At 73.6% G+C, this 57,671-nt stretch carries 47 protein-coding genes and 4 pseudogenes (1 of these 51 running past the window's edge); 24 read left to right on the forward strand and 27 right to left on the reverse strand.

Annotated elements, in window-relative coordinates:
- Positions 1 to 1,382 precede the first annotated feature (1,382 nt).
- Positions 1,383 to 1,568, forward strand: a pseudogene (locus tag BM414_RS15030) (transposase); the annotation flags it as partial.
- 300 nt (positions 1,569 to 1,868) lie between these two features.
- Here BM414_RS15030 and fxsT read toward each other — a convergent pair.
- Entirely contained in the window at positions 1,869 to 4,313 is a 2,445-nt protein-coding gene (gene fxsT / locus BM414_RS15035) for an FxSxx-COOH system tetratricopeptide repeat protein (protein WP_245784750.1), read from the reverse strand.
- Positions 4,314 to 4,458: 145 nt separating this feature from the next.
- Here fxsT and BM414_RS15040 point away from each other — a divergent pair, with 145 nt between their 5' ends.
- Positions 4,459 to 4,803 (forward strand): hypothetical protein, encoded by a 345-nt coding sequence (locus BM414_RS15040; RefSeq protein ID WP_093580458.1) that lies wholly within the window; start codon positions 4,459 to 4,461, stop codon positions 4,801 to 4,803.
- A 633-nt stretch (positions 4,804 to 5,436) separates the two neighbouring features.
- Here BM414_RS15040 and BM414_RS28420 read toward each other — a convergent pair.
- Positions 5,437 to 5,547 (reverse strand): annotated as a pseudogene (locus BM414_RS28420) (IS5/IS1182 family transposase); the annotation flags it as partial.
- Between the two features lie 70 nt (positions 5,548 to 5,617).
- Here BM414_RS28420 and BM414_RS29440 point away from each other — a divergent pair.
- Entirely contained in the window at positions 5,618 to 5,761 is a 144-nt protein-coding gene (locus tag BM414_RS29440) for a hypothetical protein (protein ID WP_175551606.1), read from the forward strand.
- Positions 5,762 to 6,820: 1,059 nt separating this feature from the next.
- Here the strand turns inward: BM414_RS29440 and BM414_RS15050 are convergent.
- The 5 genes and pseudogenes from BM414_RS15050 to BM414_RS15075 all read right to left on the reverse strand — a co-directional run.
- Positions 6,821 to 8,227, reverse strand: a complete 1,407-nt coding sequence (locus BM414_RS15050) for an SIR2 family protein (protein WP_175551607.1) — start codon at positions 8,225 to 8,227, stop codon at positions 6,821 to 6,823.
- A 2,499-nt stretch (positions 8,228 to 10,726) separates the two neighbouring features.
- Positions 10,727 to 11,218: a hypothetical protein gene (locus BM414_RS15060; protein WP_139245862.1), complete on the reverse strand. Its 492-nt coding sequence runs from the start codon at positions 11,216 to 11,218 to the stop codon at positions 10,727 to 10,729.
- 667 nt (positions 11,219 to 11,885) lie between these two features.
- The gene (locus BM414_RS15065) at positions 11,886 to 12,851 is read right to left on the reverse strand and encodes an IS481 family transposase (protein ID WP_093580466.1); all 966 of its coding nucleotides are present in this window, start codon (positions 12,849 to 12,851) and stop codon (positions 11,886 to 11,888) included.
- Positions 12,852 to 13,048: 197 nt separating this feature from the next.
- Positions 13,049 to 13,912 (reverse strand): helix-turn-helix domain-containing protein, encoded by an 864-nt coding sequence (locus BM414_RS15070; protein ID WP_093580468.1) that lies wholly within the window; start codon positions 13,910 to 13,912, stop codon positions 13,049 to 13,051.
- A 701-nt stretch (positions 13,913 to 14,613) separates the two neighbouring features.
- Positions 14,614 to 15,181: pseudogene (locus tag BM414_RS15075) on the reverse strand (transposase); the annotation flags it as partial.
- A gap of 440 nt (positions 15,182 to 15,621) precedes the next feature.
- Between BM414_RS15075 and mobF the strand changes: the two are divergent.
- A pseudogene (gene mobF, locus BM414_RS15080) lies at positions 15,622 to 19,232 on the forward strand (MobF family relaxase).
- Between the two features lie 321 nt (positions 19,233 to 19,553).
- Positions 19,554 to 19,787: a helix-turn-helix transcriptional regulator gene (locus BM414_RS15085; RefSeq protein WP_093580470.1), complete on the forward strand. Its 234-nt coding sequence runs from the start codon at positions 19,554 to 19,556 to the stop codon at positions 19,785 to 19,787.
- Positions 19,788 to 19,824: 37 nt separating this feature from the next.
- Here the strand turns inward: BM414_RS15085 and BM414_RS15090 are convergent, their stop codons facing one another.
- The 4 genes from BM414_RS15090 to BM414_RS15105 form a co-directional block, all read right to left on the reverse strand.
- Positions 19,825 to 20,940: a tyrosine-type recombinase/integrase gene (locus tag BM414_RS15090; RefSeq protein WP_093580472.1), complete on the reverse strand. Its 1,116-nt coding sequence runs from the start codon at positions 20,938 to 20,940 to the stop codon at positions 19,825 to 19,827.
- Positions 20,941 to 21,250: 310 nt separating this feature from the next.
- Positions 21,251 to 21,442 (reverse strand): helix-hairpin-helix domain-containing protein, encoded by a 192-nt coding sequence (locus tag BM414_RS15095; RefSeq protein ID WP_093580474.1) that lies wholly within the window; start codon positions 21,440 to 21,442, stop codon positions 21,251 to 21,253.
- 96 nt (positions 21,443 to 21,538) lie between these two features.
- The gene (locus BM414_RS15100) at positions 21,539 to 22,132 is read right to left on the reverse strand and encodes a hypothetical protein (protein ID WP_245784751.1); all 594 of its coding nucleotides are present in this window, start codon (positions 22,130 to 22,132) and stop codon (positions 21,539 to 21,541) included.
- Between the two features lie 12 nt (positions 22,133 to 22,144).
- Entirely contained in the window at positions 22,145 to 23,284 is a 1,140-nt protein-coding gene (locus tag BM414_RS15105; protein ID WP_245784764.1) for a zinc-dependent alcohol dehydrogenase, read from the reverse strand.
- Positions 23,285 to 23,403: 119 nt separating this feature from the next.
- Here BM414_RS15105 and BM414_RS15110 point away from each other — a divergent pair, with 119 nt between their 5' ends.
- The 5 genes from BM414_RS15110 (at position 23,404) to BM414_RS15130 (ending at position 27,227) form a co-directional block, all read left to right on the forward strand.
- On the forward strand, positions 23,404 to 23,742 hold the full coding sequence (locus BM414_RS15110) for a hypothetical protein (protein ID WP_139245864.1): 339 nt from the start codon (positions 23,404 to 23,406) through the stop codon (positions 23,740 to 23,742).
- Between the two features lie 40 nt (positions 23,743 to 23,782).
- Positions 23,783 to 24,859: an NAD(P)-binding domain-containing protein gene (locus BM414_RS15115; RefSeq protein WP_093580480.1), complete on the forward strand. Its 1,077-nt coding sequence runs from the start codon at positions 23,783 to 23,785 to the stop codon at positions 24,857 to 24,859.
- Between the two features lie 146 nt (positions 24,860 to 25,005).
- Positions 25,006 to 25,926, forward strand: coding sequence for an ABC transporter ATP-binding protein (locus BM414_RS15120; protein ID WP_093580482.1), 921 nt, complete (start codon positions 25,006 to 25,008; stop codon positions 25,924 to 25,926).
- Entirely contained in the window at positions 25,923 to 26,741 is an 819-nt protein-coding gene (locus tag BM414_RS15125; RefSeq protein WP_245784752.1) for an ABC-2 family transporter permease, read from the forward strand. Before BM414_RS15120 ends, BM414_RS15125 begins: the two co-directional genes overlap by 4 nt.
- 108 nt (positions 26,742 to 26,849) lie before the next feature.
- On the forward strand, positions 26,850 to 27,227 hold the full coding sequence (locus BM414_RS15130) for a hypothetical protein (RefSeq protein WP_093580484.1): 378 nt from the start codon (positions 26,850 to 26,852) through the stop codon (positions 27,225 to 27,227).
- Between the two features lie 10 nt (positions 27,228 to 27,237).
- Here BM414_RS15130 and BM414_RS15135 read toward each other — a convergent pair whose 3' ends face one another.
- Complete coding sequence (locus BM414_RS15135; protein WP_093580486.1) at positions 27,238 to 28,275, reverse strand: ornithine cyclodeaminase; 1,038 nt, start codon at positions 28,273 to 28,275, stop codon at positions 27,238 to 27,240.
- Positions 28,276 to 28,378: 103 nt separating this feature from the next.
- On the opposite strand from BM414_RS15135, the gene BM414_RS15140 reads away from it, so the two are divergent.
- A complete protein-coding gene (locus tag BM414_RS15140; protein ID WP_093580488.1) occupies positions 28,379 to 28,810 on the forward strand; it encodes an Lrp/AsnC family transcriptional regulator in 432 nt (143 codons plus the stop codon).
- A gap of 4 nt (positions 28,811 to 28,814) precedes the next feature.
- Here the strand turns inward: BM414_RS15140 and BM414_RS15145 are convergent, their stop codons facing one another.
- From BM414_RS15145 to BM414_RS15155, 3 genes are all read right to left on the reverse strand, one after another.
- On the reverse strand, positions 28,815 to 29,969 hold the full coding sequence (locus BM414_RS15145; protein ID WP_093580490.1) for an MFS transporter: 1,155 nt from the start codon (positions 29,967 to 29,969) through the stop codon (positions 28,815 to 28,817).
- A gap of 86 nt (positions 29,970 to 30,055) precedes the next feature.
- Entirely contained in the window at positions 30,056 to 30,697 is a 642-nt protein-coding gene (locus BM414_RS15150) for a response regulator transcription factor (protein ID WP_245784753.1), read from the reverse strand.
- Entirely contained in the window at positions 30,694 to 32,649 is a 1,956-nt protein-coding gene (locus tag BM414_RS15155; RefSeq protein ID WP_093580492.1) for a sensor histidine kinase, read from the reverse strand. The genes BM414_RS15150 and BM414_RS15155 overlap by 4 nt, the downstream gene beginning before the upstream one ends.
- A 168-nt stretch (positions 32,650 to 32,817) precedes the next feature.
- On the opposite strand from BM414_RS15155, the gene BM414_RS15160 reads away from it, so the two are divergent.
- From BM414_RS15160 to BM414_RS15175, 4 genes are all read left to right on the forward strand, one after another.
- Positions 32,818 to 33,303: a hypothetical protein gene (locus BM414_RS15160; protein WP_093580494.1), complete on the forward strand. Its 486-nt coding sequence runs from the start codon at positions 32,818 to 32,820 to the stop codon at positions 33,301 to 33,303.
- A 26-nt stretch (positions 33,304 to 33,329) separates the two neighbouring features.
- Entirely contained in the window at positions 33,330 to 33,809 is a 480-nt protein-coding gene (locus BM414_RS15165; RefSeq protein WP_093580496.1) for an allene oxide cyclase barrel-like domain-containing protein, read from the forward strand.
- Positions 33,810 to 33,881: 72 nt separating this feature from the next.
- Entirely contained in the window at positions 33,882 to 34,421 is a 540-nt protein-coding gene (locus BM414_RS15170; RefSeq protein ID WP_093580498.1) for a DUF488 domain-containing protein, read from the forward strand.
- 106 nt (positions 34,422 to 34,527) lie between these two features.
- A complete protein-coding gene (locus tag BM414_RS15175; protein WP_139245866.1) occupies positions 34,528 to 35,106 on the forward strand; it encodes a hypothetical protein in 579 nt (192 codons plus the stop codon).
- Between the two features lie 16 nt (positions 35,107 to 35,122).
- Here BM414_RS15175 and pruA read toward each other — a convergent pair whose 3' ends face one another.
- Both pruA and BM414_RS15185 read right to left on the reverse strand, forming a co-directional pair.
- Positions 35,123 to 36,748, reverse strand: a complete 1,626-nt coding sequence (gene pruA, locus BM414_RS15180) for an L-glutamate gamma-semialdehyde dehydrogenase (protein ID WP_093580502.1) — start codon at positions 36,746 to 36,748, stop codon at positions 35,123 to 35,125.
- Between the two features lie 51 nt (positions 36,749 to 36,799).
- On the reverse strand, positions 36,800 to 37,729 hold the full coding sequence (locus BM414_RS15185) for a proline dehydrogenase family protein (RefSeq protein WP_217644735.1): 930 nt from the start codon (positions 37,727 to 37,729) through the stop codon (positions 36,800 to 36,802).
- 105 nt (positions 37,730 to 37,834) lie between these two features.
- Between BM414_RS15185 and BM414_RS15190 the strand changes: the two genes are divergently transcribed.
- On the forward strand, positions 37,835 to 38,953 hold the full coding sequence (locus tag BM414_RS15190; protein ID WP_245784754.1) for a PucR family transcriptional regulator: 1,119 nt from the start codon (positions 37,835 to 37,837) through the stop codon (positions 38,951 to 38,953).
- A gap of 3 nt (positions 38,954 to 38,956) precedes the next feature.
- Here BM414_RS15190 and BM414_RS15195 read toward each other — a convergent pair whose 3' ends face one another.
- Positions 38,957 to 39,436 (reverse strand): DUF2867 domain-containing protein, encoded by a 480-nt coding sequence (locus tag BM414_RS15195; protein ID WP_093580504.1) that lies wholly within the window; start codon positions 39,434 to 39,436, stop codon positions 38,957 to 38,959.
- Positions 39,437 to 39,522: 86 nt separating this feature from the next.
- Between BM414_RS15195 and BM414_RS15200 the strand changes: the two genes are divergently transcribed.
- The 3 genes from BM414_RS15200 to BM414_RS15210 all read left to right on the forward strand — a co-directional run bounded on the left by BM414_RS15200 (position 39,523) and on the right by BM414_RS15210 (position 43,250).
- Entirely contained in the window at positions 39,523 to 40,131 is a 609-nt protein-coding gene (locus BM414_RS15200; protein ID WP_093580506.1) for a TetR/AcrR family transcriptional regulator, read from the forward strand.
- 129 nt (positions 40,132 to 40,260) lie between these two features.
- Positions 40,261 to 40,878 carry a biliverdin-producing heme oxygenase gene (locus BM414_RS15205; protein ID WP_245784755.1) on the forward strand — a complete coding sequence of 206 codons (618 nt, stop codon included), beginning with the start codon at positions 40,261 to 40,263 and terminating at the stop codon, positions 40,876 to 40,878.
- On the forward strand, positions 40,875 to 43,250 hold the full coding sequence (locus BM414_RS15210) for a SpoIIE family protein phosphatase (protein ID WP_245784756.1): 2,376 nt from the start codon (positions 40,875 to 40,877) through the stop codon (positions 43,248 to 43,250). Before BM414_RS15205 ends, BM414_RS15210 begins: the two co-directional genes overlap by 4 nt.
- Before the next feature lie 36 nt (positions 43,251 to 43,286).
- Here BM414_RS15210 and BM414_RS15215 read toward each other — a convergent pair whose 3' ends face one another.
- From BM414_RS15215 to idi, 4 genes are all read right to left on the reverse strand, one after another.
- On the reverse strand, positions 43,287 to 43,541 hold the full coding sequence (locus BM414_RS15215) for a hypothetical protein (RefSeq protein WP_093580510.1): 255 nt from the start codon (positions 43,539 to 43,541) through the stop codon (positions 43,287 to 43,289).
- A gap of 11 nt (positions 43,542 to 43,552) precedes the next feature.
- Entirely contained in the window at positions 43,553 to 44,326 is a 774-nt protein-coding gene (locus BM414_RS15220) for an SDR family NAD(P)-dependent oxidoreductase (RefSeq protein ID WP_093580511.1), read from the reverse strand.
- 107 nt (positions 44,327 to 44,433) lie between these two features.
- Positions 44,434 to 45,216 (reverse strand): polysaccharide deacetylase family protein, encoded by a 783-nt coding sequence (locus BM414_RS15225; RefSeq protein WP_093580513.1) that lies wholly within the window; start codon positions 45,214 to 45,216, stop codon positions 44,434 to 44,436.
- A 118-nt stretch (positions 45,217 to 45,334) separates the two neighbouring features.
- A complete protein-coding gene (gene idi, locus BM414_RS15230; protein WP_093580515.1) occupies positions 45,335 to 45,880 on the reverse strand; it encodes an isopentenyl-diphosphate Delta-isomerase in 546 nt (181 codons plus the stop codon).
- Between the two features lie 60 nt (positions 45,881 to 45,940).
- Between idi and BM414_RS15235 the strand changes: the two genes are divergently transcribed.
- Positions 45,941 to 46,774, forward strand: coding sequence for an alpha/beta fold hydrolase (locus BM414_RS15235; protein WP_093580517.1), 834 nt, complete (start codon positions 45,941 to 45,943; stop codon positions 46,772 to 46,774).
- 3 nt (positions 46,775 to 46,777) lie between these two features.
- Here the strand turns inward: BM414_RS15235 and BM414_RS15240 are convergent, their stop codons facing one another.
- From BM414_RS15240 to BM414_RS15260, 5 genes are all read right to left on the reverse strand, one after another.
- Positions 46,778 to 48,211 carry an ATP-binding protein gene (locus BM414_RS15240; protein WP_093580519.1) on the reverse strand — a complete coding sequence of 478 codons (1,434 nt, stop codon included), beginning with the start codon at positions 48,209 to 48,211 and terminating at the stop codon, positions 46,778 to 46,780.
- A complete protein-coding gene (locus BM414_RS15245) occupies positions 48,208 to 49,890 on the reverse strand; it encodes an NAD(P)/FAD-dependent oxidoreductase (RefSeq protein ID WP_093580521.1) in 1,683 nt (560 codons plus the stop codon). The genes BM414_RS15240 and BM414_RS15245 overlap by 4 nt, the downstream gene beginning before the upstream one ends.
- Positions 49,887 to 52,595 (reverse strand): Na+/H+ antiporter NhaA, encoded by a 2,709-nt coding sequence (gene nhaA / locus BM414_RS15250; protein WP_093580523.1) that lies wholly within the window; start codon positions 52,593 to 52,595, stop codon positions 49,887 to 49,889. Before nhaA ends, BM414_RS15245 begins: the two co-directional genes overlap by 4 nt.
- Positions 52,592 to 54,085: an MFS transporter gene (locus BM414_RS15255; RefSeq protein ID WP_093580525.1), complete on the reverse strand. Its 1,494-nt coding sequence runs from the start codon at positions 54,083 to 54,085 to the stop codon at positions 52,592 to 52,594. The genes nhaA and BM414_RS15255 overlap by 4 nt, the downstream gene beginning before the upstream one ends.
- Positions 54,086 to 54,299: 214 nt before the next feature.
- Positions 54,300 to 54,701 (reverse strand): nuclear transport factor 2 family protein, encoded by a 402-nt coding sequence (locus BM414_RS15260; RefSeq protein WP_175551609.1) that lies wholly within the window; start codon positions 54,699 to 54,701, stop codon positions 54,300 to 54,302.
- A gap of 85 nt (positions 54,702 to 54,786) precedes the next feature.
- Here BM414_RS15260 and BM414_RS28430 point away from each other — a divergent pair, with 85 nt between their 5' ends.
- From BM414_RS28430 to BM414_RS15275, 4 genes are all read left to right on the forward strand, one after another.
- A complete protein-coding gene (locus tag BM414_RS28430; RefSeq protein WP_139245870.1) occupies positions 54,787 to 54,981 on the forward strand; it encodes a hypothetical protein in 195 nt (64 codons plus the stop codon).
- A 63-nt stretch (positions 54,982 to 55,044) separates the two neighbouring features.
- The gene (locus tag BM414_RS15265; RefSeq protein WP_093580529.1) at positions 55,045 to 55,626 is read left to right on the forward strand and encodes a winged helix-turn-helix domain-containing protein; all 582 of its coding nucleotides are present in this window, start codon (positions 55,045 to 55,047) and stop codon (positions 55,624 to 55,626) included.
- Positions 55,623 to 56,885: an MFS transporter gene (locus tag BM414_RS15270; protein ID WP_175551610.1), complete on the forward strand. Its 1,263-nt coding sequence runs from the start codon at positions 55,623 to 55,625 to the stop codon at positions 56,883 to 56,885. The genes BM414_RS15265 and BM414_RS15270 overlap by 4 nt, the downstream gene beginning before the upstream one ends.
- 45 nt (positions 56,886 to 56,930) lie before the next feature.
- Positions 56,931 to 57,671, forward strand: the 5' portion of a protein-coding gene (locus tag BM414_RS15275) for an NAD-dependent epimerase/dehydratase family protein (RefSeq protein WP_093580531.1). Its footprint extends 372 nt past the window's final position; 741 of the gene's 1,113 nt are visible here — the first part of the coding sequence; its start codon is at positions 56,931 to 56,933; the stop codon falls past the right edge of the window.

Consider the following 57,671-nt stretch of genomic DNA (forward strand, 5'->3'; position numbering starts at 1 on the left):
CGCGGTGGACAACAACCAGGACGGGGACAACAACCAGGACGGGGGCACTAACCAGGGCGGGGGCCAGCGCCCCGGTGACCACCACAGCGGCGACCGGCCCAGCGGCGACTGAAGTGACCTCGTCAGGCTGACTGGTACCGCCGACTGTCAGTCCACCCGGACCTGGGCCAGCATCAACGGCGTGCCTCTGCGGGGCCCGGCGCCAGCCCCGGCCCTAGGCTGGCGCGGCCAACCGTCGGCCAGCGGAACCCGCCCAGCAAGCCTGCCCGACCCGATCGACGAGATCCCGGCCCGGTGGTGGTCCAATGGGCCACGGTTGCCGTGTAAACGGAGAGATGCGATGACGAATCACCAGCCGGTCGAGCCCAGCGCCATCCTCGACAGGGATGGGGCTAGCGTCCCCTACCGGCGCGCAGCGGCCGGGATTGCTCCGCGTCTGCGGCCCCCGCTGCTCCCGACGCTGGCGCTGGTCGCCACCGCCGGGCCAGTCCTCACCGCGTCGGCATTTGCGCTCACCGCGGTCGCGGCCGCCAAGGCGGTGGAGATGGCTGGCCGGATGGCGTGGCAGGTTCCTCGCAGTCTGGTCGGCGGACACAACGGGCCACAGGTCGTCCCCGGCGGTCTCGAGGTCACATGGATTCGCGTCGAGCTCCGGTGGCCGTCCTGAGCTTGGGGCACGCTGGTCAACCGCCTGAGCGTCCAGAGTCCCCGGTACGAGGCGCTTTCGGGCCAGCTGCAAGTTGCCGGCGGGAGCGGCGGATAAGAAGGCGTTGCATAGTTCATCGATAGGTGTCGAGCGCAAATCAGGGTGACGGCGAGCCGGGTCAGGGCCGGCCGCGGCGGGCCACGAACACCCGGCCGGGTTCGTTGACCCAGAACTGACCCGGGATGCACGGCTGCGTGCGGTGATCGATGGAACCTGGATTTGGCCTGCGGCTTTATGGTTGGGCGCTGTTGGCCGACAACGACCGATGCCGGCTGAGTTGCGGACTTTCTGCGGACTCTGCGGACTGTGTGCGGACTGAGACGGCGTGATCCGCGGGCCGGTAGCCGACACCCCGCAGCAGTAGGCGGAGCAGCGATGGGTTGGATAGGCCCGGTCGTAGACGACCAGGAGCACGAGGGCTGGGTGGTGCCAGTCTTCGCCGACGGCGCGCGCCACCGGCGCCAGCAGCGCCAGCAGCGTGTCCGTCACCGGTCAGGTGGTGGCGGCGACCACTATGCGCGTGGCCTCGTAGGTCATCATGATCACCGCGTGCCAGAAGGGTGTCGCCGCCGGCCCGGCGTCCGAGAGACGTGCTGATCCCGCTTTAGAGATCGTTTCAAGATCAGTTCGGCGTGCCTCCCGCGGCGATCCGGTCGGCCTGCCGAGGCTGTGGTGGGTGATCGAGGAGCTCGTGCCTGACGGGCTGTGGAGGCGGATCGCTCCGCTGCTCCCGCCGCCCAAGCCGCGCCGTCACCGCTACCCGGGCCGCCGGCCGATCGATGACCGGGCTGCACTGGCCGGCATCGTGTTCGTGCTCAAGACCGGGATCACCTGGAATCAGCTGCTCGCCTCCCTGGTCGGCTGATCACGTTTATCGTGCGCCGGACAATCAAGTTATAAGCCTCTCATGCCGTACAATAGTTTCTATACGGCGTCGCGCTAGCCTCAAAGGCTCTAAAAGGTAACGCAATTGAGCATCCAAGCGGCCTATAACTGGCTGATATTGCTGTTATGCGGATGCATCCCCACAGAAAAGGCCTCAAATTTGAGTGCAGGCGGCGTGAGCGAGTGGCGATGTGCTTACCAGCATCGTAAATGCGCGCGGCGACGTGGGTGATTGGGAGGTCGTCACCGATCATGAGGCCGCTGCTGACGGTCCGCATCAGGTGATGTTGGCGGCTGTTAGGTACAGCGTGATCGGGTGCTCTGGGTCGAGCACCCGGCGGCTGCGCTGCAGGGTGTCCTGGCCCAGGGTGCGGGCCGGCTCGGCCTCGCCCAGCCGGGCCAAGGCGACGGTGAGGGCGGCCGCCGCCATCAGGGAGGTTGGGTGGTCCGGGCCGAACACACGGCGGCAGCGCTGCAGGGTGTCCTCGCCCAACGCGCGGGCCGGCTCCGCCTCCCCCCGCTGGACCAAGGCGCCGGTGAGGGCGGCCGCCGCCATCAGGGAGGTTGGGTGGTCCGGGCCCAGCGCCCGGCGGCTGCGCTGCAGGGTGTCCTCGCCCAAGGTGCGGGCCGGCTTCGCCTCGCCCAGCTGATTCAGGGCAAGGGTGAGCCTGCTGGCGGCGGTCAGGGTGTCGGGATGGTCGGGGTCGAGGATCGACCGCCAGCGGTCGAGCAGCTGCGCGCAGAGGGCTCGGCTGCCGGAGCTGTCTCCGTGAGCTTGCAGGTAGCGGATGGTGTCCAGGACGGATTGCCGGCCGGTGGGCGAGGAGTCACCCAGGGGGGCGGTGGCGAGCACGTGCGGAGCCAGTTCGGCGTAGCCAGGCCAGCTGACCGGATCGTTCGGATCGCCGGGGCAGGCGGCGGCCAGCAGCGCCACCACGAGTTGGGCGGTGGCCTGCTGTCGGTCGGGGCCAAGCTGGTGGCGGATCACCGCCTGCACGAGCCGGTGCACCTGGAAGCCGTCGGTGGAGCGGCGGGCCAGGGAGTAGCCGACCAGTGCCCCGACGGTGTCGGAAAGCGCGTCGGGGTCGGCGGCGGTGGCGCGCAGCGGCTCACCGAGCAGGTCGACGTGCTCCCTGAACAGGGACAGCGGGATGGGGTCGGGGGCGAGGAAGGCGGCCAGCTCCAGCAGCGCCACAGCGGCCGGGTCCTCGCCGCGCAGCCGCTCCAGCGACAGCGCCCAGGCAGTAGCGAGCCGCCCGGCATAGCCGACCACCTCGCCGCGGGCCAGCAGGGTCGCCCGGTGGGCGCGGAAGCGGCGCAGGTAGTCGATCGCCGGTAGGTCGGTCTGCTCTAGGTAGCCGGCGGCCTGGGCGGCGGCCAGCGGCAGGTCACCCAGCTCCGCGGCCAGCTGATCGGCCAGCTCCTCGTCCAGTGCCGGGATCCGGGCCTGTAGCAGCGCCGCCGTCTCCGCGCGGGCCAGCACGTCGACCTCCAGCCGCCCGCCCAGCGCTCCCCAGCCGGGGTAGCGGGAGGTGATCAGCACATGCCCGGCCCCGCCGGGCCGGTAGCCGGCGATGTCGGCCGGCCGCTCGGCGTTGTCGAAGATCAGCAGCCAGCCGGTCCGGCCGCGCAGCTCGGCCAGCAGCCGCTCTACGGTGTCGTTCACCGTGGCTCCGGCTGGCAGGTCCAGCCGGGCGGCGAGCCGGGCGAGCTGGTCGGGGATGAGCACCGGCTGTTCGGCGTGGATCCACCACACCAGCTCGTAGTCGGCGGCGTACCGGTGCGCGTATTCGATCGCCAGCTGGGTCTTGCCCACTCCGCCCAGCCCGTGCAGCGCCTGCACCACCAGCGTCCCCTCCCCGGCGCCCAGCCGCCGCCGCAGCTCGGCCAACATCCCGTCCCGGCCGATAAACCACGGATTGCGGGTCGGCGCGTTCCACACCTGCGGCAGTCGGGAGGCCGGCGGCGGGCTGAGCGCCGGGTCCTGGGCCAAGATCGCGGTCTCCAGCCGGCGCAGCTCGCTACTCGGGTCCAGGCCGAGTTCCTCGGCGAGGGTGATGCGCAGCTCCTGGCAGGCGGCCAGCGCGTCGGCCTGCCGGCCGCACCGGTACAGCGCCAGCATCCGCTGGGCCCACAGCCGCTCCCGCAGCCGATACGCCCGGCACAGCTCCTCCAGCTCGCCGACCAGCTCGGCGTGCCGACCGCAGGCCAGGTCGGCGTCGACGCGCGCCTCCACCGCGGCCAGCCGCGCCTCAGTCAACCGGGCCGCTTCCCCTTCCAGCCGCGCCTCCGACGATTCAGCCAGCCACTCACCGCGCCACAGCGCCAACGCGGTCCGCAGGGTCGCTGCCGCGGCCCGGGCCGATCCGGCCGCCAGCTGCGCACCACCGCGGGCGGCCAGCGCCTCGAAGCGGTCCACGTCGACGTCCAGCGCGTTACTGGCCAGCACATATCCGGGAGGTTGGGCGTGGATCGCGTGATCGCAGCCGGCGGCGGCCAAGCTCTTGCGCAGCCGGGAGATCAGCACCCGCAGCGACACGCCCGCCGATTCCGGAGGTGCTTCGCCCCACAGCGCGTCGATCAGCCGCTCTGTGGAGACCACCCGCGGGGCGTTCAGGGCGAGCACCACCAGGATCAGCCGTTCCTTCGCCGCCCCGATCCTCACCGGCCGGTCTCCGCACTCCACCTCCAGCGGGCCCAGCAGGCGAATCACCAACCGCACCCACTCAGGCTAGTCCCGTCGGCCCACAACCTCGATAAGCCGCGCAACGCTCCCGCTACCCGCGCGCTACAGCCGAGCCCCAGCGTTAAGACAGCACCAAGCCCGGTGCGTCTGTACCAGAGACCGTCTACCGAAGGAGAAGCAAGTGACCGCGCTCGTTGAATTTCAGAGGATCACATGCCAGGACACGAACGACTCCGCCAGTGATGAGCCTTACCTGCTTTACAATGGGCAACTCCTTATGCCCGAACAGGGTGACGTGGACCCGGGGGATAATAGGACCATCGACGTTATCAAGACCCTCCAGGGAGAGGCGCGCGTAGACCTGTGGGATGCCGATGGCGGGTTTCCCTTCGACGACCACGACTTCCTGGCCAGCGTTACGATCTCTGAGAGCGAGGTGGGCCAGGGGCAGAGAATCCGGCAGATGAAGGGTAATGGCGCTGCCTACACTCTGTTCTACAAGGTCCACCCGTTCCCCTCTGCCTGACCGAGCGTGCGGGTAAAGGACGACTAACTCGGCGCAACGAGCCCAAGTGCGGTAGCCACGGTTGTGCTACGAGCGCAAGTCTGGAACACCCCGCGTTCGAGGTGGTGGTGGCCATCTGGACGAGGGCCGAGGGCTAGTCGCTGTCGGGGTCGTTGATCCGGGGGTTCGAGGGCGGGGACGAGTCGTATGGTCGATTGCGGTTGTCTATACCGTCGACAGCCAGCGAGAAGGCTCGTGCCCGTCCTCATCTCCTCTATCTGTCGTCCTTTTCGCCCACAGGCTTGATCAGGCGGCGGAGACCGTCCGGCCAAGGTGGGGACTCGGTGCCTTAACACAATGGCGGGGCCCAATCCCGATATCACCCAACTGTGAGGTTCGTGGTGAAGTCATGGCTCGGCGACACAACATGCAGTCAAGTCATTCAATACATGAGGAGGCAATGGTGAATGTTTACGATCCTACGGATAGGATTCTTTATGTCCATATGGCTCGAGTGATGGACCCCTACCCAACTCCCTTAGAGGGCGGCCGCACATACCGCAGACTACCTGCCGGATACGCTAATCGATCTTCGCGCACCTGCTTGAAAGGAACAAGGAGCCATTCCCAGTAACGGCTCACCCTGATTGCTGATCATGCGGTCCGACCGTGCTCGTGATGGAGCAGGACAAGGGCCGCGGCGGTGATCGCGCCGATGCGCCAGGGGCAGGGACTGACCTGGCGCAGCGCCCTCCCTGTGCACCTTGCCGAAACCCCAATTGAGCTACTCATCGAAGGTCAGGGTCATTAACATTATCAGTTGCAGCCTACCGCGGTGACCCGCGCGGTCCGCCAAGCGATCGCCCGGATCGCTGAACACCAGCCCCGGCTCGGCGCGCATCTCGGCCGCACCATCCGCACCGGTACCTACTGCGCCTACCTCCCCGACCCGCGCGCACAGACCCGTTGGGAACTCTGACAACGATCGGCGCTGACTCAGGCATGAGGTTGTCCCGAATCCCGTAGAACGTCGGTGTCGGCCCGTTGTGCATCAGGCTGCGACGACCTATGGAGGGAACCGCTGAACCAACAGATCCCGCAGGGCCGACGAGAGCGTAGGTCGCCCCGGATCTCTGGCGGCGACCACGAGGATCACGCCGCCAGCGGCCCGCTACTTCAGGAGAGACTGCTCTTCGTCGACGCGATGTTGAACGGTTCGCGGTCACCCGCTCGTCGTCATCCCGGACATCATCGCGGCATGATCCGCTGACCTGCGAGGACGACGCCGAAACCAAGCCTGACCTGCGTTTATAGGTGTCGGGAGCGATGGGCTGACGATGCCTCGTTACGGGCGTCCTGCGGACTATCCGCGGACTCTGTGCGGACTGACCCGTCTGCTCCTCACCCGCGAGGAATGGCCGGACGGCTCTCGGGCGCCGCTTCCCACTCGCCCAGCGTGCCAGTTGCCTTGGTCGCCGGAAGGGCGCTTCGCGTCCCTACGGGAGCGGCCTACGGCCGACCCTTCCCCCAACCGGCAGCAGCTGGATGGGGCGGGTTATCGGAAAGCGCCGGGGAGTGTGGACGGCGCTACGCGTCAGCATGGTCATCACCGAAAGGCCGACCTCACCGTCAGCGGAGCGCAGGTCGCGGCCAGAGCAGAGCGGGATAGCCGGGCCCTAACCGGCTCAGTGCAAATGCGGGGGGAGGCGGGGCCTTGCTGCTGCTACGTCTACGAGAGGCTCACCGGGTCCCGGTGGCCCTCTACGCGGACGATGTGGACGAGCTCCGGCCAGCGCCGGACCGGTGGTCGGCGGTGCGGTGGCCGGCGGCCACCGTAGTGCGGGGGTGCTGGTGAGTAGCGCTCGAGTTCGTCACGAAGCGACCCGTGAGGGCGCTGCGGCCACGAACGGCCGTCACACGGAAGGTCCCCGGACTGATCTCCCGGACCGAGGTCTTCTTGGTCGACTTCATCACTGCCTCCCGTCAGTAACGCTCACCGTAGCCCTCCTCGCTGTCATCAGCAGTCAACGACGGGCGGCTATGCCCCTTCCAGAGCAGACAGGCGGTTGGACCACTCCTCGGACAGCTCGACCAGCGTGGCGCTCCAGGCGTCGAGATCCTGCTCCTCCAGGGTTCCGGGAGCTGCTGAGCTGAGCACCGCGGTGGGCAGGTCGGGGCCCTCAGGCAAAGCGGCCACGATCGGAGCCGCCACCACCGAACGCCACCGGCGAGTGGCAGTCTCGCCGGGCAGGTTGCGGGCCAGCACGTCGGCGACGCCGAGGCACTGACCGGCGATCCACGGGCTGTCGTGGCCCACGGCGACCCGGCGCAGCTGCTCGGGGCTGCGATAGAGGCGATCATGGGATGCCCATCGCACGAGCTGGCCCCGCCCGTCGGCGAGCCACAACGTCATATTGGCGTCATCGCCCAAGTGGCGACGCAGAATCTCCACGTCCTCGCCCAGCTGGTCGGCATGCTCGACCTGGAGACGCCGAAAGTCCCGCTCGTGCCGCTGCCACAGACTGGCCGCGCGGAGCTGTGGGGCGCGGTAGTCGAGCCGGCTAAGCTCGGTCATCTCCCGGATGGCCTGGGCAGCGTCACTGTGGTCGTGCACGAGGACGGCCTGGACGCCGATGGCCGCCCACTGGGCAACTAGAGCGTCCTTCACCCGGTCGAACTGCCGCCGATCGAGCCCCAACCCCTCCCGGGCCAGTAGCACGAAGCCCTGATGCCGTCGCGACGCCAGCTTCAGGTCGTGCAGCCACTGCCGGACGTCGGGGTCGCGGTAGGAGGTGCCCGCCAAGAGGAGCGGCCCGTGCGACAGCGCGTTTTGCAGTTCGGCGACCTGCCAGGGACGAGGCTCGGCGCTCAACGCGGTGAAGTCGGACAGGGTCAGCACGATCGAGCCGGCCTCCTCGGGGGCGCGGCCGAGGTAGCCGTGCAAGTGATGCACCTCGTAACTGTGCCGTGGCGCGCGGTCCTCCTCGGTGTCTCGCGGATGAATCCCGGCCGCGCTGCCCACCTCCTCCAGGGCGTCTTCCAGCGCACGCTCGAGCAGGAGGTCGAAGTTCAACGTGAACAGGCCCACCTCGCCGACCGGACGTTGAGCGGCGAGAGCCGCGACCGCGAAGTGGAGCGCGGCCGGCTCAGGCTCACCAAGAGCTTCCGGATACAGCGCGCGGCGGACAAGATCCAGCCAGTCGCCCGAAGCCGCTCGCGCCGCCTCGGCGGCCAGCGCAGGGTCCTGTCGGGCGAGAAACGCCCGTGCCGTCTCCTCGTCGTCGATGGTGCCGCTCAGCTGCAAGAGCTGGGTGGCCAGGCTGTCCCAGTCGGGCAGCCCCGCAGCCGCCGAGGCACCCGCCCCGAGCAGGACGCTCACCTGGCCGACTTCGGTGACAGGAGCAAGGCGTCGCAGCGTGCCCAAATCCAGCTCGGCGGCGCTCACCCGGTCACCCTCCCAGCCATACTGCAGTCCCCGGCGGCCCGCCTCCGCTCGCCGTCGCCAGGGGAGGCCTGGAGCAAAATCCGTCGATGCCCTTATCCCTAGCCTATTTCAAGCCTGATAACGGGGCTCTCCGAACCAACGCCGATCAATCGTTTTCGCAGGTCAAGGCCGGAGTTGTTCAGACCGCTGGTTACCCCTAATGGCCCCTACGTGCCCGTACTACGGGCACGCAGCGGGCACGGCCGTTGGTCCCGGGCGCCAGGATGCTGCTCCCTTCTAATGAGGCCGGCCGGCACTACTTAAACAACCGGGACTGAGCACCGGCCGCGCCGCCAGGTGGGCGGTCGGAGCTGCCGGAACCCAAGGCCGGTGACTCGCCGGCACTTCGTCGACGCCTGCTCCGCACTTGAGGCGGCCGACAGTGGCCGCAGCCTGCGGCACGGCAATCAGCTTGACCTGAACAACGGCGTTGCAGTCGCTCGATGGGCGTCCTCCGGTGACGCCGGGCAGCGGGCGCTCTCCCGCAAGGACCCGGCCGTCTTGCCGCTCGTCGCGGTCGCACTACACGCCTCGCGCGGCCCGTGAGGTACGCCCGCGTCGAATCGTCGGCATTTGACAACCTGAGACCCCGCCAGCGTGGGTGACCAGCGGGGCTCAATGCCGCTTAACAAGCCGGGAGTCCCGCGCCCCCGCGGTAGCCCGCTTGGACCCACACCTCGGACAAGTAGCCGAACCGACCGTCGGGCCACCGGACGCCGTACCACCGAGTGGATTCATAGCGTTGGGGGTTCGAATCGTCCGAAGAGTCCGAGTCGTTGCCGTTCGTAACCCGTGTGCCCTGCGTCTGGCACGTGGCGGTTACGACATGCCCCGAGGCCATGTCCGTTGAGGGAAGGGCGCAGCCATCTCGCTTGCAGAAGTTCTGTGTCACGGTCGACAGATAGGCGGGAGTGTCCTCCCGCATTTCCATCCCGCTCGTCACCCGGTTATTTACGACGATCGTGGCCTCTGAGGGCGGTGACGGCGGCGGGGCTGGGGCGGGCTGAGGGGCAGGCGCCGGGGCTGGGCCCGGCGCAGGGGCTGGGGCGGGCTGAGGGGCAGGTGCCGGGGCTGGGCCCGGCGCAGGAGCTGGGGCGGGCGCAGGAGCTGGGGCCGGCGCTGGGGCGGGCTCAGGTGCTGGTTCAGGCGCTGGTCTCGGAGAGGACTCGGACTCTGGAGCTGGCGCAGCTTCCGGCACTGGAGCAGGCTGGGAAGGAGGCGGGCTCGAGCAGTTGCTCGGGTGGGACGCGCCGTTCTTCCAGTCCCAAGTCCAGCAAGAAGCCCCCAGGACGCCGAAGTCTCCGCTCGCGCCGATCAGGGTGTCGCGGCCTCGATCCTCGGCTGGGTTTAGCCCGACACACCAAGGGCCAGGCCTGTTGCAGTCGCGGTTCAACACCTCCCACTCAAGCGTGAGCGGGTGCCGACCATCCGGAGGATTGTCCGGCAGGAACAGCTCCATTGAGTAGTGGTAGTCCACTCCAGCTTGCAGCTTGTCTGGCCGGAAGATGCCGAAGCCCAGACTCGTAATGCCGCTTGAATCAGAGACCGTGGTGTCGATGTAGGCCCCTGCTTCCGCGGGGAAGGCAGAGAAGTCCTCATTCCAGATCTTGCGGTCAAAGTGCTGGCCGTACGTCAAGTCATGCTCATATGACCAATCCCGAGTGCCCGCCGCAAAGCACGCTAGTACCTCAGCCGAATCCCAGCGGATCGTGCCTTCCAGTCGGTAGTCATTGCGGTCGGGATTCTCCGTGCTCTCGCGGAGGAAAGTCAGCTTCATACTCCCGGCGCTGGGAGCTGAGGTGTCCTTGGAGCAGGCGGCGCTGAACGCTCCGGCGGCCGTGGCGACGATGAACCCGACCCCGATGAGAAGGAACAGGACAAGAGCAGCTAGAAGTCGCCGTGCCACAGAGCCTCCAGGAGGGCGGTGGGTCAGCCTCCCAGCCAGCCGGACCCAAGGCAATGGCGTTCCAGCGGTGTTGCAGCATGACAGTGAGCCGTAACACTTGGTAGCCTTGCCGTGGCCTGCCGCGGCGCGCAGCCGGTCCGCCGCTGTTGGCCTGAGTGTCGGAGCAACGGTCGGTGGTGCGGCTCCAACGGGCGTCCCGACCCAACTTGCTCCAGCGGAGGCCTGAAGCAGGATGTACAAGTTTGGCTCTTGATGGCCGTCGACCCAGAAGACCGTCAGTTCGGTGGGAACGACGGATCCACGGACCAAGCCGACATCTTCTGTAGCTGGGACAGACAGGTGCCGCGCGCCCGGGATGTCCGCGTAGGTGACCGCGTCGCCTGGACCGCCTCAAGTTCGGTAAAGACTGAGGGTCCTCAGCAAGTGGCAGCGAATATCGGCTTCAGGTCGGGTCCAAAGCGACGAACCCTCAACAGGCACGCGCCCCTCACCGCTGGTTGCGGCGAGGGGCGCATGGTCGTGGCGATCAGTAGGTGGAGGACGCAGCCGACCACCTAAGCAACGGGCCGCCACTTGAGCAGTTGCTCGTGCAGGGACCGGAACCTCGCCGACCTATCAATGACGTCTTGGCGGTCGTCTGGCGCAACCCGTTGAGGATCAAAGTCCACTGCTCGCATGGACTCGGTAGCTTCAAGGGAGAAGGCGTAGGCAACGAACGCCTCAGAGTCGCTAAGCTCGTACCGAGCCTTGAGTTCCTGAAGATGCCGGGCGACCATCTTTATGGCGAAGCTGTTGTCGTCGACTAGTTGACGCCGCGCCTCATCCACTGAGATCCCGGCGTAACCGGCGGCGAGTTGCGGTTCCATCTGCCCAATTCCCACCGTGTCCCTTCCGAGACGTGACCTTTCGACCGTGCGCCCGAGACTGCCGAATGTCGATATGAACGATTCACGTCCAGTGCCCTCGTGGGCAATCACAGCACCGAGGAGGTACGGGCTTATGCCGTGTCGGTCAGCTTCTAGCCTAATGGCGTCCCAGTTTTCCATGACAATCCCCCGTGCCGCCGCCATCGGGTCAGGCGGCGGCCCTGGTTGTGGCGACGGTGTTGGCTGGGGTTGGGGCGCATTTGGCTGGCCGGTTGGCGCAGGCGCTGGCTGATAACCTGCCCCCGGGGTTTCGCCAGCCCCGGCGTTGCCGGTGCATGGTGAAGCGACGCGATGGTCGCTGCCGGTGTAAACGTAGGCGTCCGAAACATAGCCGCCAGAGGAAAGCTTATCCCACCAGGCACTGACGCCGTAGGTGCCGGCGACTTCGCTGCCTTGCGTCTGGCAAACAATCGTGACGAGGGTGCCGTCGGCCAGCTGGCGGCCAGCTGTTGGGTAGTCGGTTCCCGGGCCGGTGCGCACGGTCAGCGAAGGCCCGGCCGTCTCCACACGACCGACATGGCCTTCGTCTGCGGTGGCGGGGCCTGCGGACGCGACGGCCGTCAGGAGCAGACATGCGGCTGACGCTCCCGCCGCTCCGGCCCACCGGCTTGCCCGGCTCGTTCCCTTAAAGGACCTCATCGCCTGCTCCCCTCGAGTACCCCTGCCATGTGCGGGGCTGCCTGAAGCGTGGACAGCAGGCGTCCCTCATCTCCACCCGTTCTTCGAGGTCGGGGCAGGATCGGGTCGAGATCGGAGGGCCTCCCCGCGCTCTAGATGTACCCGGCCATCAGGTTGGTGCCAGGCGGCTGATCGGAGGACGGCCTCCGAGTGCTGAGTGGCGGCGTTGAGTGTTGTAGTGCTCGATCCAGGGGGCGAGGGCAGCGGCGCGTTCGTCGTTGCTGGTGAAGACCTGCCGGTAGGCCCACTCGGTGACCAGGGTGCGATTGAGGCGTTCGGCCTTGCCGTTCTGCCAGGGGCAGTGCGGCTTGATGAACTTCTGTCGGGCTCCGATCGAGGCACACACGCCCTTGATCGAGTGCTGGTAGGCCCAGGCGTTGTCGGTCATCACCCGCTCGATCCGGGCAATGCCGTGGCCGGTGAAGTAGGCCGCGGCGCGGGCGAAGAAGGCCGCGCAGGTGGCGCCCTTCTCGTCGGCCAGGACCTCGGAGTAGGCGAGCCGGGAATGGTCATCGACCAGGGAGTGCACGTAGTCGTAGCCGATCCGGGTGGCCCGGTCGCGGCTGGTGCTGCCGGCGGCGCGGCCGTGGGCGCGCCAGCCACCACCGTCGGGAATGCGGGCCAGCTTCTTGACGTCCATGTGCACCAGCTCGCCGGGCCGGGATCGCTCGTAGCGGACCGCGGTCACCTTCGACGCCCGGATCACCGCACCGGTCATCGGGTCCAGCACACACAGCCGGGGCTGCCCGCGGCGCACCAGGACCCGAGACACCGTGCGCGCCGGCACCCCCAGCTCGGCGCCGATCCAGTCCGGGCCCCGGCGCTGTCGGCTGCGCAGCTCGACGATGCGGTCCTCCACCTCAGCGGCCGTTCGCCGCGGGCTGGTGTGCGGGCGGCTGGACCGGTCGACCAGCCCGGCCTCGCCCTCGGCCTCGAAGCGGGTGATCCACGTCCGCACACACTTGCGAGAGATCCCCATCGCCGCGGCGATGTGCGCCTGCTTCCAGCCGGCCCGGTACCGGTCGACGATCAGCTTGCGGCCGTGGACGGTGGTGCGGGCATTACCGTGGGACACGAGAACCTCCGAGCGGTGCGGGCCTTCGACAAGCCACACCCCACTCGGAGGTTCTCCTTCGTTCAAGCCGGACCCGTCACCAACGTCCTGGCTAGGTACATCTAGAGCGTGTTGAAGGCTGTGCCTGCACGGTGGGAGCCAGGACGGTGCCACTCCGGGCCCTTATCAGCTCGTTGACGTCGGACCCACTAAGTCAATTAATCATTGCCTACGAAGCTACCGAGCTCAACGCGGATATGATGAGTGGCTTGTGAATCGTCCGGTATGCTCTTGAACCGGGCAGAGAACTGATCGGCCGGCTTGTTCACTAGCGCCTGGTCGACCATGCCGCCATTCGGTGCGACCAGTGCGAACAAGTCGTATTCTTCACCTTCGTCTTCCGGCCCTCGGCCGAGTGTCAAGCGGGAAGCCCACTCGCCGTCATGGTTCACTACAACAGGTACCTTGTCAGTCAAGTAATAGGTAGTGTCGCCGACAGGCCTGACCAGAAGCCACAGCGAGAAACCCGGCTGCAACTCCGCTGTCCCGTTCGCGGTGAGCGGGCTCTCCACATCCTGCCCGCTGAACGGTGACAGTATGGTGGCCTCGCTCGCTTGAGGCATGACAAGTCTTGCGCCCAAGAGAGCGGCGCCAACCAAAAAAACAACCGTGCCGACGGCCAAGAGGATCCTCGCCCGCCTGGAGACGTTCGACAGACGTCTAGGGAGCGCGCTCCGCGTCGGCGTCTCCGCTGCACTAGTAGATGCAGCGAAACCAGGAGGCTGGGTGTCCGCATCCGTTCCCTCATCGCGCGCCACCACGGCACGAACTGCGCCGGCCCTCTCGCGTCGTCCAGCAGCGGCTACCAGCTCCGCGCGCTGCTCAGGACTCAGCTCCAGCGCCTCACAGATCGACTTAAGCGTTTTAGGATAGGGCACTCGGGTCTGATTCTTCTCCAGATCCTGGATTGTGGAAGTCCGCATCCCAATTTGGTTTGCCAGCGCCTCCTGCGAATACTTGCCCTTCCGGTACTCACGCAAAAGCTCCCCAAATTCCCGATCGCCTGACCCACCATCCCCCATGACAGCCTCCTATGTTCGGCGTCGGCAGGAGCCTCATTCACCCACGCTCGAGGAGTTTGCGCGAGCACGCGGATCCTCCTCGCATCGGGACGCGGGCGGCATGCCACCTGTCGCGAAGGACGTCGTCCGTCAGCGACGTCGATCGGTAATCGAGAAGTTGTAAGCCGCCGAGGCGCGCGGTCCGTGCGTTGAGGCTTGGCAACTGGCGAACCCGGTTCCCGTTTCCAGGTTCGTCGGCAACCTCTCGCTGCAGCAGGAGCTGGGGCCTGATCGGCGAGGTCAACGCATGGCCTGATCGTCTCGGGGACCCGTATCGGCGCATCGAGATCCGGGGAGCTCACGCTCGATCTCGGCGTCGACCTCGACCGGGCAACAAGCTGAACCGCCGGCCGGCGTTCATCCGCCAGCTGTTCGACGCGGGGCGCAAGCAGGCGGAGGGGTCCCTGGCCGGACTGCCCGGCTGATGGTCGAGGCCAGCGCCCCTGTGGTCGTGCAAAGGCCGCTTGTCCTCTCCGTTCACGAGGATCTTCAGCAGTGCCGATAGAGCGGGGTGAGAAGCGTCTCGTCTCCGAGGCAACCCACATGCGAGCAGCAAGAGATGCGCCTGGCGACTGTCGGCACCTTGGCGGCCGGGGCCCTACTGCTGTCGGTCGAGTCCCCGGACGTGGTGTGTGGCGGCCTCCGCGTGATCTTTAGTTGGGTCAGGCGGTGAGCGCCGGAATGGTCACCTCCTCGTTGTCGGAGGTCGCGGTCTGGGTGACCGACCGGATGTGGCAGCGGACGAGGACATCTAGGCCGAGGTAGCGGCGAGCTCCGGTCCATTCGTCATACTGCTCGGCCAGCACGGCGCCGACCAGGCGGATCAGCGCGGCGGGGTCGGGAAGATGCTGACCACGTCGGTGCGCCGGCGGATCTCCCGGTTGAGCCGCTCGCTGTGGTTGTCGCTCCGGATTGGCCGCCAGACCTACTTCGGGAAGGCGGTGAAGGCCAGCACGTCGGCCCAGGCGACCTTCAGGGGCTCAGCGACCCGCGGCAGCTTGTCGGCCAGCGCGTTGAGCACCCGGTCGAACGGGGCGTGCACGAAGTGGCGTCGGGCTGATCGTGGACCGAGTGCAACAGCGCCCGCACCTACGGCCAGCTGCTCGTGGGGCAGACTGCCATCGAGTTGGCGGCGTAGTGGGTGCGGCATCTGTGCCAGGCCGCGCCGGGCACCGTGGCCCCGACCGCCTCGACTCCGCTCAGGCCGCGGGCGACCAGGTCCCGGAGGAAGGCCGGCATGTGCCCCGCGGCCGTCGTCCCGCATGACCCGCCCGGTGAACCGTCCCGCGAGAGGAGGACAACCGGGACACCCTTCCGGCTGACGGAGCCGCCTCCCACTGGCTGCTCGACACTCACGCCACCGTGGCGCAGGACGCCGCCGCATGACCGCGAGCCGGTGCCACCGCGAAGCCAAAGTCATCAGCATGAGCAACTGTGCAGTCGGCTCCTGCGCGCGAGCGACAACCACCGCAAGAGACCAACAAATTGACACCTACGACGACTCTCGCGCTATAGCGCCCAACCCTCACCGTTAATACTCAAGCCTTCACTGAGGAACGGGACGCATGCTACCAATAGCGGTAGTTCGGGCCCCGCTTCGCGGGGCCCACTGCCGTTTCTAGGGGTGGCGTGTTTGTCATTATTGGGTGGCGTTGAGAATGCACGGCGGAATGAAGATCTACGCCGGTGCTCCAACGGCGGCCCGCCACTACGTGGAGGCCAGCCGGGGCCGGGCCGATGACTACTACCTGACCGAAGGAGCCGGCATCGCGCGCCGCTACACCGCCGGCGACGGCCGGGTAACCGAGCTGGACGCCCTGGCCGGGGACGGCTACGAGGCGTGGGTGGGCGGCCTGGACCCGGACAACGGGATGGCGCGGGGTCGGCTGCGGACCGATGAGCGGGCGGTGCGGTTCGTCGAGGTGGTGGTCAACGGGCCGAAGTCCTGGTCGCTGGCCGCCGCCCTGCATCCGGACATCGCCGTCGCGTACGACGCCGCCCAGGACCGCGCCGCGACCCAGATCATCGGCTGGCTGTCCCGGCACGCCACCACCCGCGTCGGCCCCCGTTGTGGCCAGGTGCAGGTGCCGGTCGAGCGCCTGGAGGCGGTGACGGTGCGGCACTACACCTCCCGGGCCGGGGATCCGCACCGGCACCTGCACCTGCAGATCAATGCCCGGGTGTTCGCCGCCGGCCAGTGGCGGGGGCTGCACACCGTCGGGGTGCGTGACTTTCTCTCAGCGGTCAACGGGATCGGGCACGCCGCGGTGGCGTGCGACCCGCAGTTCCGGGCCGCGCTGGCCGCGCACGGCTACACGATGGATGTAACCGGAGACCTACCGGAGCTCGCCGCCCACGCTGCTGCGTTCAGCGCCCGGGCGGCGCAGATCGCCCGCAACCTCGACCGTTACGAACGACAGTGGACCACCGAGCACCCCGGCCAGACGCCCGGGCCGGGACTGCGGCGGGCCTGGGACAGGCGAGCGTGGGCCGAGGGCCGCCCGGACAAGGTCACCCCCCAGCCGGGTGCCGACCTGACCGCCCGCTGGGTCGGCGAGCTGGCCGCCCTCGGTTACCGCGACCACGACCGCCGGGTGGAACTGTCGCCGACACTGGGGGCACCCTCGACCGGGAAGCCGCGGTGAGCGCCGTGCTCACCCGGCTGGCCGCCGGTCGCTCGGCATGGAACGCCGCCGATGTCCGCGGCGAGGTCGAGCAGCTGATCGCCGCCGCGGGCATCGTCGCCGACACCGCCGTGCGGACCGAATTGGCCGAGGACCTCACCATCCGCGCCATGGCGCGGTGCGTGTCGCTACTCGTCCAGGCCGGAGCTCCCGAGCACATCCGGGCCTGGACCTCTCAGCCGGTGCTCGACGTCGAGGCCGAGCTGACCGACCGGCTCGCCGCCCGCGGCGGGACCGCCGGCGTCGATGAGCCGGTGCTGCCCCATGCCGTGCGCGGGCGGCTGGATGCAGGGCAGGCCGCGGCGGTGACCGCGCTGGCCGGTGACCGGCCGCTGGTCGTCGTCGAGGGTGCGGCCGGGGCGGGCAAGACCACCATGTTGGCCGCCACCCGCGCCCTACTTGGGGCGCGGGGCCGCCGTCTGACCGTGGTCACCCCCACGCTGAAGGCGGCCAAGGTCGCCGCTGCCGAGGTCGGCACCGCCGCCGGGTCGGCGGCGTGGCTGGCCTTCCAGCACGGCTGGCGGTGGAGCGGTGACGGTGTCTGGAGCCGGCTGGCCGCCGGTGACACCGACCCGCGCACCGGAGCCGTCTACACCGGGCCGGAGCCGGGGGCGAGCCTCACCTCCGGGGATCTGCTGGTGGTCGACGAGGCCGGGATGCTCGACCAGGACACCGCCCGCGCGCTGCTGACCGTCGCTGACGAGGCCGGCGCCCGGCTGGCGCTGCTGGGTGACCGGCACCAGCTGGCCGCGGTCGGCCGTGGCGGCGTGCTGGACCTTGCCGTGCGTCAGGTCGACCCGACGGCGCACTTGACCCTGGACGCGGTGCACCGCTTCACCCGCACCGACGACACCGGCCAGACGAACCCCGACACCGAGTACGCCGAGCTGACCCTGACCATGCGCACCGGGGACGACCCGGGCGCGGTGTTCGACGCGCTCATGGCCCGCGGTCACATCCGGCTGCACGCCGACCCCGCCGAGGCGCAGACGGCGCTGGCCGAGCTGACCGCCGCTCATCGCCGCGACGGTGAGCGGGTGGCCGTGGTGGTCGACACCCGCGAGCAGGCCGCCGAGCTGGGCGCCGCCATCCGGGAGCGGCTGGTCGCCGACGGCCGCGTCGACGACACCCGGGTTGCGGTCACCAGCACCGGGCAGCGCATCGGCGTCGGGGACCGGATCACCACCCGCCGCAACGACCGCGACCTCGGCGTGGCCAACCGCGACACCTGGACCGTCACCGCCGTGCACCGCGACGGGGGGCTGGCCGTCGTCCCGGCCGATGTCACCCCACCAGGGGCTGTCCTGTCCGGTGTCACCCCAGCGGACACCGGGGAGCGGGTGCTGCCCGCCGGCTACGTCACCTCACACGTCGAGCTGGCCTACGCCTCCACCGCACACGGCGCACAGGGTGACACAGTCACCGCAGCGCACCTGCTGGTCGGTGAGCACACCGGGGCAGCGGCGGCCTACGTCGGGATGACCCGCGGCCGCAGCGCCAACACCGCCCACCTGGTCGCCGCCGATTTGGGCGAGGCGCGCGAGCAGTGGATCGCCGCGTTCGCCCGGGACCGGGCAGACCTCGGCCCCGGCCACGCCGCCGCGCAGGCTGCCGCCGAGGCGGCCCGCTACGCCACCCACCGCCCGGTGGAGCAGGTGCTGGCCGACCTGCAGCAGGCGTGGACGGTCGAGCAGCGCAGCCTCGACCGGCTGGCCGTCCTGCAGCCCTGGTGCGACGTCCTGCGCCAGGCCGTGGCCCTGGAATCCCCCCACGCCGGCGAACTGGCGCGGCTGGAGGCCGATTCCCGGCAGGCGGCCCTGGCCGCCCAGCGTGCGACGCAGCTGGCCGAGGCCGCCGACGCTGCCCTCGCCTGGGATGCCGGCCGGATCCGAGAGGCCCTGCTCGCCACCTGGGACGACGAGCGCGGCGCCGCCCGCACGGCGGCCCGGGTGGTGCTCGACGGACCCGGCTGGTGGGGGCTCAAGCGCGCCCCGGTCGCCCGCGCCAGGGACCAGCTGGCCGGGTGGGCAGACCGGTGGCGCGCGCACCTGCCCGACCTGCCCACGGATCCCGAGCAGCTGGCGCGGGTGGCCGACCGGTTCGACGACCGGCCTGCGCTGTGGCGGTCCTTCGACGCCATCGCTCACCGGGCGGCCGAGCAGCATCCCGCGCACGCGGGGGTCCACGCCGCCGCCGACGCCGCCCGCCGGGCCGCCGGGCAGGCGCAGGCCACCCTGGTCGAGGCGCAGCGCCGGCGCGCCGAACGGCTCGACCCACTCGGGCCGATCGCCTGGGCACCCGACCCGGCCGGGCAGCTGATCGTCCTCGAGCGCTCCGTCGCCACCGCCCGGCACGAGCTGGCCGCCGCCCGGGCCTGCGTCGCCGACCTGCAGGCCGAGCCGGCCCTGCTGGGCCAACCGGCCGACCGGCTCACCGCAGCCCGCGACGCCTGGCGTGACCGTTACGACGCCGCCCGCCGGCAGCGCCAAGCCGCCACGCTGGGGGCGGCCGCCTTCCCGGCGGGTGTGCCGCGGCCGGAGCACGAGCGCTACGGGCCACGGGCGGCACGGGATGTCAGCCCAAGCCTGGGGTGGTGAGCCGGACTGGTCATCACCAGGGCCGCTGTCGACCCTATGAGCGGAATTGCAGGAGAACTGAAGGACAACTGAAGAATCCGCCGACCTCCGGTGGGTCACCGCCGCAATCAGCCTTCCGGCGTCGTGATCCGGCGCCCATCCCGGGCGCAAGGCGAAGGGCCCAGGCGCTCCCACCCCCAGGCCGGGCGCCGCGAGGAGAGGAACAGGAGGAAGACAGGAGGTCGACAGAAGAAGTCGGTTGTGGGTTGTCAGCAACGGCCACGAAACGGCGCCTTCTAGGGGTGGACAGCCGCCCGAACCCGTCGAGCCTCGGAGACAGCCATGACCGACCACACCCCCGGCCCCGCTCACACCGCCGAGCCGACGCCGCAGCTGCTCACCATCGCCGAAGCCGCCCTACTGCTGCGCACCCCCGTCGCCACGCTGCGGTACTGGCGACACCTGGGCACCGGCCCGCGCAGCTTCCGGCTCGGCCGCCGAGTCGTCTACCGCCGCGACGACCTCCAATCCTGGATCGACGCCTGCCGCCACCATGGCGCGTCTACCGGGACGTGATGCCCGGCGTGCAATCGCCCGTGTACGGGCGACCCGTTCAGCCCAGTTGCTCGAGGACCTGCGCTGCTCCGGTGGCCCGCCTCCTGCGGCCGTAGTAGACGTCCTGCGTGACGGACGGCTTGGCATGCCCGAGCTGGTCGGCCGCGCTCCTGGCCGACAGCCCCGCTTCGTCCATGAGCGTGGCGACGGTCTTGCGGAAGGCGTGGGAGGTGACGCCCGGCATCCCCATCGCCTGAAAGGCCTCGCGAAGGGCCCGGCGGGTGTTGTTCGGGTCGCGCAGCTTGCGGCTGCGCGGCGCAGGGAAGACCGGTCCGCTCGACGGCCCGCGCTGCCGTAGGAGCGCGACACACCAGCTCGGGAGCTCCAGCACCCGCTCCCCCGCCACCGACTTCGGCCGGCTGACCGCCAGGCCCTGACCCTTGACCCGCAGCACCGTCCCCGTGACCGTGACCGTGCCGGCGTCGAGGTCCACGTCCGCCCAGCTGGCTGCACAGGCCTCGCCGATGCGGAGACCGGTGGCGACCATGAACGCCACGAGGTCCGGCAGATCCCGCTCGCGAGCCGTCGCGTCCTCGTTCAGCCACGCCCGCACCGACCTGACCTCGGCCGCGGTCAGCGACCGCGGCGCCCGCCGGGTCTGGCTGGGGATGCGCGCCACGTCCCGGCAGGGGTTGGCCTTCAGGGCGTCATGGCGGCAGGCCAGGCCACACATGCCGCTGATCACCGACTTGGTCATCTTCGCCAGCGCCGGGCCGTGCGACGCCCGCACGGCCGCCAGGTGACGATCGAGCAACCCGACGCTGAGCTCACGCACCCGCACGCTGCCCAGGGCCGGGAGGACCTGCCGATCGAGCCGGTCACGGTAGGCCTGCATCGTCGACGGGCTCTTGCCCTCGAGCTGGCTGAACCACTTCGCCGCGAGGTCGGCGACCTTGGTGTCCGGAGTGATCTCGTGGCCCGTCCCCGGACGTCCCCGGTCTCGCAGCGCCACGGCGAGGGCCCGCTCCGCGGCCCCCTTGGTCCTGGCCTGCCGCTGCACCTGGCGGGTGGCCCCGTCCCAGTCCCGGTACAGGCACACCGCTCGGTATCCCGCCGGGTCCGGGTAGACGCGGACCCGGCCGTGGGTGCCGAGCTCCAGGTGGGGTCTGGCCATGATGCCCCCGCTCGCACTCGTGATCGCGCCAGAGCGGCCCCCGGCGAGGCCACAGTTTACTGGCCGGGGCCATGCTTTACTCATCGTTTACTCGCCAGAATTGGCCAGCTGCGACCAACGAGCCTCAACCCCAGGTGACCACGGATACCGACACTGAGCTGCAGGTTTGCGACGGAGATCGTCAACAGCCAACGGTGATCAACTTGTTCGACTCTTAATCAGCGGGTTCGGGGTTCGAGTCCCTGATGGCGCACAGCACCCGAGAGCGGTCCCTCCCCCGGCGGGAGAGGCCGCTCTCGTCGTACGTGGGTCAGCCGAGGCGGAGTCCGTGCTCGGCCAGCGCCTCGTCCAGGATGCGCAGCGCCTCGGGACCCACGCCGTGCAGCGCGGCCAGCGTCGCGCGCGGGACGCCGGCCAGCTGCCCGAGTCCGGTGTAGCCGGCCAGCTGCAGGGCCTGGGTGGCCGGCCGGCCGATCCGGGGCAGCTCGTCGAGCGGGGTCACGGCCGTCGACCATGGTGCCGACGGTGTGCGCGGAGGCCGGGTTCCGCAGCCCGGTTCGCGGCGTGAGCGCACACGCTCACGGCAGGACCGCCGCCCTCAGCCGCGGACGGCGCGGACCAGCTTCCGGACGCCGAGCACCGCGCCGCCGACCCCGGCGACCCACGGCCCCAGGACGATGACCGGGTCGAGGAGCTGGTGGCGGACGTCGGAACGCCCGCGCCGCGAGCGCACTGCACCCCGGGTGAACTCCGTCCTCAGCCCGGTGGCCGGCACGTCCGGCCGCAGGGTGGCGAAGGACCGCAGGTGGTGCTCCCACGCGTCGACGCGGTCGCCGACCACCAGCAGCATCCAGTGCGCCAGCCGGCCCTCGCTGAACCGGGCGTAGGCGAACCGCCGGATCACCCCGGACAGGCCCGCGAGCGGCTGGGCGGTGCCGAACACCGGCGTGACGAAGGCGTGCTCGATCGAGCGCTCCCGGCCCTCGCTCCCCGACTGCCGCTCCGGGAAGTCCCAGCGGGCGCCGGTGTCGGCCGGGTACTGCAGCCTCGGGTACGACGGCCGGTCGGCGGGGTCGAGGTCGGCTCCCCAGCCGGGGATGCGGGCGCGCAGCTCCTCCCGGCTCGGCGGGGGCGTGCGCTTGTCCCGGACGTAGGCGCTGGGGATGTCGCCCGGGACGTCGGTGCTGGTCACGATCGCTCTCCCTCAGGCCGCGTCGGGCAGGATCAGCGGCTTGATGCAGCCGTCGAGCTTGCTGGAGAACACGTGGTAGGCCTCCGCGATGTCCTCGAGCGGGAAGCGGTGCGTCACCACCTCGCGCGGGGTCAGGTGGCCGTTGCGCACGTGCTCGAACATCCGCGGCCACTGGCGCTTCACCGGCGTCTGGTTCATCCGCAGGGTGAGGCCCTTGTTCAGGGCGTCGCCGAACTTCACCGCGTTGGGGATCGGGCCGTAGGCGCCCACCACCGAGACGGTGCCGCCCTTGCGGACCCCGTCGATGGCCCAGTTGAGCGCGACCGGTGAGCCGCCCTGCAGCTTCAGCTTGGTGCCGGTGACCTGCTGCAGGAAGTTGCCGTCGGCCTCCGCGCCCACCGCCTCGATGACGACGTCGGCGCCCAGGTAGTCGGTCTGCTTCTTCATCTCGACGACGACGTCGTCGTACTCGTCGTAGTCCAGCGTCTCGGCGTGGGCCATGGTCCGCGCCTTCTCCAACCGCTCCTGCAGGTGGTCGACCACGATCACCCGGCCCGCGCCCATCAACCACGAGGACTGCGCCGCGACCAGTCCGACCGGCCCGGCGCCGAGCACGACGACGGTGTCCCCCTCGGCGATCTCCCCGAGCTGGGCGCCGAAGTAGCCGGTCGCGGCGGCGTCGGTGAGGCAGACGGCGTCCTCGTCGTGCATCCAGTCCGGGATCCTGGCGGGGCCGACGTCGGCGAACGGGACGCGCACGTACTGCGACTGGCCGCCGTCGTAGCCGCCCGTGGTGTGCGAGTAGCCGTAGATGCCGCCGACCGCCGTCGCGTTGGGGTTGACGTTGTGGCAGTTGGAGTACAGGCCGCGCGCGCAGAACCAGCACGACCCGCAGAAGACGTTGAACGGCACCATCACCCGATCGCCGACCTGCAGGTTCTCCACCGAGGAGCCGACCCGCTCGACGACGCCGATGAACTCGTGGCCGAACGTGTGGCCGATCCGGGTGTCCGGCATGAGCCCGTGGTAGAGGTGCAGGTCGGAGCCGCAGATGGCGGCCAGCGTCACCCGGACGATCGCGTCGTTCGGGTGCTCGATCGCCGGCACGTCCTTGTCCTCGACCCGGATCTTGTACGGGCCTCGGTAGACCATCGCGCGCACGGGGCGCCCCTCTCCCTCGTCGTGCCGGACCCTGGGGCCCGGCGTCACCGCAGCCGTGCCCGCCGCCCGGAGCCCGGAAACCGCTCGACCCCGTCCGTAGCGTCGGGCGCATGACCACGACCCCCGTGCTCGAGCCGGTGCACCGTCCGGAGGACGGCGAACTCGTCGGACACCTGACCGCTGCCGCCGACCGCGACGGGTGGACCGCGCACGCCGTGTTCGGCGCGCCGCTGCGGACCCTCCCCACCCACGAGGAGGCGGTGTCCTTCCTGCGCACCCGCGGGCTGGCGCTGCTCGCCGAGCGCTGGACCTACACGCCCGCCGACGGCGAGCCGCGCACCGCGTGGCTGGTCGAGGCCCGGCCGGGCGCCGTGGTGGTCCGGTTCGGGTACGACCCGGCGTCGGTGCCCCTGACCGGCGGCGAGCTCGACCGGCTCACGCTCGGCTGACGCGCGGAAGCCCGGCGAGCCCGGTGGCGTTCGCGCGGGTGTGAGCAGCCCGCGGGACGTCGACGTCGTGGTGATCGGCGCGGGCCAGGCCGGCCTGTCCGCCGGGTACCACCTGGCCCGGCAGGGGTTCGCGCCTGGCAGCGGCTTCGTCGTCCTCGACGGCGACGCCGCGCCGGGCGGGGCCTGGAAGCACCGCTGGCCCTCGCTGACCCTGGCGACGACGCACCGGGTGCACGAGCTGCCCGGCCTGCCGTTCGCGCCGGCCTCGGAGGACCTGCCGGCCGCCGAGGCGGTGCCGGCCTACTTCGCCGAGTACGAGCGGCGCTTCGCCCTCCCGGTGCAGCGGCCGGTGCGGGTGTCCGCGGTCCGCCGCACCGGCGACGGGCGCTTCCTCGTCGAGGCGGACGAGGGGACCTGGCGGGCGCGCGGCGTCGTCAACGCCACCGGCACCTGGACCCGGCCGTTCGTGCCGCGCTACCCGGGCCAGGAGACCTTCCGCGGACGTCAGCTGCACACCGTCGGCTATCGCGGCGCGGCGGAGTTCGCCGGGCTGTCGGTGGTGGTCGTCGGTGGCGGCGCCTCGGCGGTGCAGCTGCTCGGCGAGATCGTCCAGGTCGCCCGCACCACCTGGGTGACCCGCCGCCCGCCGGTCTGGCGCGAGGGCCCCTTCGGCGAGCAGCAGGGCCGGGAGGCGGTGGCGCGGGTCGAGGCCGCCGTCCGTGCCGGCCGGATGCCCGGCAGCGTCGTCGGTGTGACCGGCCTGGTGGTCACCCCCTGGGTGCGCCGGGCCCTCGACGACGGCGTCCTCACCCGGCTGCCGGTGTTCGACCGGATCACCCCCGACGGCGTGGCCTGGGACGACGGGCGGAGCGTGCGGGCCGACGTGATCCTGTGGGCCACCGGCTTCCGCGCGGCGGTCGGCCACCTCGCCCCGCTGCGGCTGCGCACCCGCGACGGCGTCATCCCGGTCGACGGCACCACCGCCGTCGACGAGCCGCGGCTGCAGCTGGTCGGCTACGGGCCCAGCGCGAGCACCATCGGCGCCAACCGGGCCGGGCGCAGCGCGGCGGTGGCGCTGCGCCGGCTGCTCGACGCCGACCTCGCCCGGAGCGCCTGACCCGGGCGATCCCCCGGGTGGGGTGGGGGTCGGTCCAGGGTCGGGTCGGGGGTCCTCCCGGATGTGCTGAGGACCCCGGTGCCGGGAGCCTCCTCGGCCATGACCTCCTCGGCACGGACCTCCTCCCCCACCCCGGCGGTGACCCGGTGATCGTCGCGAGCGGACTCACCAAGCGCTACGGCGACCGGGTCGCCGTCGACCGCGTCTCCTTCACCGTCCGGCCCGGCCGGGTGACCGGCTTCCTCGGGCCCAACGGCGCGGGCAAGTCGACGACGATGCGCATGGTCATCGGCCTGGACCGGCCCACCGAGGGCTCGGTCACCGTCGACGGCATCCGCTACCTCGACTGCCCGGCCCCGCTGCGCGCGGTCGGGGCGCTGCTCGAGGCCCGCGCCCTGCACCCTGGCCGCACCGCCTGGGCCCACCTGCGCTGGATGGCCGCGTCCAACGGCATCCCCGCGTCCCGGGTGGACGAGGTGCTCGGGATGGTCGGCCTCGAGGCGGTGGCCGGCCAGCGGGTCGGCCGGTTCTCCCTCGGCATGGGCCAGCGGCTGGGCATCGCGGCCGCGCTGCTCGGCGACCCGCCGGTCGTCGTCCTCGACGAGCCGGTCAACGGCCTGGACCCCGAGGGCATCCGCTGGGTGCGCACCCTGGCCCGCGACCTCGCCGCCGAGGGCCGCACGGTGCTGGTGTCCAGCCACCTCATGGCCGAGATGGCGCTGACCGCCGACCACCTGATCGTCATCGGTCGCGGCCGCGTGCTCGCCGACCTCCCGACCGCGGACTTCATCGCCGAGCACGCCGCCTCCTACGTCCGCGTGCGCACCCCGCAGCCCGCGGAGCTCGCCGCGCTGCTGCAGCGTTCCGGCGCCGACGTCACCCGCGACGGCGACGAGCTGCGCGTGCAGGGCGTCGACACCGCCGCCACCGGCGAGCTCGCCGCCGGCGCCGGCCTCGTGCTGCACGAGCTCGGTCTCGTCCGCTCCTCCCTCGAGGACGCCTTCATGACCCTGACCGCCGGCAGCGTGGAGTTCGCCGCCGCCCGTCCCGCCGAGGTGACCCGGTGACCGCTCCCGCGCTGACCGCCCCCCGCACCGCGCCCGCACCCGCAGGGGGCGCCGGCCTGCCGCGGGCCCTGCACGCCGAGTGGATCAAGCTCTGGACGGTGCGCTCGACCGGCTGGTCGGTGGCCGCGATGGTCGCTCTCGGCGCCGGGCTGACCACCCTGGTGTGCGCGCTGGTGGCCCCGGACCTGGCGGCCGGGGCCACCGGTGAGCCGGTCGGGGCGTTCATCACCTGGGGGCTGCTGTTCGCCCAGGTGACCGCCGTCGTGCTCGGCGCGCTCACCGTCACCGCCGAGTACGGCACCGGGATGATCCGCGCGACCCTCGCCGCCACGCCGCGCCGTGGCACGGTGCTCGCCGCCAAGGCACTGGTGCTGAGCGGCACGCTGTTCGTCGCCGGCGTCGTCACCGCCGTCCTCGGCTGGCTGGGCGGCAACGCCTTCCTGTCCGCGGAGGGCATCGGCCTCTCCCTGGGCGACGACGGCATGCTGCGCTCGCTGCTCGGCAGCGGCCTGTACATGGCCGGGCTGGGGCTGCTGGCGATGGCCGTCGGGCTGCTGCTGCGCTCCACCGCGGCCGCGGTGTCCGTGGTGCTCGCGCTGGTGTTCCTCGTCGGCAACCTGGTGATGCTGCTCCCCGGCTCGCTCGGCGAGTGGCTGACCAAGCTCATGCCGGGCAACGCCGGGTCGCGGATCGCCACGCCGGAGTCGTTCAACCCGATGCTGCTCGACCCGTGGCCCGGGTTCGCCGTCTTCGCCGCCGAGGTCGCCGTCGTCCTCGCCGTCGCGGCAGTGGCGTTCGGCCGTCGCGACGCCTGACTGCTGCGAGGCATCGGAAGCTCTCCCCACGTCCCGGGCCCCGGGACGTGGGGAGAGCTTCCGATGCCTCCCCGGTCGGCCACCGCGGCGGGCAGGCACAGTGGAGGGGTGACCCCCGCCGACCCGGCCTCCGCCGACGCGACCTCCCCCGACCCCACCGCCCTCGGCCGCGACCGCGCCGACCAGCTCCTGGCCCGGCTCGAGGCCGGCGACGGCCCCGGTGCCGAGGCCGTCCTCGCCGGCGTCGACGAGGTGCGCGACCTCGTCTACGTCGGTGCCGCACTCACCTCGCGGGCACGCAGCGAGTCGCGCGCGCTGCCGCCGGCCCAGCGGGCGCAGGCCAACACCCGGCAGACGAACCTGGGCGCCGTCCGCGACGCCGCCCGCAACGACCCCGCCGCGCTGCGCGTCTGGCTGCGCCGCTCGGCCGAGGAGCTGCTCCTGCTGCGCTCGCTGCAGGCGGTCGCCGACCGCATCCCCGGCTGAGCCGGACCGGTCAGGACGGGATCGGCGACAGCGCGGAGACCATGCCGAAGAGGTCCTTGGGGTCGTCGGGCTCGGCCACGAGGTCGATGTCGTCGACCCACGACGTGCCGCGCACCGAGTCGCGCACGTAGCGCAGCGCGGAGAGGTCCTCGATCGCGAAGCCGACCGAGTCGAAGACGGTGACCTGCGACGACGAGGTGCGGCCGGGCGTGCGGCCGGCGACGACCTGCCAGAGCTCGGTGACCGGGAAGTCCGCGGGCATCGCCTGGATCTCGCCCTCGATGCGGGTCTGCGGCGGGAACTCGACGAAGACCTCGACGTCCTCGCGCAGCAGGATCGTGGGGTCGAGCTCGGTCTTGCCCGGGCAGTCCCCGCCGATCGCGTTGACGTGCACCCCCGGCTCGATCCAGTCGGCCGACAGCACGGTCGCGCGGGCCTTGTCGGCCGTGCACGTGGTGACGACGTCGGCGCCGCGCACCGCCTCGCGGCCGGACGCGGCCACGTGCACGTCGAAGCCCAGCGGCTCGAGGTTGCGGACCAGCTTGGTCATGGCCGCCGGGTCGGTGTCCCAGACCGACACCTCGCTGATGCCCAGGACCGCCCGCATGCCCAGCGCCTGGAACTCCGACTGGCTGCCGGCACCGATGAGGGCCAGGCGCCGGGAGTCCGGCCGGGCGAGGTGGCGGGCGACCATCGCCGAGGTCGCCGCCGTGCGCAGCGCGGTCAGCAGCGTCATCTCGGCGAGGAAGACCGGATAGCCGTTGGAGACGTCGGCCAGCGCACCGAAGGCGCTCACCGTCTGGAAGCCGCGGGCCGGGTTGCTGGGGTGCCCGTTGACGTACTTGAAGGCGTAGGTCTCGCCGTCGCTGGTGGGCATCAGCTCGATGACGCCGAACGGGGTGTGGCTGCCGATGCGCGCGATCTTGTCGAAGGACTCCCACCGCCGGAAGTCGTCCTCGATGTACCCGGACATCCCGGCGATGATCCGCTCCGGCCCGGTCTCGGCGGTCCAGCGGACCATGTTGCGCACGTCGACGAACAGCGTCATGGGGAAACGCTAGTGATGGGCGATCTGCACACACAATGAGCGAAAAGCGCGCGTTGTGTGCAGGGACCGACCAGATTGCAGTGATCAGCTGTACCGTTCGTACATGGCTGACCTCAGCGACCTGGACCGCCGGCTGCTCTCGGCACTGCGCGAGGACGGCCGCGCCCCGGTGGCCGGGCTGGCCCGCCGGCTGGGGGTCACGCGGGCCACCGTGACCAGCCACCTCGACCGGCTCGTGGCCGAGGACGTCATCGTCGGGTTCACCGCGCGGGTGCGGGACGAGTCCGCGGCCGGCGGCGTGCGGGCGGTCTCGTTGATCGAGGTCGAGGGCCGGTCCACCGACGACGTCATCCGCCGGCTGCGCGGCTTCCCGGAGATCGAGTCGATGCACTCCACCAACGGCGCCTGGGACCTCGTCGCCGAGCACCGCACGACCGACCTCGTGGAGTTCGACCGGCTGCTCAACCGGATCCGGTCCGTGCCCGGGGTGATCAACAGCCAGACGAGCCTGCTGCTGACCTCGGTGCTGCGCTGAGCGCTCAGGCCGGCCGGGTCGCCGCCCGCGCCAGCGGCAGCCCGACGAGCAGGAGGCCCGCCACGAGCACGTAGGTCCACGGCAGGCCGACGCCGGCCGCGACCAGCCCGAGGGCGAGCGCGCCGATCGCGGTGCCGGTGTCGAACGAGGCGTTCCACATCGCGCTGGCCGCCGTCGACCCGCCCTCCCCGGCGCGGGCGAAGGCGGTGACCAGCGTCAGGTTCTGCACCGCCCCGTAACCGGCGCCGAACACGGCCGCGCCGGCCAGCACGACGGCGTCGGCGGTGCCGAGCCCCAGCGCGACGGCGGCCAGCCCGACCGCCCCCACGGCCAGCGCGGCCGGCAGCAGCCGCCGGGTGCCGAGCCGGTCGGCCAGCAGCCCGGCCCGCCAGCGGGTGAGCGCGCCGGTGACGCCGAACAGGAGCAGCGCGGCCGTCGCGAGGACGCCGTCGGGGCGCTCGATCGGCAGGAAGGTCATGACGCCGCCGCCGGCGAGGGTGACCAGCAGCAGGACCCCCGACGGTGCCAGCGCGGCGCGCACCGCCTCGCGGGAGGACCCGCCGGCCGCCCCCTCCCAGTGCACGGTGCGCGCCAGCTGCGGCACCAGGGGCACGGCGAGCACCGGCGCGGCGGACAGCCACGCGAGCCACCCGGCGTGCCCGTCGAGCACCAGGGCCACGCCGGCGGGCACGGCGAGCAGGTTGGGGACGGCGATGGCCAGCCCGTAGAGGCCGATCGACTCCCCGCGGCGCTCCGGCGGCGCCACCTGCGCGGCGAGCACCGCACCGAGCACGGTCAGCACCGCGAACCCGGCGCCGCGCACGGCCGAGACCCCCGACAGCCACAGCACGCCGTCGCCGAGGACGTACAGCGGGGACGGCGCCCCGAGGGCGAGCAGGCCGGCGGCGAGGACCGGGCCCAGGCCGAACCGCGCGGTCAGCGCGGGGACGACCGACTGGCCGGCCACGGTGACCAGCAGGAAGACGGCGGTGATGACGCCCGCGGTGTCGGCCGACGCGCCGTTCGCGACCGCGTACGCCGGGAGCGAGGCCAGCGTCAGGCAGTAGCCGACGAAGCCCAGCCCCGTCGCGCCCACCAGCGAGCGCATCGCCGGCAGCCGCCACAGCGAGTCCCGCGGCGTCGTCGTCCCCCTGGTCACACCGCTCCCCTCCGCGGGCGTCGTCGCCCGGCCGTCCAGCATGGCCGCCGCGCCGCCGGGGAGCGGAGGCGGGTGGGGCCCGGGAGTCAGGGCCGGCCGATGCCCGCGTCGCGGGCGCGGGCGACCGCGGCGGCCCGGTCGGGCACCTGCAGCTTGGTCAGGACGGCGGAGACGTGGTTGCGGACCGTCTTGTCCGAGAGCGCGAGCCGGCGGGCGATCTGTCCGGTGGGCAGGCCGGCGGCGAGCAGTTCGAGCACCTCCCGCTCCCGGCCGGTCAGCTCGGGGAAGGCCGGCGCCCGGGGAGCCGGCCGCGTCAGCGCGTCCACGACCCTCCGGGCCACCGCCCCGCCGTAGACGGCGTCGCCGCCGGCGATCGCGAGCACGGCCCGGACGATCTCCTCGTGGTCGGCGCCCTTGAGCAGGTAGCCGCGCGCACCGGCGCGGAGTGCGCCGAAGAGGGAGACGTCGTCCTCGTGCATGGTGAGCACCAGGACCCCCAGCCCCGGCCGGCGGCGGGTCAGCTCGTCGATGGCGGCGATCCCCGGCAGCTGCGGCATCGACAGGTCGGTGAGGACGACGTCCGGCGCGGTCCGGGCGACGAGGGCGAGCAGCTCGGCGCCGTTCTCCGCCTCCCCCACGACCTCGACCTCCGGCGAGGCGTCGAGCACCGACCGCAGGCCGTACCGGTACATCGGGTGGTCGTCGGCGATGACCACGCGGACGGTCACCCGTCGGCCTCCAGCGGCAGGCCGGCGACGACGCGGGTGCCCCCGGGGCCGCTGGTCACGGTGAGCTCGCCGCCCACCGCCCGGGCGCGCGTCCGCATCGAGGCCAGCCCGACGCCGGCGGGACGGGGGTCGGCGTCCACCGCGGGGAAGCCGGCGCCGTCGTCGACGACCGCCACCTCGAGCCGGCCGTCCCGTGCGCGCAGGCCCACCTCGGCGCAGCGGGCACCGGAGTGCCGGGCGACGTTGGTCAGCGCCTCCTGGGCGATCCGGTAGGCCGCCGTCTCGACGTCGGGCGGCAGGGGCGGCAGCGGCTCGGCGGTGACCCGCACGGGCACCGACGGGGCCAGCGCCTTGGCGTGCCGCTGCACCGCGGCCACGAACCCCACGTCGTCCAGCGGGGCCGGCCGCAGCCCGTCGAGGATCCGGCGGACCTCACCGACCGCGCCGTCGACCTCCTCCCGCACCCGCGCCAGCAGCGCTCCCGTCGCCGGGTCGGCCCCTGTCCCGAGCCGGGCCTGCACCGCCTGCACGCCCAGCCCGATGCCGGCCAGCGACGGCCCCAGCCCGTCGTGCAGGTCGCGCCGGATGCGGTCCCGTTCGACGTGCGTGGCGGTGAGGACGTGGTCGCGCTCGCCCTCCAGGGTCCGGGTCAGCTCCAGTGCCCGGACGACGGCGGCGACCTGCGGCGCCAGCACCCCGAGCAGCCGCCGGTCCCCCGCCGTGAAGGGCTCGCCGGGGGCGCGCTCGGCCACGTACAGTTCCCCGAGGTACCGGCCGCCGACCCGCAGCGGAACGGCGGCTCCCCCGCCCGAGGGCTCGCTTCCCGGCGGCTCGATGCGGGCGGCCGGTGCGCGCAGCGCCGCCGCGACCGTCCCGAGGACGGCGGGCAGCAGGTCGGCCTCGTCCGCGGAGGCCACGCGGTCCCCGAGCTCGGTCACCGCCGTGACCGGGTCGCGGCGCCGTCCGTAGACCAGGCGGTCGGCCGCCGCCTGCAGGCGGGACCGGGCCGGGCCGAGGGCCGTCGCCAGCAGCGCCGCCGTCACGGCGCCGGTCACCGGCGACAGCGTCCGGCCGAGCGCGGCCGCGGCGACCGCCGCGACGAGCAGGTACGACCCGACGACGGCGGCGGTCAGCACCGCGTACACCAGCGCCCGGCTGACCACGATGCCCAGCAGCCGGTAGCGCACGACCCCGACGAGGACGGCGCCCGGGACCATCAGCGCCAGGGGGACGACCACCCAGTCCTGGACCGAGTCCTCGAGCAGGAACACTCCCACCATGAGCGGCAGCACGACGCACAGCAGCCAGGCCAGCTGCTGGCGCTCCGGCGACCGGGCGCGGACCAGCCGCACACCCGTGGCGGTCCAGATGGTCAGGGCCCCGGAGAGGGTGACGACACCGGCGGCGACGAGGACAGCCGTCCACCCGGGACCCGAGAGGTCCACCGGCGCGGGTCCCGGGGCGATGTCGTCGTACGCCTCCTGGGTCAGGCCGGACACGACCGTGACGACGGCGACGCCCCCGGACACCGCGGCGACCGGCCACCGCCACCAGCGCGCCGGCAGCCGGCCGGTCGGGTAGAGCGCCACCAGCACCGTGCCCGGCAGGACGAGGGACGCGATGTAGACCATCGCCGTCGCCTGGCCGACCTCCGCGGCCAGCGGCCAGGACGGGTCGGCGACGCCCACCCCGTACGCGCCGTAGGCGTTGCCGCCGACGCTGAGCGCCTGCAGCAGGCCGGTGAGGACCAGCAGCCAGCCGATCGCGTTGCGCGGGCGGAGGTGGACCAGCACGGCGCCGGTGCCCGCGTAGACGACGGCGTAGACGCCGCCGATCGTCGAGGCCGCCGAGCCGGGGACGCGGCCGGTGGCCCACGCCGCCAGACCCGCCGCCGCCACGCACGACAGCGTCGCCACGACGGCGGCACCGGTCGTCAGGGAGCGCCTGCCCACCGCGTCAGTGTGGCGCCGGCGGCGTCCCGGGTGGGGACTCCGGCGTCCCGGTGACCCGGGAGGACCTCCCGGGTCACCGGGTCCCGCGGCCCATCCGGCAGGTCGCCGGGGACGGCCACGGTCGTCCCGTCCGGCCGCCACGGCCGGCCCGACCGAGGAGGACCCGCCATGACCACCACGTCGAGGACATCCGCTCCCGCCACCCGCCCGACCCGCGCCCCGGACGCCCCGACCCTCGCCGGGGCGGGGATCGCGCTGGCCTGCACGCTCGTCGGCCAGTACGTCGCGACGCCGTGGGAGTCGGATCCGGGCGAGTGGGGCGTGGACTTCGACGGCAACGGCGGCTGGGCCGCCCTCGGACTGCTCGTCGCCTTCATCGCGGTGGGGGTCGTCGTCGTCGGGTTCGTGGCCGCCCACGCCCGTGCCGCCGCACCCGGGTGCACCGCCGCGCGGGCGCTGGTCCTCGCCGTGCTCGGCGCCGTGACGATCCTCGTCTTCTGGACGGGGCTGCCCGCCGTCCTCGCCGGCGGGGCCACGGGGCTCGCCCTCGACGCCCGGCGCCGGCTCGGGCGGGTCCCCGCGCCCGCCGCCGCGGCCCTCGTCGTCGCCGTCCTCACCGTCGCCGCCGCCGTGTGGCTCGCCCTCGCCGGCTGATCCCCCGTCCCCGGAAGGAGTTCCCCGTGTCCCGCACCCGCCGTACCGCCCTCGCCGCCGCCGTCCTGCTCGCCGGCGCCGGCACCGCCCTAGCCGTGGTCCCGACCGCGGCCGCCGATCCCACGCTGCACCTGACGAGCGTCGCCGTCCCCGACCGCAACACCGACCTCGACCTCGGCACCCCCGGGCCCAGCACGGGCGACACCCAGGTCTTCGCCGACGACCTCCGGCGCGACGGCCGGACGGTCGGCACGAGCACCGGCAGCTGCACCGTCGCCGCCCTGTCGGAGAGCCGACTGGTCGTCGCCTGCACGGCCACGCTGGCCCTGCCGAGCGGCCAGATCACCACCCAGGGCGTCGCCGACGAGGACCCCGCTGCGGGACCCACCGGCGTCACCTGGGCGGTCACCGGCGGGACCGGCCGCTACGCCGGAGCCGGCGGGGAGGTGGTCGGCACCTTCCGCCCCGACAGCGACGTCGTGGACCTCGAGGTCCGGCTGCGCTGACCTGCGCCCGCGCCGGGACCGCCCGCACCCCGCGGGCGGTCCCGGTGCCGCGTGCCGGGTAGGAGGTGCCCCGTGCTGCTCACCGTGGGCCACGGCCCCGAGGACCGCACCGCGCTGGCCGCCCGACTGCGCGGTGCCGCGGTGGAGCTGGTGGTCGACGTCCGCCGCTTCCCGGGCAGCCGCGCCAACCCCGACGTCCGGCGCGAGGCGCTCGCCGACTGGCTGCCGGACGCCGGCGTCGGCTACCGGTGGGAGGAGCGGCTCGGCGGGCGCCGGCGCCTGCCCCCGGGCGAGCCGGTGGCCGACGGCTGGTGGACCGTCGTGCAGTTCGCCGCCTACGCCGCGCACACCCGCACCGCGGAGTTCGCGGCCGCGCTCGACGAGGTGGTCGGCGACGCCGCGTCTGCCACGCTCGCCGTCATGTGCAGCGAGAGCGTGTGGTGGCGCTGCCACCGGCGGATCGTCGCCGACGTCGCAGTCCTCGCGCGGGGCGTCCCGGTCGACCACCTGATGCCCGACGGCCGGCGCGCCCCGCACCGCCCGTCGGAGGGCGCCGTCCTGGCCGACGACGGCCTGGTGCACTGGCCGGCGTCGGGCAGTGTGGGGCCATGACGGTGCACGTGGCCGCGATGGAGCCGCCGAGCGTCACCTCCCCCGGGGTGACGTCCGCCCCGGCGGCGCACGGGGCCCTGGGCGCCGCGCTGCACCGGGACCGCCGGTGACCCAGCTCCCGCCGTTGAGACCCGTACACCTCCTGGTGCTGCACGGGCTCGGCCGGACGCCGGCCCGTGACCTGCTGCGGGCCACCGTCCGGCAGCTGGTCGACGACGGCGTCCTGACCCTGGCCGAGGAGCACGCGCCCGGTGCCGGCCGGCCGCGTCTGGTGCTGCGCAGGGGGCCCCGCTGGGAGCCCTACGGGCGGGCCGAGCCGGTCGCCCAGGCGATCGCGCGGATGCCGGCCGAGGTCGCCGGAGACGTCGACGGCTGGGAACTCGGACGGGTCGCTCGACGCCTGGCGCGGAAGCGGCGGCTGGTCACCGAGGTGCGGATCGGCGCCCTCAGCGTGCCCTTCGGCCACCGGCTCGTCGTCCCGTCCTTCAACCGGTGGCTCTCCCAGTTCCGCCCACGGCACCGGCGCACGTGGGCGGGCGAGGAGGTCCTCCGGCGGCGGCACGACCGGTCCGGCGGTGCTCCCGACGCCGTCGTGGGCGGTGGCGCGGGCATCCACCCGGCCTTCGACGCCACGTTCGACTCCGGCTTCGGCGGTGGCGGGAACGGCGGTGGCCGCGGGGACTGACCGCGGCCGGGGCGACTCACCCCATGTGCGGGTAGCGGTGGTCGGTCGGCGGGTCGAACGTCTCCTTGATCGAGCGGGTCGACGTCCAGCGCTGCAGGTTCTGCGCCGCGCCGGCCTTGTCGTTGGTGCCCGAGGCGCGCCCGCCGCCGAAGGGCTGCTGGCCGACCACGGCGCCGGTGGGCTTGTCGTTGACGTAGAAGTTGCCCGCCGCGAACCGCAGGAAGCGCTGCGCGTGCGCGATGGCCGCACGGTCCTGGGCGATGACCGCGCCGGTCAGCGCGTACGGCGCCGACGACTCCATCTGGGTGAGCACCGTGTCGTAGTCGGCGTCGTCGTAGACGTGCACCGCCAGCACCGGCCCGAAGTACTCGGTGGTGAACACCTCGTGCTCGGGGTCGGTGCCCTCGATGACCGTCGGGCGCACGAAGAAGCCCTCGGAGTCGTCGGCCCGGCCGCCGGCGACGATCGACAGCGCCGGGTCGTCGTCCACCCGGTCGATCACGCCGGAGAGCTTGGAGAAGGACTTCCGGTCGATCACCGCGCCCATGAAGTTCGAGAAGTCGGTGACGTCGCCCATCGTCAGCGACTCGGTGACGCCGACCAGGTCGTCGCGCAGCCGTGTCCACAGCGACCGGGGCACGTAGGCGCGCGAGGCCGCCGAGCACTTCTGGCCCTGGTACTCGAAGGCGCCGCGGACCAGCGCGGTGCGCAGCACGTCGACGTCGGCCGAGGGGTGGGCGACGACGAAGTCCTTGCCGCCGGTCTCGCCGACGATCCGCGGGTAGCCGCGGTAGGAGGAGATGTTCTCCCCCACCGTGCGCCACAGGTGCTGGAACACCGCCGTCGACCCGGTGAAGTGGATGCCGGCGAGGTCGCGGTCGGCCAGCGCGACGTCGGAGACGGCGATGCCGTCGCCGGTCACCATGTTGACCACGCCCGGGGGCAGCCCGGCCTCCTCGAGCAGCCGCATGAGGAAGTGCGCGGCGAACTGCTGGGTGGGCGCGGGCTTCCAGACGACGGTGTTGCCCATGAGCGCCGGCGCGGTGGGCAGGTTGCCGGCGATCGCGGTGAAGTTGAACGGCGTGACGGCGTAGACGAAGCCCTCGAGCGGGCGGTGGTCGCTGCGGTTCCACACGCCCGGCGAGGAGACCGGCTGGGCGGAGACGATCTCGCGGGCGAAGTGCACGTTCCAGCGCCAGAAGTCGACGAGCTCGCAGGCGCTGTCGATCTCGGCCTGGTGGGCGGTCTTGGACTGGCCCAGCATGGTGGCGGCGTTGAGCGTCTGCCGCCACGGCCCGGCCAGCAGCTCGGCCGCGCGCAGGAACACCGCGGCACGGTCGTCGAAGGACAGGTCCTGCCACGCCGGCGCGGCGGCCTTGGCGGCGGCCACGGCCTCCTCGGCGTCGGCGTGCGTGGCGTTCGCGGCGGTCCCGAGGACGGCGGCGTGCCGGTGCGGCTGGACGACGTCGAACCGCTCGCCGCCGGCCATGCGCTGCTTGTCGCCGATGGTCACGGTCAGCTCGAGCGGGTCGGCGGCCAGCTCGGTGAGCCGCTGCTGCAGGGCCGCGCGCTCCGGCGAACCGGGTGCGTAGGTGAACACCGGCTCGTTGCGCGGCGGGGGGACGGTGGTGACGGCGTCCATGGGGGTCCTCCAGGGAGAGGCGGCAGAAACGGCCGTTTCCGCCGGTGGGGGTCAGCGGGAGACGAGGGCGCGGAGGAAGAAGCGGAGGTTGGCCGGCCGCTCGGCCAGCCGGCGGACGAAGTAGCCGTACCAGTCGGCGCCGTAGGGCACGTAGGCCCGCACGCGGGTGCCGGCGGCGGCCAGCCGGCGCTGCTCGTCGACGCGGATGCCGTGCAGCATCTGCACCTCCCACGAGTCGGCGGCGCGCCCGTACTCGGCGGCCAGCCGCTGGGCCAGCGCCAGCATCGCCGGGTCGTGGCTGCCCACCATGGGGTAACCGGGCCCGCGCATGAGGACGCCGAGGCAGCGGGCGTAGGCGGCGTCGACGTCGGAACGGCCCTGGTGGGCCACCGACGGCGGCTCGTCGTAGGCGCCCTTGACCAGCCGCACCCGCGAGCCGGGCGTGGCGAGCGCGGCGGCGTCGTCCTCGGTGCGGCGCAGCGCGGACTGCAGCACCGCGCCGGTCTGCGGGTGCTCGCGGCGCAGCTCGGCGAGGACGGCGAGGGTGGCGTCGACGGTCGAGGAGTCCTCCATGTCGAGGGTGACCGTGGTGCCGATCCGCGCGGCGCACTCGACCACCGGCCGGACCAGCTCCAGCGACAGGTCCTCCCCGCCCGGCAGCGCCTGCCCGAAGGCGGACAGCTTGACCGACACCTCGGCGCGCGGGCCGAGGTCCATCGGCTCCAGCGCCTCGAGCAGGGCCAGGTAGGCGTCCCGGGAGGCGCGCGCCTCGCCGGGGTCGGTGACGTCCTCGCCGAGGTGGTCGAGGGTGACCGCGATCCCCTCGCCGGTCAGCCGCCCGACGACGGCCAGCGCCTCGGGCAGCGTCTCGCCGGCCACGAACCGCTGGACCACCCGCCGGGTGACCGGGGTGGCCATGGCCGCGCGCCGCAGCGCGGGGCGGCGGGAGGCCCCCAGCAGCAGGGTCTTCGTGGAGAGCACGCAGCCCACCTCCGTCGTCGTCGCTGTCCCAGACGCTAGGAGGGTGCGACCCGGGTCACCAGAGACGGACGTACGGACTACCCGGACCTGCCCTCATACAGTCGTATGGTGCGCGACGACCTGCAGGACGTGGTGGACGAGGTCGCCCGGCTGCTCGGGGCCCCGGCCACCCTCGAGGACGTCGACTTCACCCTCCTCGCCTTCGCCGCCCACCCGCTCGACGACGGCGAGACCGCGATGGACGCCGTCCGCACCCGCTCCATCCTCGGCCGCGGCTCCACCCCGGCCACCCGCCGCTGGTTCGAGGACCTCGGCATCGCCCGGGCCGAGCACCCGGTGCGCACCCCTGCCGATCCGGCCGCCGGCATCCTCACCCGCCTGCTCCTGCCGGTGCGGTCCGGCGGCCGCACCCTCGGCTACCTCTGGCTGCTCGACGGCGGCCGCACCGACCCCGACGAGGACGCCGACCCGGCGCTCGCCGCGGCGGTCGCCCTGGCCGCCCGCGCGGGGCGGCTGCTGGCCGGCCGGGACGACGACGGCGAGGTCGGGAACGCCCTGCCCGCGGCGCTCACCGGGACCGGGGCCGCGCACGAGCGGGCGGTGCGCACCCTGGCCGCCCGGCTCGGCGAGGACACCCCGCTGGCGCTCGTGGCGCTGCGCCCACCGGCGGGCGACCTGCCCGGGGGGTGGGCTCCCCCGCCGTCGGCCGCGGTGCTGCGCGGCGACGACGGGCACCCCGCCGTCGCCGTCCTGGTGCGGCTGTCGCGCGCCGGCGACCTGCGCCCGGCCGCGACCACCGCGTCGGCGGCGCTCGCCCGGCTGCGGGGCGCCTCCGCCGGGGTGTCCGAGCCGGCCGACGGCCCCGCCGGCCTCGCCGCCCGCTGGGCACAGGCGCACACCGCGGCCCGGGTCGCGGCCGTGGCGCCGGGGCTCGCGCCGGTGGCCCGGTGGTCCGAGCTCGGCGGCTGGCGGGTCGCGGCGGCGCTGGCGGCACCCGACCCGGCGGTGGCGCCGCTGCTCGCCGACCCGGTCATGGCCGCCACCGCCGAGGCCTACCTGGACGCGGCCGGCAGCGTGGCCCGGACGTCGGCGGTCCTGTCGGTCCACCGCCAGACGCTGTACTACCGGCTGGGCCGGATCACCGCCCTGACCGGCCTGGACCTCGCCGACGGCGACACCCGGCTCCTCGTGCACGCCTCGCTGCGCCGGGCGCGGCTGCCCTGAGCCTCAGCCGCGGGTGCGGAGCCTGCGGTCGGCGTCGCCGAGCACCGTGGGCACCAGACGGCGGTGGACGGCGGACAGCGGCGGCCACACGAGCCGGCCCCACCACCGGTCGTACTGCAGGCAGGTGGTCAGCGACACCCGGCGTCCGGCGGTCTGGACGACGAGGTTGCCGCGCAGGGACCGGGAGGCCGCCTCCAGGCGGATCCAGTCCCCGCCCCGCCCTCCGACCCGCCAACCCGCCACGGTGTCCGGCGAGGGGACCGGAGCGAGACGGAGCCCGAGCAGGCCGCGCCAGATGAACCGCTCCACGGCGCTGGGGACGTCGCCGAACATCGCCCGGGCCCACTGCTCGGGGGTCGTGTCCACGTCCGCGACCATCGTGCACCGGTCGGCGTAGTCGATGTCGGGCAGGGAGGACAGCGCCCGTGCGGACGCGGTCACCCCGCGCAGGACCCCCGTGGTGCTGAGAACCGTCGTGCTCATCGCCGTGTCTCCCTCGCCTCGTATACGGTCCCGTACAGACGAGGTTAGCGGATGTGTACGCTGGCGTATACAGGCGAGGAGGACCGGTGGGCGCGATCCGCACGACGCGTGAGAGGTGGATCGAGCAGGGGCTGCAGGCGCTCGCCGCCGGGGGTCCCGACGCCGTCCGCGTCGAGGCGCTGGCCAAGGACCTCGGCGTCACCAAGGGTGGCTTCTACGGGTCGTTCGCCGACCGCAACGCGCTCCTCGAGGCCATGTTGGACACCTGGGAGCGGGAGGCCACCGACGACGTGCTCGACCGCATCGAGCGCGAGGGGGGCGACCCGCGGACGCGGATCGAGCGGGCGGGCACGCTCACCTTCTCCGACGACCGCCTGCTGCCCATCGACCTCGCGGTCCGGGACTGGGCCCGGCGCGACGAGGCGGTCGCCGAGCGCCTCCGCCGGGTGGACGACCGGCGCATGGGGTTGCTCCGCGAGATGATCGGCACCTTCTGCACCGACCCCGACGAGGTCGAGGCCCGCAGCCTGCTCGCCTTCTGCGTGGCGATCGGCGAGCACTTCCTCGCCGCCGACCACGGCGACCGCACCCGGGCGCAGGTCCTCGCCCGCGCCGCCGACCTGCTGCTCGACCGTCCGCCGAGGACCCCGCCCCCGCCTCCCGGGGACGGACCGGGCGCACCCTCCACCTCCTGACCCGAGGCCGGCTGCGTCCGCCCGCCGGCGAGGGTGACCGAGACTGTTGCGTATCGCACCCCTTCTGCCGCGACGCCGCTCCCGGGGTGACCTACCCTCGGGTGGCTGATGGCTGCGGGAGGAGAGGCGTTGCCTCGAGACGCTGGCGGCGCCGGCGACGTCCTCCGGGACCTGCGCACGGCCACCGCCGCAGAGCACGAACAGGTCGAGGCCACCCTCGACCTGATGGACCCGGCACTGGACCGCGATCGGCTGGTCGACGTCCTCTCGCGGCTGCACGCCTTCTGGTCGGCGGCCGAGGCCGGGCTGGACGACTGGGCCGCCCGGCACCGCGCCGACGCCGCCGCCCTCGACTGGGCGCGCCGCCGCCGCACCGGCCTCTACGCCGCCGACCTGTCCGCCCTCGGCGGCTCGGCCGGCGACGACCGGCCGGACCTGCCGCCGGTCGACGGCACCGACGAGGCGCTGGGCCGGCTCTACGTCCTCGAGGGCTCGACCCTCGGCGGCACGTTCATCGACCGCCACCTCGCCACCGTGCCCGGGCCGGCCGGCGGCCTGCGGGTGCGGGCGTTCAGCCCCTACGGCGAGGACACCGGCGCGATGTGGGCCGCGTTCCGCCGGTTCACCCGGGCGCACGTGGACGGTGGCGGCGACGCCGGACGGGTGGTCGCCGCGGCCCGCCAGACCTTCGCCGTCCTCGCCGAGTGGTGCGCTCCGGCCGCCCGGGTGCAGGGGGCCGACGCGTGACCGAGGTCGAGGCCACGTCCGGTCCCGGCACCGCCGGGGCGGACGTCGCGTGGCTGTCGCCCGGTGAGCCGGTCGACCTGGACAACTGCGCCCGCGAGCCCATCCACGTCCCGGGCAGCGTCCAGCCGCGCGGTGTGCTGCTGGCGGTCAGCGAGCCCGACCTGGTCGTCGTCCAGGCCTCGGAGAACCTGGCCGGGCTGACCGGCGTCGTCTGGTCCGACGCGCTGGACCGCCCGCTGGCCGACGTGCTGGGGGTGGCGCAGACCGAGGCCGTCGTCCGGTCGGCCAGCGCCTTCGGCGACCTGCGCGAGCGCAACCCGCTGGAGATCACCCTCGACGTCGACGGTGACCCGGTGCCGGTGGACGCCATCCTGCACCGGGCGGTGCTCTCCGGCGGCCGCGACGAGCACGGGCAGTCCGACGACGGCGCCCCGCCGCTGACCAACCTCGTCGTCGAGCTGGAGCCGGCGCGCGGGCCGCGGCCGTTCTCCTTCCCGAACACCTACCAGGCGGTGCGCGGCACGGTCACCGAGCTCAACCGGGCCTCGTCGCTGCAGGACCTCTACGACATCACCGCGCGGGCGGTGCGCGCCCTCACCGGCTTCGACCGGGTGATGGTCTACCGCTACGACGCCGACTACAACGGCGAGGTCGTCGCCGAGGCGAAGGTCGAGGGACTCAACTCCTTCCTCGGCCTGCACTACCCCGCCTCGGACATCCCGGCCCAGGCCCGGGCGCTGTACGAGAAGAACTGGCTGCGGCTGATCAGCGACGTCGACTACGAGCCCAGCCGCATCCAGCCGGTCGCCCACCCGGCCACCGGCCGCCCGCTGGATCTCACGTACTCGACGCTGCGCAGCGTCTCGCCGATCCACGTCGAGTACCTGCAGAACATGGGCGTGCGCGCCTCGATGTCGATCTCGCTGCTGCGCGAGGACAGGCTGTGGGGGCTCATCGCCTGCCACCACTACGCCGGCCCGCACCAGCCCCCGTTCGCCACCCGCGCCGCCGCCGAGTTCCTCGGGTCGACGCTGTCGCTGCGGCTGGTCGACCGCACCGCCGAGGACGAGGTGCACCGTGCCCTGCAGGTGCGCTCCACCCTGGCCTGGCTGACCGCGGCCACCCTCGACGAGGACCGCCCGCTGGCCGACACGCTGCTCGGCACCACCAGCCTCCTCGACGTCCTCCCCGCCGACGGCGTCACCGTCTGCCTGCAGGGCAGCACCGGCACCAAGGGCGCCGAGCTGCCCGCCGACGTCGTCGAGCGGCTGGTCTCCTGGGCCGTCGCCCGGGGCAGCGACGTCGTGGCCACCGACGCCCTGCAGGGCGAGGCGCCCGAGCTCGGCATCCCGGTGGACGTCGCCTGCGGCGTGCTGGTGCTCCCGCTGCCCGACGGCCAGCACGTGCTGTGGCACCGCCGCGAGGCCGTGCAGCACGTCGACTGGGGCGGCGACCCGCACAACAAGGCCCTCGCCGAGCGCGAGGGCGACCACGTCCGGCTCAGCCCGCGCAAGAGCTTCGACCGCTGGCGGGAGACCGTCCGCGAGCGCTCCCACCCGTGGACGGCGCAGGAGCGCGCCGAGGTGGTGCAGCTGCGCGGCAACCTGCTCGAGGCCCTCTACGCCCGCTCCCGCAGCATCGTGCGTGCCGCCGAGACGCTGCAGCGCAGCCTGCTCACCGAGCCGCCGCGATCGGAGTCGCTCGAGATGGCGGTGCGCTACGTGCCGGCCACCCGGGAGGCCCAGGTCGGCGGCGACTGGTACGACGTCTTCGTCCAGCCCGACGGCTCGACGATGCTGGTCATCGGCGACGTCGTCGGCCACGACGTGCAGGCCGCCGCGTGCATGGCACAGCTGCGCGGGCTGCTGCGCGGGATCGCCTACGACAGCGGGCACAGCCCCGCGCAGGTGCTCGCCCGGCTCGACGCGGCCATCGACGGGTTGGGCCTGGGCGCCATGGCCACCGTGCTGGTCGGCCGGCTCGAGCAGACCGACGACGAGCGCGCGGCCGGGCTCACCCGCCTGCGCTGGGCCAGCGCCGGGCACCTGCCGCCGCTGGTCGTCGGCCCGGACGGCACGGGCACCACGCTCACCGGCGGCAGGCCCGGCATGCTGCTCGGCGTGAGCCCACAGGCGGTGCGCGCCGACGCCGAGGTGGTGCTCGAGCGCGGCTCGACCGTCCTGCTCTACACCGACGGCCTCGTCGAGCGCCGCGCCGAGGGCTTCGACGACGGCGTCGCCCGGCTCGGCCGGGCCCTCGCCGAGCTGCGCGGGCGGCCGGTCGCCGAGGTGTGCGACGAGGTGCTCGCGCGGATGGTCCCCGACGGCGCCGAGGACGACGTCGCGCTGGTCGCCGTCCGCCTGGCGGGCTGAGCGGACCCCCTCCCGGCCATCGGGAGGGGTCCTCCTTCACTCCGGGTCGGAGAACTCCGCCTCGAGGCCGTCGTCCTGGGGGCCGCCCTCGTCGGGCAGGGGCGCCTCGTCCTCGGCGGCGCGCACCTCGGCCTCGCTGCCGGCCGGCGCGGTGTCGCCGACACCGCGCTCGAGCTCGGCCAGCAGGCGCTCCTCGTCGGGGCGCAGGTCGCCGGCGCCCAGGTGCTCGCCCGGCTGGCCCGCGTCCGAGCCGGAGGCCATGCCACTGTCGGGCAGGTCGGGACCGGTCATCGCAGGCCTCCTCAGCGGGGGAAGTCGGGCTCGAGGCGCGGCACGATCTGCATCTCCGGCACGAACGCCGCGGGGTGCAGCAGCAGCAGCGTGCGGACGGTGTCGGCCACCGCAGACGGCGGCATCATCAGGTGCCCGGGGATGCCCCACTGCTCCATCATCGGCGTGTCCATGGCGGCCGGGATGACGCTCTGCACCCGGCACGGGAACGGCCGCTCGCTGCCGTCCTCCTGCTTCACGGCCTTCTCCCGCAGCTCGCGCTGGATGCAGCGGGTGGCGTTGAGGAAGCCGGCCTTGGAGCCGTTGTAGGCGATCGCGCCGCTGCCCGAGGTGATCGCCGACAGCGACACGACGTGCACGACGTCGGCGCTGCGGCCCTCGGGCAGGTGCTGCACCCGCTTCACGAACTCGCTGGTGAGGAAGATCGGCCCCTCGCAGTTGACCGCCATGACCCGGCGGTAGTCGTCGAGGTCGATGTCGGTGACGTAGCCCGGCCGGTCGATGCCGGCGACGTTGACCAGGACGTCGAAGGCGTCGCCGTGCTGCTCGAAGAGCCGGCCCACCACCGCACGGCGGCTGGCGTCGTCGGTCACGTCGAGCGCGACGACGTCGGCGCTGCCTCCGGCGTCGGCCACCAGCGCGCGGGTGCGCTCGCTGCCGTCGGCGTCGATGTCCGCGACGACGACGTGCGCGCCGGCCCCGGCCAGCGACACGCACGTCGCCCGGCCCAGCCCGCTGGCCCCGCCGGTGACCAGCGCCACGCGGCCCTTGAGCTCCCCTGCCACCCGTTCCTCCGTCCTCCGGCCCCACCGGCCTCGGCCGGCGGGCCGTGATCACGATCCGTTGCCGCCACTCTCGCCGAGACCGCCCGGACGCGCAGGTCGGGACTGGCTCAGGCCGGGGAGGACCAGACGTCGGCGAGGGTCACCGTCTGCAGCTGCCGCGACTCGACGAGGCCCAGCAACTGGTCGAGCACGGTGCTGATGGCCGGCCGGTTGGCGTGGCCGACGATGATCGCCTGCGCGGCGAACCACTGCTGCGCGGCGGCCATGAGCTCCTCGGCGCCGACCGCCCGGCCGTCGTCGAAGGTGCCGTTCCACATCACGGTGGTGGGGTGGCCGACGTCGGCGGCGATCGCGTCGGTGCGCGCGTCGTGCGAGCCGAACGGCGGCCGCCAGAACGGGGTGGCGGTCACGCCGAGGGTGCGGCGCATGGAGTCCTGGTTGCGGCGCAGCTCCTCGGCCACCTCGGCGTCGGACAGGGTGGTCACGTCCGGGTGCGACCAGGTGTGGTTGCCGAAGGCGACCTGGCCGGACTCGACGAGCGGCCACAGGTCGCGGGCGTTGTCCCCCCACGTGCGGTAGCTGCCGTTGGGGAAGAACGTCAGCCGGGTGCCGGTCTCCCGGGCGAGGGTGACCAGCGCCGCGACCACCTCGCCGTCACTGCCGTCGTCGATGGTCAGGGCGAGCTGGTTGCCCGTGCCGGGCAGCCGGTCGACGACGCCGGCCGGCGCGGGGACGGCGACCAGGCCGCCGGGGCCGGTGGGGGTGGCCGGCGCGGACGGCGGCGGGGCGACCGGGGCGGGGGCGCCGAGGTCCATCGCGGCGGCACCGCGGCCCACGGCGGCACCAGCGAGTCCGGTGGCGAGCAGGAGGAGGAAGCCCCGGCGGTCCACGCGGCGGACGCTAGGGCGGCAGGACGGCGCGTCCGGTGCAGCGACACGGGCACGCTGGCGCGCCCGCCACCGTCCGTGGCCGGCCCTTCACCGCCGCCCACGCACGGACGGCGAGCCCTCAGGCGGCAGGGACGAGCCCGGCCTGCTCGATGAGGCGCGCCTGCTCGCGGCACCACGGCGACCACTCGTCGCGCTCGGAGTCCTCCTGGCGACGGCGGAAGGCGCCCCACTCCAGCAGCTCCCACTCCCCCACCTCGCCCGGGTGGGGGTCCGGGGTCCCGGTGTACCGGCCCAGGTAGACCGGGCACACCTCGTTCTCGACGACACCGCGGAACTCCGCCCGGTAGCGGTAGCCGGGCAGGGCCGGGCGCAGGTCGGCCACCTGCACACCGAGCTCCTGCGACGCGCGGCGGGCGATCGCGGCGGGGTCGTCCTCGCCGGGGCCCGGGTGCCCGCACACGGTGTTGGTCCACATCCCTGGGAAGGTCTGCTTGTCCGCGGCGCGGCGCGTGACCAGCAGGCGGCCGTCGTCGGCGAAGAGGTAGGCCGAGAACGCGCGGTGCAGCGGGGTCTCGCCGTGGTGCACCAGCGGCTTGGGCATGGTGCCGATCGGTGTCCCGTCGTCGTCGACCAGCACGATCAGCTCTGCCGCGGTCACCGTCACCGGACCATCCTCCCCGACGGTCGGGGTTCGGGCACGCGCCCGGCCGGGCAAGGCCTGCCCATGCAGCGGTTCGAGCGTGACGGCCTGGTCTTCGACGTCCGTGACGGCGGCCCTCCCGACGGCGAGCCGGTGGTGCTCCTGCACGGCTGGCCGCAGGACTCCTCCGCCTACGACCGGATGGCCCCGGTGCTGCACGGCGCCGGGCTGCGGACGCTGGCGCCCGACCAGCGCGGGTACAGCCCCGGCGCCCGGCCCCGCGGGCGGTCGGCCTACCGGGTGCGGGAGGTCGCCGACGACGTCCTGGCCCTGCTCGACGCCGCGGGCCTGGGCAGCGCGCACGTCGTCGGCCACGACTGGGGCGCCGTCGTCGGGTGGGCGCTGGGCGCCTGGCACCCCGAGCGGGTGCGCACGCTGACCGCGCTGTCGGTGCCGCACCCCGCCGCGATGTCGCGGGCGGTGCTCACCAGCGCCCAGGGGCTGCGCTCGGCGTACGTGGCCGCCTTCCAGGCGCCGGTGCTGCCCGAGCGGCTGCTGCTGGCCGGGAACGGGCGGGCGCTGCGGCAGCTGCTGCTGAGCAGCGGGCTGCCGGCGGACGCCGCCGAGCACTACGTGGCCCGGATGCGCGAGCCGGGCGCCCTGTCCAGCGCGCTGGCCTGGTACCGGGCGCTGCCCTTCGGCGCCCGCGACCGGGTCGGCACGGTGACGGTGCCGACCCTGCACGTGTGGAGCACCGGCGACGTCGCCCTCGGCCGCGCCGCCACCGAGGCCACCCGCGACCACGTGAGCGGCCCCTACCGGCTCGAGGTGCTCGAGGGCGTGCCGCACTGGATCCCCGAGGTCGCCGCCGAGCGGACCGCGGAGCTGGTCGTGGCCCACACCCGCACGGCGGTCTGAGGATCAGCCCGGCACCGGGACCTCCGACAGCGGCAGCCGCACCACGAACCGGGTGTCCCCGGGCCGCGACCGGACCTTGAGCACCCCGCCGTGCCGGGTGGTGACGATGCGCCAGGCGACGTCGAGGCCCAGGCCGGTCCCCTGCCCCACCGGCTTGGTGGTGAAGAACGGCTCGAACACCCGGCGGCGCAGCGGCTCGGGGATGCCCGGGCCGGTGTCGGCGACCTCGACCACGGCGTGGTCCCCGTCGAGCGCGGTGCGCAGGGTCAGCGTGCCCTCCCCCGCCATCGCGTCGAGCGCGTTGTCGATCAGGTTGGTCCACACCTGGTTGAGCTCGGCGGCGTAGGCCGGGACCGGGGGCAGGGCGCGGTCGTACTCCTTGACCACGCGGATCCCGGGGCCGGTCTTCGCGCTGAGCATGACCAGCGTCGCGTCCAGCCCGGCGTGCAGGTCGGTCGCCTGGTGGGGCGTGCGGTCCAGCTGCGAGTACTGCTTGGCCGCGCCCACCAGGTGCGAGATGCGCGAGGTGCTGTCGAGGATCTCGCCCAGCAGCAGCTCGGTCTCGACGGTGTAGGCCAGCCACCGCAGCGCCGGCTCCAGGAAGTCGGCGTCGACGGCGTCGGCCACCAGCTGCAGGGACGCCGGGTCCAGCCCGGCCGGGACGAACACCGCCGCCAGTTCCCAGGGCCGCGCGACGTCGTGGTCGTCGAGCCAGTCGCCGAGCTCGTCCTCGCGGTCCGACCGCTCCAGCGCGCTCAGCTCGACCGCCGCGCCGATGCCCGCGACGAACCGCTCCTGCAGCTCGGTCAGCCGGCGCAGCTGCTCGCCGTCGAAGGTGCCGTCGGCGAGCAGCGCGAGCTTGTGCCGCATCCCGGCCACCCGCTCGCGCAGCGCGGCGGTGGCCCGGGACGCCGCGGCGGCCGGGTTGTTGAGCTCGTGGGTGAGCCCGGCGGTGAGCTTGCCCAGCGCCAGCAGCCGCTCCCGCTGGCCGACCAGCTCGTCGGAGTTCCGGGTGCCCAGGAACAGTCCCTGCAGCAGGTGGACGGCCATCGGGTACCAGCGGCGGAAGACGGCGGCGAACTCCGCGGCCGGCAGCGCCAGGAAGGTGCAGTCGGTCACCGCGCGCACCGTCGCCGGGTAGACCTGGGTGACCTGGTCGCCGAGGTAGAACTGCACCGCGCCGCTGTACACCCCCGGCTGGTCGGTACGCACGGTCTCCACCTCGTCGCGGCCCACGCGCCGGACCATCCGCAGCGTGCCGGTCAGCAGCACGTAGAAGCACTCGGCAGGCTCGCCCTCGGTGGAGACGTCGCTGCCGGCGGGGAAGGCGACGACGTCGCCCGTCTCGGCCACCCAGGCGAGCTGGGCGGCGTCGAGGTCGGCGAAGAGGAACAGCGCGCGCACCTGCGCGGGGTCCAGGCGGGCGGGCGCGGTCACCGCTCCTCCAGGTACCGGTGCACGAGGGTGACCGCCATGGCGCCCTCACCGACGGCGGAGGCCACCCGCTTGACCGACTGGGACCGGACGTCCCCGGCGACGAAGACGCCCGGGACGCTGGACTCCAGGAAGAAGGGGTCGCGCTGCAGCCGCCAGCCCGGGGGCCGCTCGCCGTCGACGAGCAGCTCGGGCCCGGTGAGCACGAACCCGCGCCCGTCGCGGGCCAGCACGCCGTCGAGCCAGTCGGTCCGCGGCTCGGCGCCGATGAAGACGAACAGGTGCGACGTCGGGACGGTCTCCACCCGCCCGGTCCCGTCGGCGAGCTCGATCTCCTCGAGGTGGTCCCCGCCCCGCGCGGCGGTCACGGTGGTGCCGGTGCGGACGACGACGTTCGGGATCTCGGAGAGCTGCTGCACGAGGTAGTGCGACATCGACGCCTCCAGCGAGGAGCCGCGGACGACGAGGGTGACGCAGCTGGCGTGCCGGGAGAAGAACACCGCCGACTGGCCGGCCGAGTTGGCCCCGCCGACGACGTAGACGGGCTGGTCCTCGCAGGCGGCGGCCTCGGTCAGGGCCGAGCCGTAGTAGACCCCGCGGCCGGTGAGGCCGTCGGCGCCGTCGGTGGGCAGCGTCCGGTAGGAGACGCCGGTGGCCAGGACGACGGAGTGCGCGGCGATGCTGCCGCCGTCGGCGAAGTGCACCACCCGGGCCGGGCCACGGACCTCCAGCGCGGTCACCTTCCGGGCGGTGAGCACCTCGGCGCCGAAGCGGGCGGCCTGCCGCCGGGCGCGGTCGGCCAGCTGCCCGCCCGAGACGCCGTCGGGGAAGCCGAGGTAGTTCTCGATGCGGCTGCTCTGCCCGGCCTGGCCGCCGGTGGCCGAGCGCTCGACCAGCACGGTCCGCAGTCCCTCCGAGGCGCCGTAGACGGCGGCGCCGAGGCCGGCCGGGCCGCCCCCGACGACGATGAGGTCGTAGAAGTCGGTGCTCGGCTCGACGGTCAGCCCGACGGCGGCGGCCAGCTGCGCCTCGGTGGGTGCGAGCAGGGCCGGGCCGCCGGGCGGCACCACGACGGGCACGTCGTCCGGGCCGGCGCCGGCCGCGGCCAGGAGCCGCCGGCCGTCGTTCTCCTCGACGCTGTACCACCGGTACGGGACGGCGTTGCGGGCCAGGAAGTCCCGGGCGGCGAACGACGGCGCCGACCAGTGGTGCCCCACGAGCTTGACCTCCTCGACGGCGGCGTCGGGGCTGGCCGCCCAGGTCTCGACCATCGCGTCGACCACCGGGTAGAGCTTCTCCTCGGGGGGCTCCCACGGCTTGAGCAGGTAGTGGTCGACGTCGACGAGGTTGATCGCCTGGATGGCGGCGTCGGTGTCGGCGTAGGCGGTGAGCAGCGCCCGGCGCGCTCGCGGGAAGAGGTCCATCGCCTGCTCGAGGAACTCGATGCCGTTCATCCCCGGCATCCGGTAGTCGGCGAGCATCGCCGCGACGCGGTCCCCGCGCAGCGTGAGCTCGCGCAGGGCCTCCAGCGCCTCCTCGCCGGAGGACGCCCGCACGATGCGGAACCGCTCCCCGTAGTGGCGGCGCAGGTCGCGCGCCACCGCCCGGGACACCCCGGGGTCGTCGTCGACGGTGAGCAGGACGGGACGGGCCCGCGCACCGGCCTCGGGGGTCTGGGTCATGTCTCCTCCTGGGGGACGGGGCCGGGCGGGACGGGCGCGCCGGGTCCGCGGCCGTCCTCGACGAGGGCGGTGAGCTCGGCGTCGGTGGGACGGCGCAGCACGCGCCCGGAGCGCCACACCACCACGGGCAGGTCGTCGTCGGTCACGCCGAGGTCGGCGAGCAGCGCGCGGGCGTCGTCGTCGGTCCCGACGTCGACGACGGCCGCGGTCAGTCCGTGGTGCTCGGCGAAGCGGCGCAGCCGGGCCGTCTCACCCGACGTCCCCCGCCCGACGACGCGCAGGTCGGCCGCGAGCTCGAGCAGCAGCGAGCGGCGGACGAGGAAGGCGCGCAGCACCAGCTCCTCGAGCGCCGGGTCCGCGGCGAAGGCCTGACCGATCCGCGCGTCGGGGACGGTGACCACCTCGGCCGGCCGGAGCACGACGGCGGTCAGGAAGACCGGCCGGTCGCTGAAGAGGTCCAGCTCACCGAGGAAGCGGCGCGCCCCGTGGACCGACACGACCCGCTGGTCGGGATGGCCGTGGTGCTCGACCACGGCGACGGAGCCGGAGAGGACGAGCTGGAACTCGTAGCCCGGGTCGCCCTCCCGGAACAGCGTCTGGCCCGGCTGCCACGTGCGGCGGGTCCCGTACCGCTCCAGCAGGGCCACCTGCGCGTCGCCGAGGCGGGGGAAGGCGCCGTCCCGGTCCGGCGTCTCCGGCAGGTCGGACGGCAGCGGGCCCGCCGGGGGCCGCGCCGGCCCGTCCCGACGGCCGCCGAGCGCGGGCAGCACCCGCGCGCCGACACCGTCGCCCGACGGGTCCGCCACGGGGCCCGCGCCGGTGCCGGCGAGCAGCGCCGCGGCGAGCGAGTCGGCGTCGTGCGGGCCGGTGTGCCGGTGCCCGCCGACGAAGAAGGTCGGCGTGCCCTCGACCCCGCTGGCCTCCGCGGAGTCGACGTCCTCCTGCACCCGGCGGGCGTACCGGCCGGCGCCGAGGTCGCGGGCGAAGCGCGGGACGTCGAGTCCGATGGCCGCGGCGTGCTCGAGCAGGTCCGGCGGGGTGAGCCGGTCCTGCATCGCGAAGAGCCTGTCGTGCATCTCCCAGAAGCGGCCCTGGGCGGCCGCGGCCTCCGCGGCCTCGGCGGCGAGCCGGGCGTGCGGGTGGACGTCGACGAGCGGGAGGTGCCGGAAGACGTAGCGCAGGCGGTCGCCGAACCGCTCGCGGAGCTCCTCGACCGAGCCGGTGGCCCGCCCGCAGAAGGGGCACTCGAAGTCGCCGTACTCCACCAGCGTGAGCGGCGCGTCGGCCGGCCCCCGGACGTGGTCGCGTCCCGGGTCGACGGGCGGGTCGAGCGCCGACGGACGGACGGCCCCGGCGGGCCGGCGCAGGTCGGCGACGCGGAACAGCGCCCAGCCGAGCAGCGCGGCGAGCACCGAGGCCGCGAGCACGCCCACCCGCGCCTGGTCGGCCAGCCGCTCGTCGCCCGTGAAGGCGAGGTCGACGATGAACAGCGAGATGGTGAACCCGATGCCCGACAACGCGGCACCCCCGGCCACCTGGAGCCCGGTGAGGCCGGGGGCGAGCGCGCCGAGCCCCAGCCGCACCGCCAGGCCCGTGCCGGCGAGGATGCCGACGAGCTTGCCGAGGACCAGCCCGGCGACGACGCCGAGTGTCACCGGCGAGGACGCCGCGGCCCGCAGCGTCTCACCGGTCAGCGGGACACCGGCGTTCGCCAGTGCGAAGACCGGCACGATGACGAAGCTCGTCCACGGCTGCCAGAGCTGCTGCAGCCGCTCGCCGGCCGACACCGACCGGTCGATCGACAGCCGCGCCGCCCGCGCGAACCCCGGGTTGGGCGACTGCTGGTAGGCCCGCACGAGCCGGGCGGCGTCGGCGACCTCCTCGCGCCGCGCCGCGTAGGCCGGCGTGAGCAGGGCGATGACCACGCCGGCGAGGGTCGGGTGGACGCCGGACTCGTACATCGCCGCCCACACCGCGCAGGCGAGGACGAGGTAGGCCGGTCCGCGCCAGACCCGCAGGTACCGCAGCCCGAGCATCAGGCCGAGCCCCACCACGGCCAGGCCGAGCGCGAGCAGCTGCAGGTCGTCGGTGTAGAAGACCGCGATGACGAGGAGCGCACCGACGTCGTCGGCGATGGCGAGCGTCAGCAGGAACAGCCGCAGCGGGGCCGGGCAGGACGGGCCGACGAGCGCCAGCACGCCGAGCAGGAAGGCGGTGTCGGTGGAGATGACCACCCCCCAGCCGGAGGCCGCCTCGTCGCCGAGGTTGAAGGCGACGTAGACCAGCGCCGGCACGGCGAGGCCCGTGACGGCGGCCAGAGCCGGCACCGCGGCCCGCCGTCGGTCGGTGAGCTCGCCGATGACCAGCTCGCGCTTGATCTCGAGCCCGACGACGAAGAAGAAGAACACCATGAGCCCGTCGTTGACCCAGTGCTTCAGGTCCAGGGACAGCTCGGTGGCGCCCCAGCGGAGAGCCAGCTCGGTGTGCCAGAAGGCGGCGTAGCTGTCCCCCACCGGGGAGTTGGCCCAGAGCAGCGCCGCGACCGTGGCCGCGAGCAGGAGCCCGGCGCTCCCGGCCTCCGTCCGCAGCGAGCGCCGCAGCGGCGCCACCCGTGCCAGCAGGCCATGACCCCCCGGGGACGACTGGCCCCCCGGGTCCTCCCCACCTCCCGCCGGCCGCAGCGCCGGGACGCTGTCGGTGCTCACCGGGCCGCCTCCCGCGGCGGTCCCGGAACGCGGGGGTGCAGCTGCGGGGCGTCGACGCCGCAGTGCAGGCACTCCTCCACGGCCATCCGGCCCTCGTCCGGTGCGGTCCCGCGACGGGTGGCGGCCAGCGGGCGCCGGACGGCGACGGCGGCCACCAGGGCACCGAGGAGCAGCAGCCCGGCGCAGATGAGCACGGCCGTCCGGAACCCGGACCCGAAGGCGGCCGGGTCGGTGTAGTCGTCGCCGCCGATGCCGGCCACGACGGGGACCACGGCAACCGCGAGCAGGCCGGCCGCGCGCGCCACCGCGTTGTTGACCCCGGAGGCGACGCCGGCGAACCGGTCCTCGGCGGAGTCGAGCACGGTCGCGGTGAGCGGTGCGACCAGCAGCGTGAGCCCCGCACCGAACACCACGGCGGCGGGCAGGACGTCGAGGACGTAGGACGCGTCCTCGCCGATCCGGAGCATGAGCAGCACGCCGGCGGCGGACAGCAGGGGTCCGGCCGTCATGGGCAGCCGCGGCCCGATGCGCTGGGCGAGGGCGCCGGCCCGGGCGGAGAACAGCAGCATGAGCACCGTCACCGGGAGCAGCGAGGTCCCGGCCAGCAGCGGGCTGAACCCCGACACGACCTGCAGCTGCAGGACCAGCAGCACGAACACCACCCCGAGCGGGGCGTAGACCAGCAGCGTCACCCCGTTCGCCGCGGTGAACTGCCGGTCGCCGAACAGGACCGGCGGCACCAGCGGGTGCCGCGACCGGCGCTGGACGACGACGAAGGCCACCAGCGCCGCTGCCCCGGCGACCCCCCAGGCCAGGACACCCGACCCGGCACCGGTCCCGCCGGCGGCGGTCAGCGCGTAGGTCAGGCCGCCGAGGCCGGTGACCACCAGGGCGGTCCCGGTCCAGTCCAGCGACGGCGCGGCGGCGGGGTCGCGCGTCTCGGGGACGTGCTTGGCCGCGACGGCCACGATGAGGACGGCCACCGGGAGGTTGACGAGGAAGACCGCGCGCCAGCTCCACTCGACCAGCCAGCCGCCGAGGAACGGCCCGACGGCGCCGGCGACCCCGCCGAGCCCCGACCACGCGCCGACCGCCGCGGCACGGTCCTCCGCGGCGAAGGACGCCGAGATGATCGCCAGGCTCCCCGGTGTCAGCAACGCTCCGCCGACGCCCTGCAGCGCACGGGCCAGGACGAGGGTCGTCACGTCCGGCGCGAGGCCGCACAGCAGCGAGGCGGCGGCGAACCAGACGACCCCGACGACGAAGACCCGGCGCCGGCCGAACCGGTCGCTGAGCGAGCCGCCGAGCAGGATCAGCGACGCGAGCGTGAGCGTGTAGGCGTTCACGGTCCACTGCAGGCCCGTGAAGCCGGCGTCCAGGTCGCCCCCGATGCGCTCCAGGGCCACGTTGACCACCGTGCCGTCGAGCATCGCCAGGCTCGACCCCAGCACCGTGGTCAGCAGCACCCACCGCCCCTGGGGGGTGCCCATCCGCAGCCCACCCGCCGGGGCCGGTTGCACGCGCGAGGTCACCGGCGAGCCGCCGTCGGTGCCCAGAGCGCCACCCCGACCTCCCACCGGTGCCCGGGCAGCGGCCGATCCGCTGCCGGGAGGCACGTCGACGCTGGCGGATCCCCCTGTGGCGCGAGCCTCGCCCTCCGGGTCGGCCGCTGTCAATCGCCTCCCGCCACGCGGCGGGCGCCCGTCACGAGGCCCGCGTGAGGACCTCGTCGGCGTCGGTCAGGCCGGTGGCGGCGAGGGCGGCGGGCAGGCCGTCGTCGTGCCGCTGGTAGCGGGTGATCGCGCCGCCGGCGACCCGGAAGGACGACGCGACGACGGCACGGCCGCGCCCGGCGCCCGTCCCCGGGTCGGTCCAGGTGGCGTCCTGCTCGACCACGACCGCGTCGCCGGCGCCGCAGAACCGGCGCAGCGGCCGGGAGGTGAAGCCGGCGCGCGCCGGCCACGGCCCGATCACCTCGCGCCCGCGCACGCTGCCGCACGGACCGACGACCTCGACGTCCGGTGCGCACAGGGCCGTCGCGGCGCCGGCGTCGGCCCGGTCCACCGCGACCAGCCACGCCTCCACGACCGCCAGCCGTCCCGTCATGCCGGCGACCGTATCGGCTCCGGGCATGGGCGCCGGCCCGCGTGGGCACCTCATCACCGCACCGTCCGCGACCCAGGGAGCCGCCATGTCCACCGCCACGACCCCCCGCCGCCGCTGGCGCCTGGCCGCCGTCGGCCTCGCCCTCGCCGCCGCGCCGTTCACCGCCGCCTGCGGCTCCGACGTCGTCGACGACGACGTGCAGCAGAACGTCGAGGAGGGCGTGGAGGACGCCGAGGAGGAGGTCGAGGACGCGACAGACGGCGAGGACTCCGACGGCTGACCCCGTCCCAACGGGTGCAGAGAGCTCTTTGCAGAGGGTCCTCTGCACCCATAGCCTCGGGTCATGGCCGAGCTGCCTCCCGGGGAGACCGTCGACGTCACCGACCCGCGCACCCTGCGGGCGCTCGCGCACCCTCTGCGCACCGGCCTGCTGGCCCTGCTCCGGTCCGAGGGGGCCTCGACGGCGTCGCGGCTGGGCCAGCGCCTGGGCGAGAGCAGCGGGACGACGAGCTACCACCTGCGCCAGCTGGCCGACCTCGGCTTCGTCGAGGAGGTCGCCGGCCAGGGCACCGCGCGCGAGCGCTGGTGGCGCGCCCGGCACCGCAGCACCCGCTGGCGCACCGAGGACCTCGTCGCCCAGCCCGGCGGCCGGGAGGTCGTCGAGGAGCTGACCCACCAGTCGCTGGGCCGCCAGCGCCGGATGCTGGCCGCCCACGCCGAGCAGCGGGAGGACCTGGAGCCGGCCTGGCGCGACGCCGTCTCGCTCAACGACTGGGCGCTGCACCTCTCGCCGGAGGGCGCCGCGGCGCTGGCCGAGGAGCTCAACGGCGTGCTCGCCCGCTGGCGCGCCGAGCACGAGGAGCCGGGCCACCCCCTGGTGCACGTGCTGCTCGACCTGTTCCCCCTGACCGAGGACCCGGCGTGAGGGCGCCGCTGACGGTCGCGGCCGCCGGACGCCGCTTCGTCGGCCTGACCGCGCTGCGCTGGCTGCCCGTGGGCCTGAGCGCCCCCGTGTCGGTGCTGCTCGCCGCCTCCCGCGGCCTCTCCCCCGCCGACATCGGGGTCGTCGTCGCCGTGTACTCGCTGGTCACGCTGCTGCTCGAGCTGCCCACCGGCGGGCTGGCGGACGCGATCGGTACCCGGCAGGTGCTCGTCCTCGCCGGCCTGGCCACCACCGCGGGGCTGCTGACCTCCGCCGTCGCCCAGAGCACCGCGGTGTTCGCGGTGGCCTGGGCGCTCAAGGGCGTCGGGCGGGCGCTGGACTCCGGCCCGCTGGAGGCCTGGTACGTGGACGCCGTCCGCACCGCCGACCCCGGCGCCGACGTGACGCCGGGGCTGTCCCGCGCGGGCGCGGCCGACGGCGCGGGCCTGTGCCTGGGCGCCGTGCTCGGCGGGGTGCTGCCGCTGCTCGCCGGCGGCGCGGACGACGGCGTCCTCGTCCTGCCCGTGCTGGTGGCCGCAGCGCTGGCGGCGGTGTCGGTGGCCGCGGTGGCGCTGCTCGTCGTCCCGCTGGGTCCGGCCGGCGGCTCCGGGGCGGCCGCGCTGCGGGCCGGCGTCGCCCGGGTCCCCGCCGTCGTCCGGGACACCGCCCGGCTGGTCACCCGCGACGGCCAGCTGCGGCGGGTGCTCACCGTCTCGCTGCTGGTCGGCTGCACGCTGAGCACGCTGGAGCTGGTGGGGCCGCTGCACGTCGCGGCGCTCACCGGCAGCGGGACCGAAGGCGCGGCGGTCTTCGGCGTCGTCATGGCGGTGTCGTACGGGGCGGCCGGCGTCGGCGCACTGCTGGCCCCTGCCGCCCGGCGGGCAGCCCGGGGGTCGGCGGGCCGGGCGACGGCGGGGCTGGTGGTCCTCGGCGCGGTCGCCGTGGCACTCGTGCCGCTCGGCGGCGCCCTGGCCCTCGGGTGCCTGTTCGCCGCCTTCTACGTGACGAACGCCGCCGCCTGGCCGCTGTGGAAGGACGTCCTGCACGCGCGGGTGGCCGCGGGGCAGCGGGCGACTGCGCTCTCGGCGTCCTCGCTCGCCCTGCAGGTCGGCGGGCTCACCGCGAGCCTGCTGGTGCTCCGGCTCGCCGACGCCGTCGGCACCTCGAGCGGGTTCTGGGTCGCGGCGGGCGTCCTGCTGGTCGTCGTGCTGGTGTCCCTCGGTCTGCGCTCGCGTGAGGCGGACCCGGCGCCGGTGGCGTGACCGGGCTCCCCGGTTGCCGTCCGGTGGTGCGGGTAGCGCCTGGACATGGCTGATCTCCCCAGTGCCCACCTCAACGGCCTGAAGGTCGCCGTCACCGGCGCGAGCGGCAACCTCGGCACGGCGCTGCTGCGGCGGCTGACCGCCCCGGGCAGCGGCGTGGCCGAGGTCCGCGGACTGGCCCGCCGGCAGCCGCCGGACGTCGAGCCGTACTCCTCGGTCACCTGGTACACCGCCGACCTCGGCGAGACGTCCAGCGAGCAGGCGCTGACCAACCTGCTCGAGGGCGTCGACGCGGTCGTCCACCTGGCCTGGATGCTGCAGCCGGGCCGGAGGTCCGATCAGCTGCACAAGGCGAACGTCGACGGCACCCGCCGCGTGATGCGCGCCGCGGTGGCCGCCGGGGTGGAGCACGTGGTGCACACGTCCTCCCTCGCCGCGTACGCCGCCGGCGGCGGGGACCGGCCGGTGACCGAGGACTGGCCGGTGACCGGCATCCCGAGCTCGCAGTACAGCCGCCAGAAGTCCGAGGCCGAGCGGGTCGTGCGGGACGTCGTCGGCCGCCGGCAGGACGTCACGCTGACCGTGGTCCGGCCCACGCTGGTGCTGCAGCCGGAGGCGGCGAGCGAGATCGGCCGCTACTTCCTCGGGCCGCTGCTGTTCGGCGCCGCCCGGCTGGTGCCCGGCCAGGTCGCCTCGCTGCTGCCGCTGCCCCTGCCGTCGCTGCGGGCCGGCTTCGTGCACGCCGACGACGTCGCCGACGCGATGACCCGCATGCTCGACCGGCGC

The sequence above is a fragment of the Geodermatophilus amargosae genome (assembly GCF_900116515.1).
Taxonomy (GTDB): domain Bacteria; phylum Actinomycetota; class Actinomycetes; order Mycobacteriales; family Geodermatophilaceae; genus Geodermatophilus; species Geodermatophilus amargosae.

Bases quoted from the DNA above. Each gene is read 5' to 3' on its own strand.
- BM414_RS28430 (WP_139245870.1), top strand. From the start codon at position 54,787: ATGTCCACCGCCACGACCCCCCGCCGCCGCTGGCGCCTGGCCGCCGTC.
- BM414_RS15190 (WP_245784754.1), top strand. From the start codon at position 37,835: ATGGTGCGCGACGACCTGCAGGACGTGGTGGACGAGGTCGCCCGGCTG.
- BM414_RS15140 (WP_093580488.1), top strand. From the start codon at position 28,379: ATGGCTGACCTCAGCGACCTGGACCGCCGGCTGCTCTCGGCACTGCGC.
- BM414_RS15255 (WP_093580525.1), bottom strand. From the start codon at position 54,085: ATGGGCACCCCCCAGGGGCGGTGGGTGCTGCTGACCACGGTGCTGGGG.
- BM414_RS15160 (WP_093580494.1), top strand. From the start codon at position 32,818: ATGACCACCACGTCGAGGACATCCGCTCCCGCCACCCGCCCGACCCGC.
- BM414_RS15245 (WP_093580521.1), bottom strand. From the start codon at position 49,890: ATGACCCAGACCCCCGAGGCCGGTGCGCGGGCCCGTCCCGTCCTGCTC.
- BM414_RS15215 (WP_093580510.1), bottom strand. From the start codon at position 43,541: ATGACCGGTCCCGACCTGCCCGACAGTGGCATGGCCTCCGGCTCGGAC.
- BM414_RS15105 (WP_245784764.1), bottom strand. From the start codon at position 23,284: ATGGTCTACCGAGGCCCGTACAAGATCCGGGTCGAGGACAAGGACGTG.
- BM414_RS15070 (WP_093580468.1), bottom strand. From the start codon at position 13,912: ATGGGGGATGGTGGGTCAGGCGATCGGGAATTTGGGGAGCTTTTGCGT.
- BM414_RS15090 (WP_093580472.1), bottom strand. From the start codon at position 20,940: ATGGCCAGACCCCACCTGGAGCTCGGCACCCACGGCCGGGTCCGCGTC.
- BM414_RS15265 (WP_093580529.1), top strand. From the start codon at position 55,045: ATGGCCGAGCTGCCTCCCGGGGAGACCGTCGACGTCACCGACCCGCGC.
- BM414_RS15060 (WP_139245862.1), bottom strand. From the start codon at position 11,218: ATGGAAAACTGGGACGCCATTAGGCTAGAAGCTGACCGACACGGCATA.
- BM414_RS15110 (WP_139245864.1), top strand. From the start codon at position 23,404: ATGACCACGACCCCCGTGCTCGAGCCGGTGCACCGTCCGGAGGACGGC.
- BM414_RS15195 (WP_093580504.1), bottom strand. From the start codon at position 39,436: ATGAGCACGACGGTTCTCAGCACCACGGGGGTCCTGCGCGGGGTGACC.
- pruA (WP_093580502.1), bottom strand. From the start codon at position 36,748: ATGGACGCCGTCACCACCGTCCCCCCGCCGCGCAACGAGCCGGTGTTC.
- BM414_RS15085 (WP_093580470.1), top strand. From the start codon at position 19,554: ATGACCGACCACACCCCCGGCCCCGCTCACACCGCCGAGCCGACGCCG.
- BM414_RS15235 (WP_093580517.1), top strand. From the start codon at position 45,941: ATGCAGCGGTTCGAGCGTGACGGCCTGGTCTTCGACGTCCGTGACGGC.
- BM414_RS15135 (WP_093580486.1), bottom strand. From the start codon at position 28,275: ATGACGCTGTTCGTCGACGTGCGCAACATGGTCCGCTGGACCGCCGAG.
- BM414_RS15260 (WP_175551609.1), bottom strand. From the start codon at position 54,701: ATGACGGGACGGCTGGCGGTCGTGGAGGCGTGGCTGGTCGCGGTGGAC.